Source organism: Rothia dentocariosa ATCC 17931 (assembly GCF_000164695.2).
Classification (GTDB): Bacteria; Actinomycetota; Actinomycetes; order Actinomycetales; family Micrococcaceae; genus Rothia; species Rothia dentocariosa.
Window position 1 is genome coordinate 2,421,777 of sequence record NC_014643.1, and the last position, 57,671, is coordinate 2,479,447.

39 protein-coding genes and 5 tRNA genes (2 of these 44 cut by a window edge) are annotated in these 57,671 nt (G+C 52.2%); 15 read left to right on the forward strand and 29 right to left on the reverse strand.

Annotation, left to right across the window (positions count from 1 at the left end):
- From HMPREF0733_RS10320 to epsC, 5 genes are all read left to right on the forward strand, one after another.
- A protein-coding gene (locus HMPREF0733_RS10320) for a DUF6318 family protein (protein ID WP_013399260.1) crosses the window boundary here: on the forward strand, positions 1-157 show its 3' portion. Its footprint begins 464 nt before the window's first position; 157 of the gene's 621 nt are visible here — the last part of the coding sequence; the start codon falls outside the window, past its left edge; its stop codon occupies positions 155-157.
- Between the two features lie 250 nt (positions 158-407).
- Positions 408-1,157, forward strand: a complete 750-nt coding sequence (locus HMPREF0733_RS10325; RefSeq protein WP_041321814.1) for a DUF6318 family protein — start codon at positions 408-410, stop codon at positions 1,155-1,157.
- A 463-nt stretch (positions 1,158-1,620) separates the two neighbouring features.
- Positions 1,621-2,232, forward strand: a complete 612-nt coding sequence (locus HMPREF0733_RS10330; RefSeq protein ID WP_238789008.1) for a DUF6318 family protein — start codon at positions 1,621-1,623, stop codon at positions 2,230-2,232.
- 261 nt (positions 2,233-2,493) lie between these two features.
- Positions 2,494-3,429 carry a cysteine synthase A gene (gene cysK / locus HMPREF0733_RS10335; RefSeq protein WP_004004913.1) on the forward strand — a complete coding sequence of 312 codons (936 nt, stop codon included), beginning with the start codon at positions 2,494-2,496 and terminating at the stop codon, positions 3,427-3,429.
- Between the two features lie 216 nt (positions 3,430-3,645).
- Entirely contained in the window at positions 3,646-4,230 is a 585-nt protein-coding gene (gene epsC, locus HMPREF0733_RS10340; RefSeq protein ID WP_041321815.1) for a serine O-acetyltransferase EpsC, read from the forward strand.
- 344 nt (positions 4,231-4,574) lie between these two features.
- Here the strand turns inward: epsC and gndA are convergent, their stop codons facing one another.
- Both gndA and HMPREF0733_RS10350 read right to left on the reverse strand, forming a co-directional pair.
- On the reverse strand, positions 4,575-6,047 hold the full coding sequence (gene gndA / locus HMPREF0733_RS10345; RefSeq protein WP_013399264.1) for an NADP-dependent phosphogluconate dehydrogenase: 1,473 nt from the start codon (positions 6,045-6,047) through the stop codon (positions 4,575-4,577).
- A gap of 192 nt (positions 6,048-6,239) precedes the next feature.
- Positions 6,240-6,312 (reverse strand) — tRNA-Val (locus HMPREF0733_RS10350).
- Positions 6,313-6,789: 477 nt separating this feature from the next.
- On the opposite strand from HMPREF0733_RS10350, the gene aceE reads away from it, so the two are divergent.
- The 3 genes from aceE (at position 6,790) to HMPREF0733_RS10365 (ending at position 13,075) form a co-directional block, all read left to right on the forward strand.
- Positions 6,790-9,525, forward strand: a complete 2,736-nt coding sequence (aceE, locus tag HMPREF0733_RS10355; RefSeq protein ID WP_041321816.1) for a pyruvate dehydrogenase (acetyl-transferring), homodimeric type — start codon at positions 6,790-6,792, stop codon at positions 9,523-9,525.
- Positions 9,526-9,762: 237 nt separating this feature from the next.
- Positions 9,763-11,466 carry an McrB family protein gene (locus tag HMPREF0733_RS10360; protein ID WP_013399266.1) on the forward strand — a complete coding sequence of 568 codons (1,704 nt, stop codon included), beginning with the start codon at positions 9,763-9,765 and terminating at the stop codon, positions 11,464-11,466.
- Complete coding sequence (locus HMPREF0733_RS10365; protein ID WP_244864736.1) at positions 11,459-13,075, forward strand: McrC family protein; 1,617 nt, start codon at positions 11,459-11,461, stop codon at positions 13,073-13,075. Before HMPREF0733_RS10360 ends, HMPREF0733_RS10365 begins: the two co-directional genes overlap by 8 nt.
- Positions 13,076-13,167: 92 nt before the next feature.
- On the opposite strand, the gene HMPREF0733_RS10370 is transcribed toward HMPREF0733_RS10365, so the two are convergent.
- From HMPREF0733_RS10370 to HMPREF0733_RS10500, 26 genes are all read right to left on the reverse strand, one after another.
- Positions 13,168-17,400, reverse strand: coding sequence for a non-ribosomal peptide synthetase (locus tag HMPREF0733_RS10370; protein ID WP_013399268.1), 4,233 nt, complete (start codon positions 17,398-17,400; stop codon positions 13,168-13,170).
- Positions 17,401-17,480: 80 nt separating this feature from the next.
- A complete protein-coding gene (locus HMPREF0733_RS10375) occupies positions 17,481-17,708 on the reverse strand; it encodes a phosphopantetheine-binding protein (RefSeq protein WP_239662009.1) in 228 nt (75 codons plus the stop codon).
- Between the two features lie 276 nt (positions 17,709-17,984).
- Positions 17,985-19,700 (reverse strand): (2,3-dihydroxybenzoyl)adenylate synthase, encoded by a 1,716-nt coding sequence (locus tag HMPREF0733_RS10380; RefSeq protein WP_013399270.1) that lies wholly within the window; start codon positions 19,698-19,700, stop codon positions 17,985-17,987.
- Between the two features lie 27 nt (positions 19,701-19,727).
- Entirely contained in the window at positions 19,728-21,032 is a 1,305-nt protein-coding gene (locus tag HMPREF0733_RS10385; RefSeq protein WP_013399271.1) for an enterochelin esterase domain-containing protein, read from the reverse strand.
- 10 nt (positions 21,033-21,042) lie between these two features.
- Complete coding sequence (locus HMPREF0733_RS10390; RefSeq protein WP_013399272.1) at positions 21,043-21,894, reverse strand: ABC transporter ATP-binding protein; 852 nt, start codon at positions 21,892-21,894, stop codon at positions 21,043-21,045.
- Positions 21,894-23,009, reverse strand: a complete 1,116-nt coding sequence (locus tag HMPREF0733_RS10395) for a FecCD family ABC transporter permease (RefSeq protein ID WP_013399273.1) — start codon at positions 23,007-23,009, stop codon at positions 21,894-21,896. Before HMPREF0733_RS10395 ends, HMPREF0733_RS10390 begins: the two co-directional genes overlap by 1 nt.
- Positions 23,009-24,070 (reverse strand): FecCD family ABC transporter permease, encoded by a 1,062-nt coding sequence (locus HMPREF0733_RS10400; RefSeq protein WP_013399274.1) that lies wholly within the window; start codon positions 24,068-24,070, stop codon positions 23,009-23,011. The genes HMPREF0733_RS10395 and HMPREF0733_RS10400 overlap by 1 nt, the downstream gene beginning before the upstream one ends.
- Before the next feature lie 203 nt (positions 24,071-24,273).
- Complete coding sequence (locus HMPREF0733_RS10410; protein WP_041321818.1) at positions 24,274-25,209, reverse strand: hypothetical protein; 936 nt, start codon at positions 25,207-25,209, stop codon at positions 24,274-24,276.
- A 119-nt stretch (positions 25,210-25,328) separates the two neighbouring features.
- The gene (locus HMPREF0733_RS10415) at positions 25,329-27,746 is read right to left on the reverse strand and encodes a hypothetical protein (protein ID WP_013399277.1); all 2,418 of its coding nucleotides are present in this window, start codon (positions 27,744-27,746) and stop codon (positions 25,329-25,331) included.
- 171 nt (positions 27,747-27,917) lie between these two features.
- The gene (locus HMPREF0733_RS10420; RefSeq protein ID WP_013399279.1) at positions 27,918-28,991 is read right to left on the reverse strand and encodes an ABC transporter substrate-binding protein; all 1,074 of its coding nucleotides are present in this window, start codon (positions 28,989-28,991) and stop codon (positions 27,918-27,920) included.
- Between the two features lie 241 nt (positions 28,992-29,232).
- Complete coding sequence (gene rpe / locus HMPREF0733_RS10425) at positions 29,233-29,952, reverse strand: ribulose-phosphate 3-epimerase (protein ID WP_013399280.1); 720 nt, start codon at positions 29,950-29,952, stop codon at positions 29,233-29,235.
- 81 nt (positions 29,953-30,033) lie between these two features.
- On the reverse strand, positions 30,034-31,776 hold the full coding sequence (locus HMPREF0733_RS10430) for an RsmB/NOP family class I SAM-dependent RNA methyltransferase (protein WP_041321819.1): 1,743 nt from the start codon (positions 31,774-31,776) through the stop codon (positions 30,034-30,036).
- The gene (fmt, locus tag HMPREF0733_RS10435) at positions 31,773-32,714 is read right to left on the reverse strand and encodes a methionyl-tRNA formyltransferase (RefSeq protein WP_013399282.1); all 942 of its coding nucleotides are present in this window, start codon (positions 32,712-32,714) and stop codon (positions 31,773-31,775) included. Before fmt ends, HMPREF0733_RS10430 begins: the two co-directional genes overlap by 4 nt.
- Positions 32,715-32,753: 39 nt before the next feature.
- A complete protein-coding gene (def, locus tag HMPREF0733_RS10440) occupies positions 32,754-33,326 on the reverse strand; it encodes a peptide deformylase (protein WP_013399283.1) in 573 nt (190 codons plus the stop codon).
- A gap of 147 nt (positions 33,327-33,473) precedes the next feature.
- Complete coding sequence (locus HMPREF0733_RS10445) at positions 33,474-34,358, reverse strand: hypothetical protein (protein WP_013399284.1); 885 nt, start codon at positions 34,356-34,358, stop codon at positions 33,474-33,476.
- A gap of 80 nt (positions 34,359-34,438) precedes the next feature.
- Positions 34,439-34,510, reverse strand: a tRNA-Val gene (locus tag HMPREF0733_RS10450).
- Between the two features lie 147 nt (positions 34,511-34,657).
- Positions 34,658-34,730: transfer RNA gene (locus tag HMPREF0733_RS10455), tRNA-Glu, on the reverse strand.
- A gap of 20 nt (positions 34,731-34,750) precedes the next feature.
- Positions 34,751-34,822 (reverse strand) — tRNA-Gln (locus HMPREF0733_RS10460).
- Positions 34,823-35,094: 272 nt separating this feature from the next.
- Positions 35,095-37,008: an S-layer homology domain-containing protein gene (locus tag HMPREF0733_RS10465; protein WP_013399286.1), complete on the reverse strand. Its 1,914-nt coding sequence runs from the start codon at positions 37,006-37,008 to the stop codon at positions 35,095-35,097.
- Positions 37,009-37,287: 279 nt separating this feature from the next.
- A tRNA-Gly gene (locus HMPREF0733_RS10470) sits at positions 37,288-37,360 on the reverse strand.
- Between the two features lie 253 nt (positions 37,361-37,613).
- Entirely contained in the window at positions 37,614-37,979 is a 366-nt protein-coding gene (locus HMPREF0733_RS10475; RefSeq protein WP_013399288.1) for a hypothetical protein, read from the reverse strand.
- Positions 37,976-38,287 carry a hypothetical protein gene (locus tag HMPREF0733_RS10480; protein ID WP_244864738.1) on the reverse strand — a complete coding sequence of 104 codons (312 nt, stop codon included), beginning with the start codon at positions 38,285-38,287 and terminating at the stop codon, positions 37,976-37,978. The genes HMPREF0733_RS10475 and HMPREF0733_RS10480 overlap by 4 nt, the downstream gene beginning before the upstream one ends.
- 182 nt (positions 38,288-38,469) lie before the next feature.
- Complete coding sequence (gene gltX, locus HMPREF0733_RS10485; protein WP_013399290.1) at positions 38,470-39,984, reverse strand: glutamate--tRNA ligase; 1,515 nt, start codon at positions 39,982-39,984, stop codon at positions 38,470-38,472.
- A gap of 100 nt (positions 39,985-40,084) precedes the next feature.
- Positions 40,085-40,840 carry a fumarylacetoacetate hydrolase family protein gene (locus tag HMPREF0733_RS10490; RefSeq protein WP_041322158.1) on the reverse strand — a complete coding sequence of 252 codons (756 nt, stop codon included), beginning with the start codon at positions 40,838-40,840 and terminating at the stop codon, positions 40,085-40,087.
- A 136-nt stretch (positions 40,841-40,976) separates the two neighbouring features.
- Entirely contained in the window at positions 40,977-42,074 is a 1,098-nt protein-coding gene (locus HMPREF0733_RS10495; protein WP_013399292.1) for a branched-chain amino acid aminotransferase, read from the reverse strand.
- 249 nt (positions 42,075-42,323) lie between these two features.
- The gene (locus HMPREF0733_RS10500) at positions 42,324-43,379 is read right to left on the reverse strand and encodes a 3-isopropylmalate dehydrogenase (protein ID WP_013399294.1); all 1,056 of its coding nucleotides are present in this window, start codon (positions 43,377-43,379) and stop codon (positions 42,324-42,326) included.
- A 278-nt stretch (positions 43,380-43,657) separates the two neighbouring features.
- Here HMPREF0733_RS10500 and HMPREF0733_RS10505 point away from each other — a divergent pair, with 278 nt between their 5' ends.
- From HMPREF0733_RS10505 to HMPREF0733_RS10535, 7 genes are all read left to right on the forward strand, one after another.
- A complete protein-coding gene (locus tag HMPREF0733_RS10505; protein WP_244864739.1) occupies positions 43,658-44,854 on the forward strand; it encodes a sensor histidine kinase in 1,197 nt (398 codons plus the stop codon).
- A gap of 48 nt (positions 44,855-44,902) precedes the next feature.
- Positions 44,903-45,628, forward strand: a complete 726-nt coding sequence (locus tag HMPREF0733_RS10510; RefSeq protein ID WP_013399296.1) for a response regulator — start codon at positions 44,903-44,905, stop codon at positions 45,626-45,628.
- A 149-nt stretch (positions 45,629-45,777) separates the two neighbouring features.
- Entirely contained in the window at positions 45,778-48,594 is a 2,817-nt protein-coding gene (locus tag HMPREF0733_RS10515) for an ABC transporter permease (protein ID WP_013399297.1), read from the forward strand.
- A gap of 251 nt (positions 48,595-48,845) precedes the next feature.
- Entirely contained in the window at positions 48,846-49,607 is a 762-nt protein-coding gene (locus HMPREF0733_RS10520) for an ABC transporter ATP-binding protein (protein WP_013399298.1), read from the forward strand.
- A gap of 2 nt (positions 49,608-49,609) precedes the next feature.
- Positions 49,610-52,366, forward strand: coding sequence for an ABC transporter permease (locus HMPREF0733_RS10525; protein WP_041321820.1), 2,757 nt, complete (start codon positions 49,610-49,612; stop codon positions 52,364-52,366).
- A 396-nt stretch (positions 52,367-52,762) separates the two neighbouring features.
- Positions 52,763-53,524, forward strand: a complete 762-nt coding sequence (locus HMPREF0733_RS10530) for an ABC transporter ATP-binding protein (protein WP_004004947.1) — start codon at positions 52,763-52,765, stop codon at positions 53,522-53,524.
- A gap of 2 nt (positions 53,525-53,526) precedes the next feature.
- Positions 53,527-56,253 (forward strand): FtsX-like permease family protein, encoded by a 2,727-nt coding sequence (locus tag HMPREF0733_RS10535; RefSeq protein ID WP_013399300.1) that lies wholly within the window; start codon positions 53,527-53,529, stop codon positions 56,251-56,253.
- Between the two features lie 130 nt (positions 56,254-56,383).
- Here the strand turns inward: HMPREF0733_RS10535 and metG are convergent, their stop codons facing one another.
- Positions 56,384-57,671, reverse strand: partial view of a methionine--tRNA ligase gene (gene metG, locus HMPREF0733_RS10540; protein WP_013399301.1) — the 3' portion only. It continues 260 nt past the right edge of the window; only the last 1,288 of its 1,548 coding nucleotides appear in the window; its start codon lies beyond the right edge, outside the window — the gene reads right to left on this strand; the stop codon is at positions 56,384-56,386.

Below are 57,671 nucleotides of genomic sequence, written 5' to 3' on the forward strand. Positions count from 1 at the left end.
TTGGCCTGCAAAGCTCACACTCACCAAGGGCGACTGGGCGGTCGCTCAACACAGAGCAATCAACGTTCCAGAAAATGAGCAAAAAGTTACAAGTGAAGGAAAAATCAAGGCAAAATACACCGATGGCGCATGGGCTATTCGGGACATTGCTGACTAGTCTTCACCGGATTCCCCAGAGAAAAATACGGGACTTCTAAGTCTGCGCTGGGCATGGCAATAAGCCTTTGCCCGGGCATTTTAAGTGCGTATGAGACCCATGCCCTCTCCATGCCAGGTATTACCTTATACGGTAACGTTACTCACCTTCGGTTAGGGTTAGGTCACATTCCTCGGTACAATCAAGTATCTCGTTTTGTTTTACGTTTAGACTTATACGGGATTAATGCATTCACACGAAAGGTATAACGATGTCTTCGGCTCTGAATCGTCGTGCAGCATTGGGGATTCTCAGTATGGGAAGTGTCGCGTTCTTAGCGGCGTGCGGCAGCGATAAGAAAGAAGAATCTAATTCTTCAGCCTCCGCAAGCGCTTCTCAGACGAAGAGCTCCAGCGCTTCCTCTTCAGCTTCTGCTACTCCCTCAGCTTCCGAATCACCTACCCCCACCCCGACTCCTACGGAACTCGTCAACGACGGTAAAGACTACTCCGGGGTCGCTAAGCTAGAGCAGTACGAAACCCCCGGAGAGTACCAGCCCGCTACGGCAGAATCTCCCGCGCAGAACGTACCCACCCCCGTTATTCCCGAAGCAATGCACCAAAACACAGTTGCAGGATTCGCCTCTGCGCTTGCATATTTTGGTGCTGCTGTCGATTACCTCCTGCAGACCGGCGATATGAAGTATGTTCGGGAGGTCAGCACCGATGCTGATACCCTGAATGCACTCCAGAAATACGCCGATCGTACGATGAAGGGTATCGAAGAAAAGACATGGTACGAAAAGCCTTCGGCCACAATGGTTATTAGCAGCAAGCAGCCTACTATCGCGCAGGGTGCCTATAACTGGACCGTCGATTTCACTATTGATTTGGGCGAAAAACTCTTCAATAAGGGTAAAGAGCAAGACACCCCTTCTGATAAACGCTACGTACGTATGCAGGGCGAGGCTGTAGGCCGCTACATCAATAACGTGTGGGATCTACACATGGATATCGACTAATAGGTATCGTTCCGCAGCACAACACCGTATGCTCACAAACGTTGAGTATACGGTGTTTTTATATCTTCTCGATTATTTTTCAAATCTCTTTTCTGTACCGCATACCAAAATACGTGCAGCAGAAAAATTCTTCATATGCCCCCCCCCCGCCAAAGCAGCAGTCTTCGTACCGAGAAAGACACCAATTAACAAGAGTCCAGCAGACGACACAACGCGGGTATCAGGATGTGTGCGACGACTCTCTCGACTCTTGTGCTTAGCTCTAGCTCCACGGGCAGATGCAGCCGGTCACCTGCTCGTCAAAATGCTGTCTTTTCACGCTTGTATAAATGCGACTCGAACAAAAGCGTTTAGAGTGCGTGTTAACTTTGTGCGAAATACATTAAAAGCTTGTACCAAATAATAAAGTTTAGGTAAGCTAAAACCATCACCAACCCATCCCATGAGAGAGGACTACTTCATCATGCCTACTTCCGGGGTATTTTCCCGCCGTAACACGCTCAGATTTACCACTTTAGGAATACTGAGTCTCGCGGTTATTCCAATGCTCACCGCATGCGGCAAAGATTACCAAGGCGAAGTCAAACTTGATTCCTATGACGAATCTGCAGGTTCTTATGAGCCCGCAACAAAGGAGCATCCAGCGCAGAATGTTCCAAAACCCAAGAAGCCTCAAGACATCAACGATGATTCAACCGGCGGGCTATACTCAACCCTCGCTTTTGCCGCCGCTGCCATGCAATATGCACTGCGTACTGGAGATACGAGCTATCTTCAAGAGGTCAATATTCCTGAGAGAACCAAAGTATTCTTTATGTCTAACTCCCCTTTCCTCGGGGGTACTACGTGGACCGATAACCCCGTTGTAACCATCGCCCTCAAAGCTGGTTCTCCCACCAAAGATGGTGATACATATACCTGGCCGGGTCATTTCAAAGTCGATTTTGGCGCATGGACTGTTAAAGACGGTACGGCAACCGACACTCAAAACAACAGATTAAATCTAGATCAAGATATCGATATCAAAGCAAAGTACCAGAATAACGCTTGGACTATTCTTTCACTCGACCATTAGTACCGCTTAGAACCTCGAGAAGGAACGCCGTGCCGTATAATTTTCCAATGGGAAATATATACGGCACGCGGACTATTAAGGGTGAAAAATTATTGCCTGCTACACCGCCGCCAGCGTTTTTATTCCCAACTCAGTAGCATATTACGAACTGTGACGGGTAAACTTACACCGCTACCCGCAGCGTAGTAAAGTTTCTCACGTACCCAAGGTTCCCCGGAAAATCAATCGGATTTTTCACCACACACTAAAGGATTAAATACTGTGGCAGAGATCGTAAACAGCATTGTTGATGCTATTGGTCAGACTCCCCTTGTTCGACTCAACCGCCTCGATGCTGGTTTGCCCGGCAACGTAGCCGTCAAGCTCGAATTCTACAACCCCGCAGGCTCTGTGAAAGACCGCATCGGCCGCGCCATCATTGATGCCGCTGAAGAAGCCGGAGCTCTCAAGCCCGGCGGTACCATTGTCGAAGGGACTTCTGGAAACACCGGTATTGCCCTTGCAATGGTTGGTGCAGCACGTGGATACAACGTTATTTTGACAATGCCCGAGACCATGTCGGCTGAACGTCGAGTACTGCTTCGCGCTTACGGTGCGAAAATTGTTCTCACTCCCGGCACCGACGGCATGCGCGGCGCTGTTGAGAAGGCACAGGAAATCGTTGCCACCACGGACAACGCAATTCTCGCATCGCAGTTCTCCAATGAGGCAAACCCTGCTATTCACTACAAGACCACCGGCCCTGAAATTTGGGATGCGACTGACGGCAAGATTGATATTTTCGTATCGGGTATCGGTACCGGGGGTACTATCTCTGGTGCAGGCAAGTACCTGAAGGAGAAGAACCCTAACCTGCAGATTGTTGCCGTTGAACCTCAGGATTCACCGCTCCTGTCTGAAGGACGCGTTGGTCCGCATAAGATTCAAGGCTTGGGCGCTAACTTCGTGCCGGATACTCTCGACCGCGAAATCTACGATTCGGTCATCGCAGTATCTGGTGAGGAAGCAATCCGCACTTCCCGCGCATTAGCAACCCAGGAGGGTATCCTGGGTGGTATTTCTTCCGGCGCAGCCGTCTATGCAGCATTGGAAGAAGCTAAGAAGTCCGAAAATAAGGATAAGCTGATCGTTGCAGTTGTTCCCGACTTCGGTGAACGCTATATCTCTACGGTACTCTACGAAGATATCCGTGGCTAACCTTCCTCAAGAAACAAACGCCCCACGCTTCCGTTCGTTACGGTGCTGTGGGGCGTTTCCTCTGCTCAGAGAAGAATAGGGAATTTCAGCATTCTTTTCTAGTTGTACGCAATAGAGGGTCAACATCAATATTGTGCGGCGCAGGCGCGCCTAATATGAAAACTGGCTTCGATGTTGGTACCTTGGGGAAGTATTTACGGTAACAGAAAGAAGATTATGGGATTTTTTGCCCGTCTGCGCGAAGACATTGAAAATGTTCGAGAGCATGATCCAGCGGCGCGTGGGGCTGGCGAAATCATGCTTAACTATTCGGGCATGCATGCGATATGGGCTCACCGGCTTACACACAAACTTTGGCAAAAGGACGGCACGAAATCTCTAGCTCGTACCCTCTCGCAGCTCACCCGTTTTTTGACCGGTGTCGAGATCCATCCGGGGGCCGTCATTGGGCGGCGTTTTTTTATCGATCATGGCATGGGTATCGTTATTGGTGAGACCACCGAAATAGGTGATGATGTGATGCTCTATCATGGCGTTACTCTCGGCGGTCGCTCGCTTGAAAAGATTAAGCGCCACCCCACAATCGAAGACAGAGTAACAATCGGTGCTGGTGCTAAGGTGCTGGGTCCAGTAGTCATTGGGGCAGATAGCGCTATCGGAGCAAATGCCGTGGTGGTGAACGATCATCCGCGCGATTCCATAATTACGGGTATCCCTGCGAAACATCGTCTGCGTACACCCGAGAAGAAGAAGCCTCTGGTCGATGCTGTGGAATATATCGACCCGGCAATGTGGATCTAATCTTGAGTGGTGCTCTCTATGAGGTTTGTGGTGTTGTTTTATCTATAACGGCATCTCGCCGCAAACCTCAATAGTGCAACTACTACGATATAAGGTTTCTGTACCCTGAATAAGGTCTTAAATCCATCTTTTAGGGAAGACAATCCAGCGTCACCTTCCATGTGTTGCTTTAAATTTTCTTAGACAGACGGAGGAGCATCGCTGATTGCCAACATGTTTGTGAGGCTATCACTCTGACCAGTCGCTGAACCACCTGCATTGATAAAAAACAAAAAAGGGGTGTGGCTGCTTTCTCACGAAGCGACCACACCCCTTTTATTGACGCTGTTCTTAAGATCCAGGTTCTAGTGAACGTGAATATCTGCAGCGTTTACTTCTGAACGGTCACCGCTCCACATAGTGTGAAATGCGCCTTCTGCGTCCACACGTCCATAGGTGTGCGCTCCAAAGAAGTCACGCTGTCCCTGAATAAGGGCTGCGGGCAGACGGTCGCGGCGCAGTCCGTCATAGTAAGAGAGCGCCGAGGAGAAGACCGGAACCGGCACACCCAACGCGGTAGCCTTTGCAACCACACGGCGCCAAGAAGGAACAAGCTCTTCCATCAGATTCTTGAAGGCGGGTGCGAGAAGCATATTGGCCGGTACCTCGCCCGCATAAGCCGCCATAATATCGCCCAGAAGCTCCGCGCGAATAATGCATCCGGCACGCCAAAGCGATGCGATAGTGTCAAGGTGCAGTTCCCAGCCGTATTCCTGCCCGGCACGAGCGATCATATCCATACCCTGTGCATACGCCACCAGTTTGGAGGCAAAGAGCGCACGGCGCACGTCTTCGACAAATTCGGGATCGCCTGCACCGACTCCGGTGGTCGCAATGAGACCAGCAGGAAGTTCCTGCTGAGCCTGTGCACGCGCCTTAACATCTGAAGAAGACAGGGCACGAGCGAAGACAGATTCAGCGATAGCGGATACTGGAGCTCCCAAGTCAAGAGCGGCCTGAACGGTCCAACGACCGGTACCCTTCTGACCGGCCTGGTCAAGAATAACGTCTACCAACGGTTTACCGGTTTTCGCATCAACCTGTGCCAAGACTTCCGAGGTAATCTCAATCAGATACGAGTTAAGGTCAGTCTCGTTCCATTTCTTGAAGATTTCAGCCTGTTCGGCGGGTTCAATGCCTGCAACAGAACGCAGAATGTCGTAGGCTTCACCGATAACCTGCATATCGGCGTATTCAATTCCGTTATGCACCATTTTGACGAAATGACCGGAACCATCGGTAGAGATCCAGGCGCAGCACGGAGAACCATCTTGCGGCGCTTTTGCGGAGATTTTCTCTAACATAGGACCTACATGTTTGTAGGATTCAGCCGAGCCTCCCGGCATAATCGAAGGTCCCCAGAGTGCACCTTCTTCACCGCCAGAAACGCCGACACCAACAAAGTGCAGACCTTTTTCTGCAAGAGCTCGTTCACGGCGGATAGTATCGGGGAAATGAGAGTTACCACCGTCAATAATAATGTCCCCTTCGTCAAGAAGAGGAGTTAACTGCTCAATAACAGCGTCTACGGGAGCACCCGCCTTCACCATAATCAGGATACGGCGGGGAGATTCGAGCGAGTCCACCAAGTCTTGGAGCGACTCGGTGCGGATGAAGTCACCGTCTGCGCCGTGCTCAGAGAGCAAGGCATCGGTCTTCTCAACAGAACGGTTATGCAGTGCTACGGTGTACCCGTTACGTGCCAGGTTGCGTGCTAGGTTAGCGCCCATGACGGCAAGCCCGGTAACACCAATCTGTGCCTTTTTGTTTTCAGTCATGTATACAAGAATACGCTGTTTTACGTTTTATCCGCGTGTATCCAAGGAATTAAGCGTTTGGATTAGATAGGAATAACATTCGGCAGTCTTTGAATGATTATTGTGAGCATTCCACGATATACCCATAATGCGCGGAAAGAGTGGATATAAAGGAAAATCCCGTACCGCCTGTTACGGTACGGGATTTATGTGTGGGTCCTACCGGGATCGAACCGATGACATCCACGGTGTAAACGTGGCGCTCTACCAGCTGAGCTAAAGACCCAATTTTCGCTGTAAAAACCTTTGTTTTCCTGCGAACAAGGTAATACTATACGGGGTTTCTCATGTACTCGCAACTGAGATGTGCATGTTATATGTCACATCAGAATTAGATAGTGGTTACTACGCCCTCAAAGTCTTCACCCCATGACTATACCCCTCATAAAACCACATAAACACAAATAACAACATGCCTCAAGGTGTCAAATTTTAAGGGGGAAAGCCCCTATATCGGGAAATTTGCACATTTTAGGCAAAAATTCTTACCGCGGAATATCGCACCAACCTGCCCACTTTCATTCATAACCCAAAGCCTCCAACGAAAAAACCTCAAAAACAGTCATCGGAGATCAAAATAAGGTCTAAGATAGTAGAGAAAGAAGTATGCTCCTAGAACACTGTGCGCATGCTTACCGAAGGGTGCCTCGCACCAGCGCCACAAGCGCCTTCACAATTGGATAAGAAGAGAGGTTGGATTAGTTTGGCTAACGTACCGAACGAACACTCCCTGAGTACTCTACTTGACGGCCTCAAGGACGTCGACGTTGAGGAGACCCAGGAGTGGACCGAGTCCCTTGAGGACCTCATCAAAACTCACGGCACCGAACGTGCCGAGTACATCCTGCGATCCCTAATTCAGGAAGCAGGCAAGAAAGGCGTTGAGGTACCGGTTCTAACCAAGACCGACTACATTAACACCATTGCAGTCGACCAGCAGCCTGAATACCCCGGCGATGCTGATCTTGAAGAACAATACCGTAACTGGATTCGCTGGAACGCTGCCATTATGGTGCAGCGCGCACAGAAACAGGGCATCGGTGTTGGTGGACACATCTCCACCTATGCAGGTATCGCTGATCTTTATGAAGTTGGGTTCAACAACTTCTTCCGCGGGCGCAATCACCCCGGCGGCGGTGACCAGGTATTCTTCCAGGGCCACGCCTCTCCCGGTAACTATGCGCGTGCTTTCGTTGAGGGCCGCCTCAATGAAGAAGATATGGATGGCTTCCGTCAGGAGAAGACCAAGGGCGAGCACGGCATTCCCTCTTACCCGCACCCCCGGTGCATGCCTGAGTTCTGGCAGTTCCCCACAGTATCGATGGGTCTAGGTCCCCTCAATGCTATTCACCAGGCTTCCTTTAACCGCTACTTGCAGAACCGCGGTATCAAGGACACCTCACAGCAACACGTCTGGGCATTCCTCGGCGATGGCGAGATGGATGAGCCCGAGTCACGCGGTGCACTGCAGCTCGCGGCTAACGAAAAACTCGACAACCTGACCTTTGTAGTGAACTGCAACCTGCAGCGTCTCGACGGTCCCGTGCGTGGTAATGGCAAGATCATCCAGGAGCTCGAAGGATTCTTCCGCGGCGCTGGTTGGCATGTCATCAAGGTTGTCTGGGGCTCCGAGATGGACGAGCTTCTCGCTAAGGACAAGAGCGGTAAGCTCATCCAACTGCTGAACGAAACCTTGGACGGCGACTACCAGAACTTCCGCGGTGAAGACGGCGGTTACATCCGTGAGCACTTCTACGGCAAGTACCCCGAGACCAAGGAACTTGTTGCAGACCTGACCGATGACGAAATCTGGGCTATTCGCCGCGGCGGTCACGACTACAAGAAGATCTACGCTGCATACAAAGAAGCGCTGGAGACTAAGGGGCGTCCGACCGTTATTCTGGCACAGTCCATTAAGGGTTACGCTCTTGGCCCCTACTTCGAGTCCCGTAACTCGACCCACCAGATCAAGAAGTTCACCATGGAAGCGCTCAAGGGCTTCCGTGACCATCTGAACATCCCGATCTCTGATGAAGAGCTGGAGAAGGATCTCTACAATCCACCGTACTACCGTCCCGGTCAGGACAACCCGGCAATTCAGTACATGCTCAAGCGTCGCGAAGAGCTCGGTGGTTTCCTCCCCGGTCGCCCCAATACTCAGCCTGAGATTCAGCTGCCGGACGACAAAGTCTACGCGGGTACCAAGAAGGGTTCAGGCAAGCAGCTTGCCGCATCCACGATGGCATTCGTGCGCCTTATGAAAGACCTGATGCGTGTCAAGGGCTTTGGCCACCGTATTGTGCCTATTACTCCCGATGAGGCACGTACCTTCGGTATGGACGCATTCTTCCCCTCAGCTAAGCTGTACAACCCGAACGGACAGAACTACGTTCCTGTTGACCACGAGCTTATGCTCTCCTACACGGAGTCGCCGCTGGGTCAGATTCTGCATGTAGGTATTAACGAGGCTGGTGCAACCGCTGCATTTATTGCGACCGGTACCTCCTTCGATACACACGGTGAGCCGATGATCCCGATTTACATCTTCTACTCGATGTTCGGCTTCCAGCGCACCGGCGACGCTTTCTGGGCTGCTGCCGATCAGTTGGCACGAGGCTTTATTATCGGCGCTACTGCGGGTCGTACCACGCTTTCCGGCGAGGGTCTGCAGCATATGGATGGTCACTCCCCCATCCTGGCAAGCACCAACCCTGCAGTGAAGCACTACGACCCTGCATACGGCTACGAGATCGGGCACATCGTCAAGCGTGGTCTTGAGCAGATGTACGGCAATCTCGATGAAGATCACGATGTCATGTACTACCTGACCGTGTACAACGAGCCGATCCACCAGCCTGCAGAACCCGAGAACCTGGATGTTGATGGTCTACTCAAGGGTATCTACAAGCTCAAGGATTCTGAGCTTACCTCCGGACCCAAGACTCAGCTGCTCGCCTCCGGTGTTGCTGTACCGTGGGCTTTGGAAGCTCAGAAGCTCTTGGCTGAGGACTGGGGCGTTTCGGCTGATGTATGGTCGGTAACCTCGTGGAACGAGCTGCGCCGCGAAGGTCTTGCTGCTGAGGAAGAAACCTTGCTCAACCCCGATAAGCCTGCACGTGTACCCTACGTGACTCAGAAGCTTGCCGGTGCTGAAGGTCCTATTGTGGCGACCTCCGATTACACATCGGATATGCCTGACCAGATTCGCCAGTTCCTCCCGAACGATTTTGCAACTTTGGGTGCCGATGGCTTCGGTTTCGCGGATACCCGCCCCGGTGCACGTCGCTTTTTCCACATTGATGCTCAGTCAATGGTAGTTCGTGCCCTGCAGCTGTTGGCAAAGGACGGTAAGGTGCCCGCCGATGCGGCTGCCAAGGCGTTTGCCAAGTACGATCTGAATAACGTTAACGCAATTCAGGCAACACATATCGATGACTAGTTCCATTGTGTTCTAGCCAGGCTTTCAGCGGAAAGCCAAATTAACTGGTTCCCTCGCTCTTGTACGGTGCAAGAGCGAGGGAACTTTTTACCCTTGAAAACCGTCCAGTACAACTTCCGAGGGGCTTCTATCACAGGTGGAGCTTTATCAAATAAATATGTTTTGATGATATTTTTTACTCCATGTCTCGGTATATAATTGGAAGGTCAGAATCACCACAATCACCAAGGGACTTCAGTGTCTAACAACCTCCAGGCAAACTTTAAAAGTATAGACGCGGAGATTACATCGTCGTGGGCTTTTGGAGAAAGTATCCACGATTCCGAATTTGTATCTTTTTATACTTTTGTCGAGAAAATTAAATCCGCACAACAAAAGAATACTCAAATACTACCGAGTAAATCTTTTAATGGTAGCGTGCAGGTATATTATTCCTTTAAATACAACGACACTATCGTTCAAACAGAACATGCTTTCTACGAGAATATTTGGCAAGGTTTTCGGGAAACTCTGCGTATGATCCTTGACGGCCATGACAACCTGCTTCCGGGTGGCATGAACCGTATTATCGATCGTCAAATTAAAGCTGCTGAGAATCAAAATCCTAATATTTCTGCACTCCAGCTTGTGGAGTGCATTCCTCTTTTTAATACCGCAGTACAGGAAGCCCATAAACGTTCACAAGATACCGTAAAAAAGTTTTCCATATACCGCGATATTCGTATTTGCATCTATTTTGGAAATTCTGCCGGAATGCCATATTCCCGAGTTCCTGTACAACTTCAGGATCTCATTTCGCAGCATATTAAACCTTTAATCGAAAAACCGCCTACTCAACGGAAAAAACCCACGCCTAAAGATTTTGAGAATACCCTCAATGCTGTTGAAGAAGAAAGCAGCAGGTTTTATCCCACCGGGCCTGTTGCAAAATCTCTTTTTAAAAATAAATGTGTTGTTCTTGAGGGGGTCGCGGGCTGTGGAAAGTCTTACCAGATCAATACTCTCTCACGTGAGGATACTGGGTACGGCAAGGCCAACATTACAACGGTAGTCTTCCACCCGTCCACGAGTTACGAAGAGTTCGTGAGCGGTCTGCGTCCAAACTTTTCACGCCAAGAAGATGAGCCTGAATTTGTGTCTCACGAAGGTGTATTTCTTCAAGCCTGCCGAAAAGCTGTTGAGAACTCCACGACACCACATCTGCTTTTCATTGACGAGATTAACCGTGCCAATACCTCTCGTGTTTTCGGCGACCTTATGCTCGTTCTTGAAACGTCAAAGCGTGTTTCCGTAAAAAAACTTCAGGATCATCGTGAAAAACTTTACGGTTCAGTATTTGCGGCTGATGCGGATATTCCCCAGGGTTTCACCTATGCGACTTTGCAAACTCCGCTTTATTATCAGGGTAAAATATATAACCGTTTAGTAGTTCCAGATAACCTGCATATTCTGGGAACTATGAATTCTACCGACCGCTCTGTGGGTACCATTGATTTGGCTTTGCGCCGTCGCTTTATCTGGATGGAAATGAATCCTCACAATGAAACAGATTTGCGTACAGAGCTTGAAGCTGAACGAGGTGCTATTTCTGAAGAATTAGACATCGTTATAGAACGGTATGCGGATATTAACGCCATTCTTGAATCCGAGGTTGGCCCGGATGCACGTCTAGGACATTCCTATTTCTTCTCTCGAAATTCCACCCCCGAAGACATTGCACGGGCTTTGTTAACCCAGCTTGCGGAAATTGCAGCGACTTTCAATATCAGTTCCGGCATTCTCGAAAAGATCGGTTCTATCAATGGGCTATCCGTCAAGATGGTGGGCCAGCGACTCGGCAGCCGCCCACGCGTGGTTGGTTCATGGAGCGGTCCCGGTCTGCCTTCTGCTCCTAAGCCCGCAGGTCAAATTCCCTGGTTGGAAGTAACGGGTGGTGAGTGAAGTTCGCTACTTTCAAGCGAGCGCGCGCGGTAACGGTGTCGGCGTTACGATCCTAAAACACACGCATCCTCAGCCGGGTGCCGTGCATACTCTGGTTATCCATGTGTTGCCCAAGCTCTGGTGCAAACAATGGGTATCGGCTGAGCAGCCGGAAGTTATTGCGCCTTTTAATGTGAAAATCGCCCCTGAGGCAGGCGGACAGTTCTCCTCTGTGCAGGATCCTGAGTCTTCGCTTTACGAGCATAGCGATGACGGTACGTTATCTCTCTATGTCTATGAGACTGAGATTCTGGTGCTTCCGAAGCCTTGGGCTGGGTATTTAGAGACGGTTTCGGGCTCTGCCCTGCCGCCGCATGATGATGATAATGAGGGCGGTGCCTCAGATCCACTGTGGACAGCGCTGGAGTACCCTGAAAAGCCTGTCTATGCAGTGGCTGCTACGGTTTGTGGACGGGTTTTAGGACCGGCTACGGCCCGTGAGAATATGGACTTTTCGGCAGGTGGTCAAGGTACTGGCTGGCAGAAGGTTTCTTTGTTATGGCGTATGCTGGCAGAGCATCATGAGGAACAGGCAATTATTCAGGGACATCGTGACATTACCCCGCAGGGTTCCGAACTTTTTCCGCATATTCCTTCGCTCAAAGAGGCTATGTACCGCGTTTTTGTTGATTCAAGCGGGCAGGCTTTGGCGCATCGTCGTCCGGTTTTTGAGCCTGAGGTGGATGAATTACTTTTTGTGCGTGGTCGTATGCTTCCACGCGAGCTTGTAAACCGGCGGATTAACCGACGTATTGGGGTTGTTTGCGAGTTCGATTCTCTGACGACGGATACGCATTTATGGCAAATGATCCGCGCCGGATTACAGCAGGTGGCAACTCATGCCGCCGATAATGAGGTCGTCGACGATGCTTTAGGGTACGAGTCTGTGTTGCGTGATGTGAGCACGCAGAATATTCGTAGTCTGCTGACCGAAACGCTCTCCCCTGCTTTTGCTATGCGATTGTCGGCACAAACTTTGCGCGCTTACCACTATGCGCAATCTATTTTGTCGCAACAATATGGCTTTGGTTTAAGCGATAGTCCGTATGAAGCGGGTGTGCTGGCAAATATTAAATTTGATACTTCGTCATTATGGCGAAAAATGTTGGTGCGGGCCCTCACGGATACCGGTTTAGAAGTGCGTGTGGAAAGCCCCGTTGGTATGCTTTATCACCGCAATGCTGAGGGTCGCCAGCAGGGTGTGGCCTTTGCGAAACCAGATATGATGCTGTATTCCCGAGGCATTCTGGTCGCAACCCTTGATGGCAGGTACACCACGTATTGTGAAGATTTAATGCAGCGATCCGAGCATGAACGGTACCGAATGCTGGCGGTCGCGTACCGCACGGGTGCGGACGGTTATACAGCATATCCGGTAGCCGGTAACGGAACTCTAGGCAGGATCCTGACGGTAGGCGAACCCGGGACGTATCCTCAGGCACCTATGTCTGCGGAACATCATGTGACGACCTGCGGGGTGCGTTTCCCTCAACCCGAGGATGGACGCACTACCGCTGATGCCTCGCATTTGGCGAAGGTGCTTAGGAAGGTTCCTGCTGAGCCTTCATAGAGTGCAAAAGGCCCGCAGGCGTGACCTATGCCGAACTCCTAGCGTGGTGCTGTTGATGTCTCTGTTCTTCCCCCAATACCCATAGGGCGCTTTTAGAAGGCTTCTGCAATAATTTCAGGAATGCGCTCCGGGTTCACCAGATCGGGATGGGTACCGTTCTTCAACGTGACGGTACGGAACGAGCCCACATGAAGCTCCCAGCCGTGCGCATCCAGATAGGGTTGATCGTCATGGCTCACTCCAATCAATACGACTTTTCCGCCAAAGTTAAGGTGGTTCGAGCCGCGCATAAGGGCGGCAGAGGCACGCATAGATTCCAAACATACTTCTAGCTTGTCTTCGGGTAGATATCCCATAGCCGACCCGGCATCTCGCAGTCGTTCGAGCGTCTGTGGCAAGTCAAGAACGGTCTGCGCCGATACTTCGGGAAGACCGCCCATACGTAAGAGGGCACGAAAGCTCTCTTGCTCGTCCGGTTCAGGAATCCCCTGCCACTGTTCGACGGGGTATGCATCCAGAAGCGTAACCTGTTGTACATCGTAACCGGCAGTCTCGGCAAGCGCGGCTACCTCGACGGCGGCAGTACCGCCAACGGACCAGCCCATCAGGGAAAATTGTGATGGAAGCTGACGTTCCTCAAGGGTCTCACGAATACGCGCAAGATACCCCTCGGCGAGTTCACGAAGGCTCTGGGCGTAGCCAGCATTTGGGTTCGTGAATGCCTCATGTTGCAGTGCGTAAACCGACGGATGCCCGGGTATGTGGGGCAGGTAGGCGGCATAGCACCATCCCAGACCGCCGGCGGGCGGCAGGATAAAGAGCGGTACGGTATTTTTCGATGTTGCGGAGTCCGTCGAGTCCGCCTCACGCAGAGGCAGAACCGGGGCGAACTCGATATCAGGAGAATCCTCGTTCAAGGCCGCAGCGATCCCCTTGACCGTGGGATTAGCGAAGAGGGCACCAATACTGAGCATCTTTCCAAGGTTTTCTTCAATCTTGGCAATGACGGAAAGTGCCGCGAGGGAGTTACCACCTGCTGCTAAGAAGTCTTCGGTTACGCCGAATTGTGAGCGTCCCAGCACACCCGCGATAATCTCGCTAATTTGCTGTTCTAAAAGTCCATGGGGGCCGTCTGCGGTGTTGGTATCAAAGGTAAACTCGATCTGTGCCAGGTTTTTGCGATCTGTCTTGCCTGAGGGGCTAACCGGGAACTGAGCCGTGGTGTGCCATAGGCGCGGTACCATATAGTCCGGCAAGGTGTTCTCACAATGTTGGCGAGCCTGAGCAACGATACGGTTGCGTTCTGTTTCAGAAACGTCACCTATCTCTAGGAACGCCGTGAGAGCAGGTTCGGGCGTCTTCGTGTAGAGCAAAACGACGGCGCTATGGACTCCCTCAACGTGGGAGAGCGTAGTTTCGATATCGCCAAGCTCTAGACGTTGCCCATGTAATTTTACTTGGTGATCGGTACGACCACGGTAGAGGATGACTCCGCGAGGGTTTTTGGCCAAGGTGCCGGGTTCCTGGTTTGTGGCGGTGAGGTTCCACTCGGCAAGATCGCCAGTGCGGTAAAGTCGCTCCCCTGTGGCGTTGTCCAGGATAAAGGCTTGTGCAGTTGCCTCGGGATTGTTCTGATACCCCGCAGCAAGCTGTGCACCCGAAAGGTAGAGTTCCCCTACGAATCCGGGCGGTATCGGCTGTAAAGCCTGGTCGAGAATACGGGTTTGGGTGTTCCAAACGGGCTGCCCGATAGGAACAGTACTGCACTCTGGGTTTTGGGAGCTATCCCAGAAGGTAACATCGACGGCGGCTTCCGTAGGCCCATAAAGATTTAAAGGGTAAACACCCATAATATTATGCGCGCTGAGAATCTGATCCTTCTGAAGTGCCTCGCCCGAGCAGATAAGATAGCGCACATGGCGTTGCTGCTCCCCCGATCCAAAACCTGCTTCGGCTAAGGTACGTTTTGCGGAAGGGGCCTCCAAGAAGGCGGTAAGCATCGTGGGTACGAAATGCAGACAGGTAACGTTCTGTTCGGCGATAACACGCGCCAGGTAGGCCGGATCCCGGTGCCCATCAGGAGCGGCAATAACGACGGCTGCCCCTTCCTGAAGCGGCCAATAAAGCTCCCACACATGAACATCAAACGAGATAGGTGTTTTATGTAAGATGCGGTCCCCCGCGCGGTCTTGTGTGGATGCGCCGACCGGAATCTGTGACTGCTGCCAACGTAACCGGTTATCAATGGAACGATGACTAATCGCAACACCTTTGGGTCGCCCTGTCGAACCCGAGGTAAACAAGATATACGCGGTATCATCCAGTGCTGTGCCGATACCCGGGAATGTTTTTGCCTCGGGAACATCTACAAGGTTTAGAGGTTCTCCGACAGGATCAGTCAAGGAAGTAAATTCAAGTTGCTGCAGCCCGCACAAACTCTGCGTATTCGCCGGTTTTAACTCGGCCTCTGCAATAGGACTCAGCCCGGAACCATACACAAGCGCCGAACACTGCGCATCTTCCATCATGGAGCTCACACGTTCGGCCGGCAGATCCGGCAAAATCGGCACATAGACAAACCCTGCATAGAGCGCCGCATATAAGGCGATATATTGTTCAAGTCCTCGATGAAAACGTAGGCCTACAGCAGTTCCAGGGCACACGCCAGCTTCCAGCATCGCCTTTGCTAGGGCGCGGGCTCGCGCATCCAGCTCGTGATACGTGAGTACCTGCGAAAACTCATAGGCCTGCGGAGATTGCGGGGACAACGTACCGTCCTCGTCCGGCGCGCAGGCGTAGAGTGCGGGTTCGTTCGGGTAGCGTGTGAGCGCATCCTGAAAACGCTGAAGCAAAGTTTTATACTCTATCGGATGTGCGGTAGCGTTAAACGATTCCAGCAGCTCTACTTCATGCGGTAACGCAGTCGTCAGGGTATCCATCGACCGCTCCTCAAGGGCAGCCTGAGCCCAAGATTCCAACCAATTTTGCAGGTGCCGGGCGTGAAATTCTACGTGTTCGCGGGTATACAGGTTCGGGTTGGCATCAAGCTCCACAGAAATTGTGTGACCGCGCCCGGGTATGCCTCGCAGGGTAATGGTCATATCCGCAACTGGCCCCGCAGATATGTTATGAATATATCCCACAGAAGCAGGCGCGTTTTCGGTAGGTGCGCCTAGCGGTAAAGCGGCATCAAACGGTATAACATTGATCTGGGCGCCAAAGAGGCGGCTGTCATTGGACTGCGCTAAACGTTCTAGGTCTTCTTGTCGAGCAAGCGGATGTGAGGCGTTTCGTGCATACTGGTTCTTTACGCTATCGAGTGCCTGTGCAATACTTCCCATACCTGAAACCTGTACAGGAAGCACGTTCACGGCGGTGGTTCCAGTCTGAGCGCTGGTCTTGCCGAGAGCACGGGTTTCTGCGGGAACCTGAGCCCCAAATATACGGTTCATCTGGGGTACACCAAAAGCAGCGCTTCTATGCACACCAATACGGGCCAGATAAGACCCTACGGCACCGGTTACAGTAACGGGCCAGGAGGTTCCGTACATTTTGCCAATTTCCAGCATATCTCGCTGTAATTTATCAGGCAGGGTCAGTACCTCACGCAAGGCCTGTGGTGCCGGTGATGCACTTCGTGCTGCCAGCGATGTATCGGGTTGGCTAAGTACTTCCACTTGCTCAGAAGTCCACAAGGCCAGGTCCTCTTCTCGGGCATGTTCGGCAGCGTGATCAGCCCGAAGAAGCTCCATTAGAGAGGCGCGTTTAACAGTAGGCAGAGGTTTTCCAGCGCTCAATGCACGATAGATAGCTGCTACGCGAGATAGACCGTTAAACGCCGCAAAACCGTCTGCCACCACATGGCTAAAGCTGTGGTAAACCCAGAGTTTACCCCCGTAGTATGTGACAGCGGAGCGTACCGTAACACCCGCATCGGTCCTCAATGGTTCGCTGATCAGCTCGGATGCCCAGCCACGCACCGCTGCCGGAACAGGATTCTGTTCTTCCGTTTCTTCCTGAATCTGGAGGGAAATTACCGGAAGTACCTCAAGATTAGTCAAAAACTCATCAAGTGGTATGACTCGTTGCTCAGGGCGTCCAGTCTGCACGCGCGTCTGCACCCGGAAACCTTCATTTTCACGATAGAGCTGAATAAATGCCTCACGCAGGTAATCAAGATTCGTCTCGGGCGGGCACTCCATGATCTCTGCCGTGTTATAGCAGGGATTTTTGGGATCGATAATAGCGGCAAGATAAATACCTTGAGCGCTTTTGGTCAGGGGAATCCAGTCATGTTTGGACCCACTATGCTCGGTGATGCTCATAGTCCGGTCTATTCTTTCAGGCGGTGTCGTGTGTTGGTTGGGTGAGTATCGGCCTTATACAGGTACCGATTTCGTCAAAGTTAGCTGATGCGAGTGAGCAAAAATTCGACGGTCGGGTTTTCTACCAGTTCAGTGAATTCGATAGTAATCCCCTTGCCCGCGAGGTCATCGAGCAGGGCAAAAGCGCCCATTGAGTCCATCCCCAGAGAAAAAAGGTCGGTCGTAGACTCGGAAAATGCGGTATCCAGCGAATCTGCCTCGTGGATGTACTGAGCAAGCAGGGGGCGAAGAGTAGTCTCTGCGGACATTATGTTCCTCTCTGGCATCATGTCTTATGTATGCCAAAATTTATATACACATAAATTGTAGATGAGGTTCCCCTACATGAAAACTATGTAAACCTTTACATCACCGTCATATAGCGGGTGTTGACCACCTATACGTGACTATTATTCTCTGCGCATGCCTCACAGAGCACCTGCTTTTGAGTTAAACTTCCGGGGTAAGAACCTCAAGATTCTTACCCCGGTATTATGGTATCCGCACGCTTATTTAGCCCGCGCTAATGCTTAGCTTAGTTGCTCTTACTCCTGAGCCAGCATCTCAACTAGTTTAATGCGAAGTTCACGGCGTGAGATCTTACCCACGTTTGTGGTTGGCAGAGAGCTCAATACCTGTACACGTTCGGGGATCTTAAAATCAGCCAGCTTCTTTTCAGTGAAATACTCGTACATGGTACGGCGCGGATTCTCACCGAGCGATTTCCCAGCCTGAAGTACGACTATCAAGCAGACGCGCTCACCCACAGTTTCATCGGGCAGACCAAGGGCTACTGCATCCAAAATATCCGGATGCTCTAACGCCAACTCCTCAATTTCATCCACCGAGATCTTCTCACCGTTACGGTTAATCTGATCTTTAGCGCGTCCAGTAACTTCAAGATACTTTCCCGCGACTATACGCACGATATCGCCCGTGCGGTAGAAACCGTCTTCAGTAAAGCTGAGCTGATTAGCGTTTTCTTCGCGATAATACCCGCGAATCGTGTAGGGTCCGCGCGTGAGGAGGTGACCGCTCTGCCCTGGCTCGACCGGGTTATCCTGTTCATCCACCACGCGGATTTCATCAGCCGAGCTGATAGGGTATCCCTGAGTATTCATGCGTATATAGGGTTCATCACGCAGACGAGTGTAATTCACCAACCCTTCCGCCATACCGAAGACCTGTTGTATGCTCACACCCAGGGTTGTTTCGAGCTCCCCCGCCACCGTCGGAGCAAGTTTCGATCCGCCCACCTGAAGCACGCGGAGCGAAGGCAGCTGCACGTCACGTTTCTTTACAGACGCCAGCCAGGCCTGCGCCAAGGGCGGTACGAGTGAGGTGAAGGTAACGCCTTCCATCTGAATCAGGTTAAGCGCCGTCTGAGGGCTAGGATCAGCAGCAAATACGAGCTTACCTTGCACACACATTACGCCCAGGATTCCGGGCGAACTCATCGTGAAATTATGTGCCGCAGGAAGCACCACCAACATGGTTGTGTTGTTATTCAGGTTGCAGATATCGGCGGAACCACGCACCGAGTACAAGTAGGCTGCGTGGGTGCGCGGAATTAGCTTTGACATACCGGTTGTACCGCCGGAAAGCTGCAAAAATGCGATCTGCTCGCTTGCCAGAGTATTTTGGGTATTCTGCACAACACCGGGATGGAACGGTTCAGCCAGCTCAGCCTCGCTCAACGGGGTTACCGGGAGCGCAGCATCAAGGGCAATAGGCGGTTCTAGACCATCAGCACGCATCGTCTGTGCCACATCGTCGGCGAGCGCTGCAAAATCTGCCCCCGGAGTTTTCGAGGAAAATATATGCGCAGCGGCATCAGTGCGGGTTGCAAAATGGACAAGCTCACTCGTGCGGTGCTGTGGCAGACAAAAGACCGGTAAGGCTCCTGCCCAAAAAATACCCATAAGATATATCAGGTATTCGGCGATATTTCCTAACTGTAAAAGCACACGATCGCCGGGTTGCACCCCGGCATTCTCTAGGCGACGTGCTGCGGCACGAGCAGCCGCCTCCAGCTCTCCATAGCTCAGTCGAATCTGCTGCGGTTTGCCCTCTGCGTCGCTCTGTGCATGCGAAAATGCCACTAACGCCGGAAAATGTGGTTTAGCACGGCAGGCATCAAGCAGAAACTCGGGTATGGTCTGATCGATCCAGTACCCTTCTTCACGGTAACGCCGTGCGAAATCCTCAGGAATCAGTGGGGTTTCGAGCAGTTCGGAGCGTTCCACAATCTGTTCGGTCATATTTATGTCTTTCTCGGCTATAAGATTTTAGGGGTTGGGCATAAGAATGCGATTCAGCGCGGGTATGATAGCTCCACGCCAGCAGGCGTAGTCGTGGCCGCCGTTGAATACAGTGTAGTTCAGGTGTGTGTCCACGGATTCGAGTTCCTGAATAAAACGCTGATGTGGCGGCAGCAGAATCCATTCCTGCTCACCTACCTCGATCTCAAGGTGAAGGTGGGACAGACGGTGCAGTTCATTGGCTTTACGCAGCTGTGAGAGTTTATCGAAAACCTGAGGCTGCCACAGCGAAGACGATTGAGCGATTGCCGCTCCGAAAGACTCTGGGCGCGAGAAAACCGCCAGCAGAGAAGACAGCCCGCCTAAGGATTGTCCGTTGATGATGATATCCTGTGGCTCTGGCCGCAGCCCGTGATGACGCTTCAAATGAGGGAGCGCTTCTTCCACAATATAGTCGGCTATAGGGCTGTCTCCGTTAAGCTCTTGCCAGCGGCGTTCTCGGCCGCCCGAGTGCAGAAAGAAGACATTCATATCTGGAATACGCCCGGCGGCACAGGCTCGGTTGAGCATATGCTCCATACCGTGCCCGTACCAGACTTCACCGTCGAAGAGGATAAAGAGCGGAGAATCAGGATGTGGGTTTCCTACTCGTCCCAACAAATATTCATGCCCGTCCGCAGTAGTCATCCAGTGCGGTTCAGGAAGGCTGTCGAGTTCCTGCTGGGTGAGCAGAAACTCATGAACCGGCGCATCGGCAAGCTCAACCACGCCCATACAACGGCCAATACGGTTGCAGACGGTCTTCGGGTTAAGCGGGTCGCCTTCACCAGAATCGAGAGCGGTGCGCAGTGTCACCTGATCGTCCTCCCCCAGCCAGATCGGGCGTTCCCCTGGCGGTGTGGGAATAAAGTTATAGGAAGCCCGCCAGTCGGTGCGCATCTGGAAGCTCAGCTCCCACCAATCGGTGCCTGGAATACGTTCCATCAGAGACAACGGCAGGTTTTTCTCATCTGTCAGTCTATTGACAAAAATGAGAACCTGCTCTGCCGTGGCATGCCGATACAGGAATGTGACAATGCGTTCGTTCTCATTCGCTGTTCCGTCGTCATAGTAAGCCTGCTCTATAAGTGGAGTCCCATCCGCTACGATCTCTGTGATGCGGGCGTTAAGTTCTTGCGCGTCCACGGCTTCGTTTACTATGCGCGTCATCAGCGGGCTGGGTACGCGCGGGGCAGGTGTTGGGCGCGGGGTTTTAGGCGGCATAGGACGCGCCATGATCTTTGACTTGAGATTCTGTGTGGTTTTATGTGGAAGGGTCTCAAAATCACCCATAAAAGGCTCCTTAGTGACCTTCGCGGGCGGCGGCAATTGCGTCCGCGGCAGTAGTAATCTCTTGGTGAGCTGCCGGAACTACCAGTGGTGTTCCGGTACAGGGGTCATCGCATATAACAGATTCTAGGTCGAAAACTTCCTGAATTAGCTCGGCAGTGACAATTTCCTGAGGATCACCCTGAGCGATAATCCTACCTTCCTTCATGAGCACCGCATGAGTGGCGTATCGGAAAGCTAGGTTCAGATCGTGTAGCACAACCGCAACGGTATGCCCCTCAGAGTGGAGCTTCTTGGTAAGGTTTAGCACCTCAATCTGGTGGGTAATATCCAGGTAGGTGGTTGGCTCGTCCAACAGAATCAAAGGCGTCTGCTGGGCAAGGGTCATGGCAATCCACACGCGCTGACGCTGACCGCCGGAAAGCGCCTCAATAGGACGTTCGGCCAGTTCCAACACGTTCGCGGCTTCCATAGCCTCAACGCAGGCCGCCTCATCTTTCTCAGACCAGGAACGCAGAAGGGATTGATGCGGGTACCGGCCGCGTGCCACAACATCCGCCACGGTCAACCCGGTGGGTGCCTCCGGCGTTTGAGGAAGCATGGCGAGAATCTGCGCGATGGAGCGGGATTTCATCTTTGAAAGCGGCAGACCATCAAGAAAGACCTTTCCGCCTTTGAGAGGATTCACACGCGCCAGAGCTTTGAGTAAGGTAGATTTACCGCAGGCGTTAGGACCCAAAATAACGGTAAGCTCACCCTCAAGCACCTTGAAGTCTATACCGCTGAGCACTGTGTGGTCGCCATAGGCTACGACCATGTCTTCGCCTGCGAGTCGGCTTTCGCTAATCTCTGCACAAGCCTTCACTAGCTCTTCTTCCTTTCAAGGTAAATCAGGTAAATCAGATATAAACCGCCCAGGGCGCCGGTAACCACACCGACCTGTAGGGTACGGCCGGGAATTGCAAACCTTCCAATAAGGTCTGAAGCCAGCACCATCAACGCACCCATGAGGGCAGATCCGAAAAGGGTAACGCCGCCGCTTCGCCCCAGAGTTTTCACGATATGCGGGGCAGCAAGTGCCACGAATGCTATGGGACCGGTAGTCGCGGTGGCTAGGGATACGAGAAGCACGCCGAGGAAGAGCGCACACACCCGATAAGCGTTGACATTCACGCCTAGTCCTGACGCCACGCTATCGCCAAACCGAATGGCCCCGAGAGGGCGTACCAGGGCGAGAAGCGCGGGAACTGTGACGATCAGAAAAATCATCAGTGTAATCGTACGCGGCCACGACATATCATCGAGAGAACCAGCGAGCCAGGATGCCGCCGTCTGCGCCTGAGTCAGTGATGCCCGAACTACTAACAGTGAGTTGAACGCCGCAAGAGTCGATCCTACACCAATACCCACAAGCACTAGGCGGAATCCGCGTAAACCTGTATGTCGAGTCAGTAACCACACCGTAATGGATGTTGCGATACCGCCAATGAGGGCACCGATAGCAACTTCTACTGGACCAGAGTCGAAGACGATAATCTGCAGGAGTGCACCAGTTGCAGCACCGTGTGTAAAGCCGATAATATCCGGTGAGCCCAGCGGGTTACCCGAGATTACCTGGAACAGCGCCCCTGAAAGCCCTAAAGCTGCGCCCACAAGCAGAGCTGCCACGATGCGCGCTTCACGCTTCTGTACTAAGACCACTGTGATGCGTTTACCCCGCCCAACGAGGGCATTAATGACGTCCATCGTCGTCACTTTGTATTCGCCCTGTTGCAGCCCCCACAGGCTAAGTGCCACGATGAGAGCGATCAGCACAATGTACAGCGTCAAAACCCGCCAGGGAACCTGCGCCTGAATGAGTCCGCGTGAGTTAAGAACAAGCCTGCCAGCCAAGTCGTGACCGCGCCGTGCACCTCGAGGGCGCGAAGATTCCTGTTTCTGAGTCTTGAGGTTCGTCGCCTTAGTCTGTGTATCTGTCATCAGAGAGCCTCCACCTTACGACGAGTCATCAGGAATAGGAAGAGGGGTGCCCCTGCAAGGGTAGCGATAATTCCTACCTGAGTTTCCTGCGGGTGCTCCGGGGTCGCCATAATAACACGGGCTAAGACATCGGACATGAGCAGCCAGACAGGACCTAGAAGCGCAGAGCCGTAGTTAACCCAGCGTACGTCATTACCCATAATGGCACGCACGACGAAGGGAACCGCTAAACCGACAAATGAGATCGGCCCGATAGCAGCGGTTGCCGCACCTGCAAGAAGCGTTACGGCAAGAAGTGTGAGGTTTTGGGTCCGATATACCCGTACGCCTAGGGATATAGCGGCTTCTTCACCCATACTTAGCGCGTTGATCGAGGGTGCTACAAAAAACGCTAAAAGGAGACCCACGAAGATCACGGGGGCAATAGCCTGTGCGACTGATATATCACGCCCTTCTAAAGACCCGGTAACCCACACACGAAATTCGTCAAAAGCATCTTGGTTCGAGAGCATAAGTCCCTGTGCTACAGCAGCAAGGGCGGCAGAGATAGCCACACCGGCGAGAGCTAATTTAACAATTGAGCCGTCTCGACCACGCCCGAGGGTATAGACGACAGTAGCGGCTATAGCGCCCCCAACAGCAGCGGCAATCATATACTGCCAGATGCCGAGAACACCAAAAAGTACAACAGTGAGGATGACTGCAACGGCGGCACCGGCGTTGACACCCATCAGACCAGGTTCGGCGAGTGGGTTACGGGTGAGTGACTGCATGAGTGATCCGGCAACTGCGAGGGCCGCCCCGCAGGCTATCCCGATGAGTGTCCGCGGAATGCGCTGCTCAAAGATAATGGCATGACTTTCGGGGGTTGATTGCCCCGCTAAGGTTTCTACGATGCTGTCGGGGGAGAGTGATTTTAGCCCAATAGTTAGCGAGGCAAGAATACTCACGCCGAGCAGAACCGCGAAAATAATAAGCCAGGTTATTCGTCGGCCGTTTTTTTCGTTGCGCCCACTTTTCATGGTTCGTGAGGCTCCTGTGCGTTCCAAGGTTACGCTCAACGAGACTCCTTTATTATGTGTGGTCTAAGATACAGTGCTATCAACAACGCTACCGTAAAGGTAGCTAAGACCGCCTTATCTCGATACCGTGTCTTGATCCCTATGGCGTTAGGGTACCTTTGGTTCTTCTCCTGAGCAAGAGTGCCAAACGCGCGTCGCAAAGGAGCGTTATCTCCCCTGCGGCGCGCGCTTATCACCATTGTCTATGGACGCTTCCGAATAATCAGTACAGCAATAGCACCGATAATAGCAACGCCAAGCACAGATACGCCCAACCATGGGAATTCCTGCCCGTACGTTACCGTTGTGTTGCTGGTTTTATGGCTATCTGCCTGTGTCTTTGCGGAGCTAGAGGCCGACGCGCTGCTCTTCGCACTGCTGGATGCAGAGGGGCTGGCGGTCTTCTTCTGTTCGCCCTTGTTAGTGTTCTGGTCGTTTTTCTGATCGGAGGAATCTTTATTCCCGCCCTCGTCAGCCTCAGCGTTCAAACGATCATACTCTTCTTTAGAGATAGGGTTGCCATCAGCATCAAGATAGACGGTCTCTTGCTCAGATGAACTACCGTCCTGTGCCGAGTTACCGCCGTTATCTTCGGAACCATTATTACCCGAACCTTCAGATCCGGCGTTATTGTTGGACGAAGAATCGGAGCCGCCCTTAGAGGACCCTCCGTTATTTGACGAGCCGCCATTATTGCCGCCCCCGTTATCGGATTCTCCAACGGTAAATACAGGGCTCTTATTGGTGGTACCTGGTTCCTGTCCCATCTTTTTTCCGTTGGCATCGTATTTAGCTGCACCGGGCGCCAAAAAACGCAAAGTATGTTCTCCAGAGCCAACGGATTCTGGTAAAACAAAGGATCCGTTCAGATTACCCTTGCTATCAGCCTGTTGCTGATGTACACGACCTTCATCGTCGATCTTGACCGTCACGGTAGAGTTGGGTGGAAAACCGGATAGCGTAAAGTTCACTACTCCGCCGGGAGTCACATGAGGACTTACAGTTGAGCTAGTTCCTGGAGAGTTGTTAGATGCACCTCCGGGTGGGATCGCATTCGCAGCTCCCATCCCCAGGCCAAGACTAAGGGATATTGCCGCGCAGGCAGTGAGCGCCTTTGATACTGTCTTTGTGGTTCGCATGAGTTTCCTCTTCTGTGCGACTAGTGGTAATTTATACCGGTTCCCTCCCCCACCGACGGTGTGGGAGGGAACCCTGATGTTTGAGATATTGTGTATATTTCCTCAGGTGTGAGAGGTGATTACGCCCTCTTGCGGAAGGTTAGTGCAAGCACCAAGATAATCAGACCCGCTATAGAGAGCAACACGTTATTTGCATTGTTCGCGAACCAGCGCGAGAAGCCGCTAAGCTCAGCGCCAATGATATTGGGGGCGCTATTGCTGTCGGACTGTGTTGCCGCGGTAGTTGCATTGCCTTGGGTACCGTTTTTACCGGGCGCGGCCTTGGCCGTGTGAGTTTTCTTGGGTGCGCTCTTGGCGTGGGCACCGCTGTTACTACCGTTCTTTGCGGCAGCTTTAGCGCGTGCCTGCACACGGTTGATGAGCGTATCGTTTTCCAGTTCAGCAGCAGCCCCAAGAGAAGCCTGCTTCGTAATGGTGCCTTGACGGGCTGTAAAGTTGATTCCGGAGCTCTGGGTGGGAATAGGTGCCACAGAGCCATATCCTGATCCGTTGTTACCCGACCCGGCATCATAGCCGCCTGCGATTGAACCATTGTTAGAGGCGTGATTACTACTTACAGGGGCTAACGTGGAGCCGTCAGCGCCAGCAATCGTAACGGACAACGTCACCGAATGCTGCTCGTCGCCCTTCTGTAAACTACCGGTCAGGAACGTGATATCGTGAACGGTGCCCACGCCCCATTTATCGCTATTTGGGAACGGCAAAGTATAGGTAAAATTGCCATCAGCATCAGCCTGAATAATGGCCACAACACCACGAGACGCATAGTCTTTACCGTTATAAACCACGGCACGGTCAAGTTTGATGTCACCGCTATCGTATTTAACGGCGATAACGCTATAGGGGCTCCATCCAGAACCGTTAACGACGATTCCCTGACCGTGGGTCACAGTCTTAGGACCGGTTACGGTAGCATTACCGTCGGACGCCGTCTGAGTCTCAACGACAGGGGCGGGATTAGGTGCAGGTGCGTTATTTTGTACACCCTGGTTCGCAGCCCCACCCTGATTATCTGCTGGGCTAGGCTGAGCGCCGGCGTTACCGTCTTTCTGATGATCCTGTGCAGAAGGTTCAGTAGGTTGAGGCTCTAGTTTCTTGGTGTCATTAGCTGAAGGGTTACCTGGCTGCTGACCATTATCCTTTGGATCCTCGGCAGTGGCAGGAGCATCACCTATGGTCACCTTGAGAGTTGCCGAATGCTTCGCAGCGTTGCCCTTTTGCAAACTGCCACTCAGGAAATTAATCTCGTGCTGTGAACCATCCGTCCACTTCTCAAACCCGGTTGAATTCTCAGCGTTCGGGAACGGCAGCTTTGCGGTGAATGTACCATCAGGATTAGCCGTAACGACGGCTACAACACCGCGTCCAGCCCAATCATTACCGTCATATGTTACGGGATTCGTAGACTTGACTTCACCGCCGTCGTACTTCACGGCGATCACAGAACCGGTACCGTCGGCATTCTTCCAGCCGGTACCGCTAACCTCGATTTCCTGACCATTTTTCGCGTATTTCACACCGGTCACGGTAACGCCGTCGGACTCAACAGTCTGCGAGTTCTCAGAAGCGGCAGGAGCAGGATTATTTTCTGCCGGTTGAGGAGCTGGTTTCTCATCTGCTTTAGGCTGCTTCTCTGCTTCGTTCTTAGCAGCGTCGTTAGCCTTGGGCTGTACCGGAGTTTCCTCAGCTTTAGGAGTTTCTTCTGCCTTCGGAGTATCAGCAGGAGTCTCATCCTTAGCTACCTCATCAGTCTGAGGCTGCTGTGCAGGCGTTTCTTCAGCCTTTGGAGCTTCTGCAGGGGCCTCATTCTTGGGGGTTTCTTTCACCTGAGGCTGTTCAGGAGTCTCCTCCTTTGGAGTTTCTTCTACCTTCGGAGTTTCGGCTGCCGGAGCTTCCTCGCTCACGGTCACCTTGTGAGTTGCTGAGTGCTGCTCATCCCCTTTCTGCAGACTGCCGCTCAGGAAATTAATCTCGTGTTCTGAGCCGACGGCCCAGTTAGCATTGGTGGGGAAAGGGATGGTTGTGGTGAAGTTACCGTTCGCGTCTGCCTTAATAACCGCTATAACACCGCGTGCTGACAGATCCTTACCGTCGTGCGTCACCGGTTCTGTGGGTTTAACATTACCGCCATCATATTTCACAGCGATAAAGGTATTAGCTCCCCACCCCGAGCCACTAATCTCAAGACCCTGACCGTTCTTAATAATCGCGGATCCGGTAACAGTAGCAGTATCGTTTGCTTTCGCGGCGGGTTGTTCTACCTTACCTTGAGGCATTCTCTCGTTGCCTTCACCCGGAACCTTCACAGCAGGATCCTGTGCCTGCACATTATTACCGGCTTGGGCGGGGGTAGCATCCGGAGTTTGGCCCGGATCCTCAAGAGCGGTTGCGGGAGTTGTTACGCCGGGTGCAAGCAAAGCACCCGCAAGCGCTACCACGGCACTGTAGCGGGCGGCATGATGTGCGTGCTGTGTCATCGTTATGTTCCGTTTCGTGTATAAGGTTTTCAAGCTCTTTCAAGACAGCCCCAGGGGCATGTTGCTGTCTTTCAAAAGCATTTTGTGTATCTTCAGCGTATTCGTCGTTGAGTATTCAAGAGCCTAGATGCGGCACCTCCTCAAGCGAGGTGCCGCGTCTAAAATCTAATCCTACTGTCCCTGATTATTGTTTTGATTTTCGAGTAGTTTGCTGCGAACATCCGCAACAATACCGTTCATCAACAGGGGACCACCGGTTGAGGTCCATTTAGAACCCTCAACCGTAATAATATGTTCGTTCTGGTAGGCTTTCAAATTCGTGAAGCCAGATGTGGCCTCTGCCTTCTTCAAAACTTCTGATGCACCATTGGCGCTAGCATCACCTTGAACATTCGGGTTCTTCTGGCTTGCGCCACCCAAAGTACCGATAAACATGTAGTCTGCGTCAATATCCGAGAGGTTCTCCAAAGAGACCGGCTCTGAGTGACCCTGCCCTTCACGATCCTGTGCCGGGGGACGCTGCAGCCCCAAATCTGAAAGCACCTGACCGGCAGGGAGTTCCTTCAAGATCAGTGCGGGGCCGTTACCTGCCCAACGCACGATCGAGAAGGTCTTATCACCGTACAGAGGTTCTAGCTCCTTCTTGAGCTGCTCAGTAAGTTTTTCGTAGTCTTCCTCAACCTTCTTACCCTGGTCTACCAGGTTAAGAGCATCCGCTACCCTCTCAAAGTTGATGGTCCAATCACCGCCAGCGTATCCGGTATACACCACGGGAGCAATATCCTGCAGAGTCTTGTATGCCTCTGAACGTTTATCCACGCCTGTGGAATCAGCCAGAATAAGGTCGGGCGTGAGGGAGGCAACCTTATCGTAGTTAACCTCAGACACAGAACCGACAAGTGTAACGTCGTCTCCTACCTTATCTTTGAGGTAGTTAGGCACAGTCTGCTGACCGCGACCAGAAATAGCGCCTACAGGCTTAACACCAAGTGCGAGTACCGCGTCCAAAGTAGGTTCTGAGAGAACTACAACGCGCTGCGGTTTAGTAGGTACCGTAATTTCTTCCTCATCTACATTCTTAACGACGCGAGTCTCACTTTCGGGAGATTCCGAAGAGTCAGAAGTCGTAGATTCCTGGCTGCATGCTGCAAGTGTAAATGCAGTGCCCGAGGCAAGCGCCATACCTAGAAAGTTACGGCGATTTACCATGAATTGAGCTAGTGACGCTGGGTGTTCAAAAGACATATTTCTCCTAAGACAAATAAACTCTACCTAACCTTACCGTCATATATGCCCTACTTCAAGGAAAAACTCTCATGGTTAACGTTAAGAATCGTCAATCTTTTTACCGATATGTGGTTTTTTCATTGGAAATACAGGTTTTTTATAGTCATTGCATAAAGCTATAAAGACATTATGTCATCAAAAATATTTCACGCTTTAACCGTTTACAGCGTCACAATACGCGCACAATGCACTCAAATTTTTAAGAACAACTGCATCCATCAGAGAGATTTATCCCGGTGTGAGGATGTGACCTCCACTTCTTTCGTACACTCTCTCCTAGAGAACGCAAAGCAGCAATCGCGGTCTGCGGATCTTCTGCCCCATACACCGAGCTGCCTGCAACGAAACAGTCCGCTCCGGCTTCCGCAGCTCGCACAATCGTTTCCTCCGTAATCCCGCCATCAACCTGAAGTCGCACCGGGATACCGGACCCTTCAAGCGCTGATGCGGCGCGACGGATTTTAGGCAAAGTGACATCAAGAAATTTCTGCCCGCCGAAGCCTGGTTCCACTGTCATAATCAGGAGCATATCTATTTCTGTAAGCAGATCGAGATATGGTTCTACGGCAGTTGCCGGGCGTAATGCCAACCCAGCTTTTGCCCCGGATTCTCGCAGAGTACGTGCCAGTTTAATAGGTGCGGTAGCCGCCTCCGCGTGGAAGGTTACCGATTCGCTGCCTACGTCGGCATACTGGGGAGCCCAACGATCAGGATCATCAATCATCAAGTGCACGTCAAAAGGCACGGGCGAAACTTCGCGCAGACGCTTAACAACCGGAGGCCCCCACGTCAGATTTGGTACAAAGTGGTTATCCATCACGTCAATATGTGCCGCATCCGCAGTCGAAATGCGTTCTAACTCGTGCTGTAAATTTGCAAAGTCGGCAGAGAGTATAGACGGATTAATAGCAACAGACATGAGAAAACCTCCTCAACATGACATACGGATATTCGGATAACAATAATCGCCGCACTAAAAATACGGTTGCATTGCGCGATTCTAATTCTTACGGAAAAGTGCGAGGAACATAGCATCAGTACCATGAATATGCGGCCACAGCTGTGCAGTCGTTGATGCTTCATCAAGAATATCTTCCTGACGAACCGAGGAGGATTTTTTAAGGCGCACCTGTGGACGATACCCGGGAGCCTTATCGCCCGCAAGAGCGCTTCGTCCTTCATCGCTCGGCAAGGCAACGCGTTGAAGTATCGACTGTGTATCCAGCAGACGCACTTTTCCAGTCTCCAGTATCTCCGCAACAATATTTTGAGTCTCAGCAGCATGCGGTGAGCAGGTTACATAAGCGATCACACCGCCAGGTCGCGTAACTTCACACGCAGCTTCCAGAAGCTGACGCTGCAGAGGCAGCAAATCGGCAATATCACGCGGGGATTTACGCCAGCGTGCCTCCGGACGCCTGCGAAGGGCGCCTAGCCCCGAGCAGGGAACATCAACCAGAACACGGTCAAATTTCTGTTCCGGCTCGATGCCCGCGGGTAACCGCTCAGCATTTTGTGCAAGCGTTTGGGATATCTCACGCCCGTCCCCGGTAAGAACAACGTACTCGTCGGGAGAAAGCGGACGTAAAGATTGTGAAACCAGTTTTGCACGATGCGCTGCCGACTCATTCGCCACCACCCGAGCACCACGCTGCGCGCCCAAAGCCGCCAACAGTGCAGCCTTACCGCCCGGACCGGCACACAAATCAAGCCACGCAGAGTCTTGCCCTTCAAGAGGAGCTGCAGCAAGCGCGCGAGTAACCAGCTGCGAACCTACATCCTGTGCGCGCACAGTACCCTCACGAACACTTTTCAACCTGCCTAAATCGCCAGCAGAATATAAAGCGGAGTCCTCCACCAGTTCGCCCTCTACCGCGCCTTTCTCGAAGGCTTCCTGCAGGTCGCCTATTCCGGGAAGTGCTATAAGGTTTACCACAGGTGCCTGGTTATCGGCCTCAAGAAGCTCCTGGATTTCGGCCGGAGACCTGCCATGAGCCGCAAGCGCTTGGCGCATGGAACGCACAATCCAGGTTGGATGCGATTTTGCGAGCGCAAATTTTTCGGTGTCGTCCTTGGCATCAGCTTCCAGACGGGCGTACCACTCCTCACGGCTACGCTCACTGACGCGTCGCAGCACCGCATTCACAAAGTTCGCGGGACCACCGCCGATCTGAGCACGGGCTAATGCGACGCTTTGGTTAAGGGCTGCATGGGCAGGCACGCGCATACTCAAGAGCTGGTGAACGCCCATACGCAGTACAATCAACGTGGTTGTACCGATTTTCTCTAACGGACGATCCGCACAATGCGCTAAAATGGCGTCGTAGGTGCCTTGGCTACGCAGGGTTCCGTAGGTGAGTTCGGTGGCAAAGCCCGCATCCCGATGGTCAAGATGATGGGCACGAATCGTGCCGGGCAACACGAGATTTGCGTAGGAGTCGTTTTGCGCTACCGCGTTGAGAACCTCAAATGCGACGAGGCGCGCGGGGTCTGCAGAGCGTGAGCGCTGTGAGGGCGCAGTCGCAGAGAACTCACGGGACGAAAGCTGCTTACGGTTGCGCTCATGCCCACTCTTATTGCGTTTGGAAGCACCACCTCCGCCGCGTTTCATGCCATCGTGGGAGCGCTGGGCACGTTCGTTTCGGCGTTGTTCACTAGTCTTACCGTCAAATCGTTTCGATGATGTACCGCGATTTCGCGGATTCCGTGAGCCATTCTTATCGTTATAACGTCGCTCCGTCATGAGAGCATTACCTTTCCTTCGGCGAGGTTGCTACCGAGACCGCGTGCCCAGGCGAGCGCGTCCATCATTTTTTTACCAGCAGGTTGTACACGTACCAGTTCTAAAGCGCCGTCCGCCGTACCCACATAGAGTTTTTTACCACGAAGTTCAAGCTGTCCAGGAGCCAAGGTACCGGCCTGATCGCTCAGACGCACACCGCCGATCTTAAGTCGGTTCCCCGAAAATTCACACCAGGCGCCAGGTTCCGGGGTTACTGCGCGAACTTGAGCAAGAATTTTGTGGGCGCTTTGGGTGAAATCTATGCGCGCATCGGCGTTGGTCACCTTTGCCGCGTAACTGACGGATTTGTCCTCGCGCTGCGCGGTTCCGGGCTCACCTGCCTCAAGCCGTACAAAGGTATTCGCCAACAGCTCTCCCCCGCTTTGCGCTAGACGTGTGAGAATGCTCCCGGCAGTATCGTCTTCCGTCACCAGCGTGGATTCTTCTTCGAAGACCGCGCCAGTATCCAACCCGGCTTCTAGAAGGAAGGTATTCGAGAAAATCTCGTTTTCTCCCGCCATGAGAGCACGCTGTACGGGTGCGGCCCCTCGCCACGCGGGCAGCTTCGAAAAGTGCAGATTAACCCAGCCGTAAGGAAGCATATCGAGCGCATGTTGCGGCAGAATTGTGCCATATGCGACCACGGCAGCAGCTTCGGCTCCCAGAGGGGCTATCTGCTGTTGGGTCTCCGGCAACCACCGGTTCGCTTTAACGATAGGCAGCCCGAGCTCTTCAGCGCGTTGTGCTACGGGCGAGGGGGTCAGGATGCGTTTTCGACCTACCGGCGCGTCCTCACGCGTGAGCACTCCAACCACCTGAACCCGCGGGGACTGGACAAGCGCATCGAGAGGGTGCACAGCGATCTCGGGGGTTCCCGCGTAGAGAATTTTGAGGGTCATGGGTGCCTCCTTAAACCTGGTGGAATACGGTAGGTATGTCTATGCTCTGAAGCTGCCTAGGGAGGCGCCGAAGCTTCCTCCAACCCGCATTGCTCGTTCGGCAGAGGTCTGCGCTGCCACCTTGTTGTAGTCTGCAGCTCGGATGGTGCGCATAACCCGTTTACGATCTTCGCCGACAAGGCGATCGATAAAGAGTTTGCCGTGAAGATGGTCGGTTTCGTGTTGGAGCATACGCGCAAATAGTCCTTCCCCTTCAAGCACTAGGGGCTTTCCCGTCTTGTCTACGCCTCTCACCCGTGCCCAGTTCATGCGCGGAGTATCTGATTTTATACCGGGTACCGACAGGCATCCTTCCCCTCCCTCTTGAGGCTCCGTTCCGGTCTCAAGTACGGGATTGATAATATATCCTTCGCGGCCGTCAATGCCGCCAAAGGTAAAAATTTGTTTGGAGATACCAATCTGAGGCCCAGCCAGCCCGACTCCCTCAACGTCGTACATGGTGTCAAGCATATCGTCGATCAGTTTGGCAAGCTCCCGATCAAAAACGGTGATAGGCTCACATTCGCTGCGAAGAACGGGGTCGCCTACGGTACGGATACTCAGAATTGTCATATGTCTCCCTGATGCGCTTGTTATGGTACGCAGATATGCTCCAAATAGGGTGAAGGGCTGTCAAATACCAGCATTCTATTGTACCGGCTGAGGTATTCGTCCAAATAGAACACTCGTGATTATTTTGTTGTTCTTCTACCGGGTTTACTAGGCTACCTGTGTGTGATCTCCCGAAGACGGTTGACCTGCCACAGGAGGCGGAACTACCGGCATGAGCGCGTCGTCCGGGAATTCGTGAACTGTACGGTTATACTCCCAGACCCTCCGCAATGCACAGAATTTATACCAGTTCTGTTCAAGAATCTTTGGATTTGCCTGATGCGGCACCACCTGTGTTTCGCCCAGCGCCACACCCATCAGGATGGGGGCATCACCGTATTTCCAGGGTTCCCAGGTTCCCGCGACGGGATCTACCAGCGATTCTTCGGCTTTGAGCCCGGCAACCAGTTGCATAACCACCTTGTCGTCAAGGGGTTTAACACGCCCTCGCCGGTCGGTGCCTTTAGTTTTATAGTCAATAATGCAGATTCGTCCGGCGATCTGGGCGACAAGGTCCAGCGTTCCGGCGTAACCTACGGACTTATTCCAGATAGTAATTTCTGCGGCGAGTGGTTGAGGGCGAAAAGCGTCCCACCATTCATCGAACCTATCCGCATAGGCTTGTTCGCCGTTGCGGATAAGCTGTTCTCGACATCCTTCGACGTTGTGTTCCGCTCCCATGGCGCGTAACGCAATATTCTCGGCGTAATTATGTACCCTGTCACCACGCTCAGCCGCAGCATCTCGGTACCGTTCGGATGCGGCCGCCGCGTCACGAATAATAGCGTACTTGAGCCCCGAGGATCCGGCAGCACGATAAGCTCTCTGGTCTTCGAGAGCAGCTTTTGCAGCCATATAGCCGTGCCACCCGCTCATATCGGTAGCGTGCTGACCGATAACGGTTGTGATGGAAGGAACTAGCAGCTCTCCGCCGCGTTTACGGGAGTACATGCGGCCGTAATCGGTTGGATTTGCTAGTTCTGGTGCTGTCACCGAGTACCTTCTTGATCTGCGGATAGTGATTGGGGCTGTATACAAAAACCCCCGTTGCGGATGTACAAACGGGGGACTCGTGCGTGATACTGGGTTCGAACCAGTGACCTCTTCGGTGTGAACGAAGCGCGCTACCACTGCGCCAATCACGCCTACAGATAAACACTATACCGAGTGGGGAGATAGCGCGTCAAATATGGGTTGTTGCCCTTGTTTGAGGCGTCAGAAGGGCATTTGGCGTCCCGTTAAAAGGCAACAAAAATCCCCAGATCTCCGTGATCTGAGGATTATTCCTAGTGTGACCCCAACCGGATTTGAACCGGTGTTGCCGCCGTGAGAGGGCGGAGTACTAGGCCGCTATACGATGGGGCCATAGCATCGAGTGATGCTCGCTGGGGTACCAGGACTCGAACCTAGAATGACGGTACCAGAAACCGTTGTGTTGCCAATTACACCATACCCCACTATTTCATTATGTTGTTCCGGTAAAACCTCAACGATTTTCGCCGCAACGAGTAATAACTATACCGGTGCTTTGTTGCATCATGCAACTTCGTACCTTGAGATGGTCGTCACAAAAGTCTGCCCAAAATTTATACCCAGCCTCTAGAACCTCCGAATGCACGCCATTCGGTGAAGGCATCCAAGAGATGCCTTCACCCGACGCATACATGTTATTCAAGCGGCAATATAAACTTACCGGCTAAGCAACGATAGTCATCTCACCTGCTATGCGCTATTTTGCGGGTTCGGGCGCTGAAACCTTCACGGAATCAAAATTACCCATGTAACGCATCATATAGGCTGCCATAGCATCGCGCTTGACCGAGTCATGCGGACGGAACGTACTGTCAGGCCAACCGGTGGAGAGCTTCGAGAACTGGAACCACGAAATTTCCTTGACAAAGGGGCTTCCCGAAACATCCGTAAAGGTTGCTTTCTGCTGAACTTCCGGGGATCCTGCGGCACGATAGAAGAAGGCCGCCATAGCCTCGCGGTTTATTGAGTCTTCAGGACGGAAGGTACCGTCTTCCCAACCTGTCGTAATACCGGTTGCCTTCAGCCACGCAATTTCCTTATAGAAGGGGTGGGTTGTAGGAACATCACTGAAAGGAGATTCCGCGGGTGCCTCAAATTCAGGAGAACCCGCCAGGCGATATAGGTACGCTGCCATTGCTCCACGTTCGATGCTCTCCAAGGGATGGAATCCGCCATCGGGGTAACCGGTTGTGATGCTCTTCTCCCCCAGCTTGATGATGTCGTTCTCAAAGAGGTTGCCAGCAATATCGTTATACGACACGTTGGTCAGGGTCCTGTTATCGCCGCCCGTCAGAGGGGCAGGGTAACCCGCAAAGGTTTCCTGCTGCGGGGTGATCTGCTTGACCTCTACCTCTGGATTTTCCACTGTCATATTCTCCGGGGTAACCTTCACCTTGGTAATAGAATCAGCAGTTTCTTCTTTGGAAGTTAGCGTTCCCTGGGCGTAATCCATACCGAAGGGAATGGTCGTATCGGGGGCAAAACCATCCTTATTAGCGATATAAACCTCACCATCAGCACCCAAGGTAATATCGTTGGCACCCTTAGATGCTGACTGCACTTCTCCAATAAGACGATCAGCGCGACCATCAATCACGCCAACCTTACCGGTAGCAAAATCCGTAACGTATACGAGGTCACGATCTTCATCATTGACAAGCGAAAGTGCCTGCTTACCGAAAGGAATAGACTTCTTATATTCTCCAGTCTTGAGGTCATACACAGTCACCCCGGAATTACCCTTAGACTCGCCGCTCTGACGGTCATAACTGCCTTGTGCAGAGACGTAGATCTCCTGTTCAGAAATATCAATGGCAATATCGGAAGGAAGAACATCAACGCCTTCGACATCGGCGTGGGTCTGAATTTCCTGCAAAACCTTAAAAGTGCTCGTGTCAATCACATAGATTTTGCCGGTGGTGCGCTCGGGAACGTAAAGTTTACCATCATGAATAGTGGTATTCATACTGATATAGCGCTTACCTTCTTCGTCTCCACCCACTTTGATCTTCTCGACCTTATGGGTCTTCAGATCAATGGCAGATACGAAGTAACGACCCGTCACAAATGCTTTGCCGGAGGCAGCATCCACCTTTACCTCGCGCGGATGCTCGATCCAACTTTCATCTCCCTCTTGAGCTCCGTAGTTGGTCCACAAGAGATTGAGATTATTCTGATCGTACACAGACACAGCGTTATCACGAGTATTCGTAACCCAAATGGTGCCATTCTCATCGTCAACATCAATACCAAAGGCACCCAAATTCTTATACCCAGCGTTGTATCCGGTACCGGCTCGGGTGATAGGTAAGGTGGCTATTGCTTCTATCTGGAGAGTCTTCTCATCCAGACGCGCAATAGTCGATACGGACATATCGCGGTTAGAGCCAGCAATGAAGATTTTGCCGTTCTTTGAATGGCGAATCTGATACTGCCCTGGAATCCCCTGCACCTGTTGAGCCTGAGCAGCAGTAATCTGCTGCGGGGCAGGAGACTCTACCGCAAAGGACGCGGGCACTGCAAAAGGTGCCCCCATGAGCGACATCGAAAGTGCCCCAACGGTAGCTGCTTTGAAAGGCTTACGCTGAGCTTTAGTGAGCAAAAGAACCATATAAACTCCCTAAGAGAATGACGGACACTAAAAATTAGTTACCCTATAGTTAAAACTTAGGGTAGGAGTACCTAAGAAGGTGTACCCCCTATATTCACGTCTTTCCTCCCAAAAAGCAATAGAAATATCATCTATGACGTTTATTTTCTTAGAGACTTATCGTCATCAAAATCTTGGAGCACGGCAGAATCTCCGAATTTTCACGGAAGATAAACCAACATTTACGATTCCTTACGACATACACAAAAAGCCCTGAAGATTACTTCAGGGCTTTCGCAGAGCGGTTGACGAGACTTGAACTCGCGACATCCACCTTGGCAAGGTGGTGCTCTACCAACTGAGCTACAACCGCAATATTCTGTTTTCACAAAATAACGAGCCGGAATCTTTCATTCCGACGCGCTCACAAGTAAATACTATACTGTACCGTTTGATGGCCCGCAACTCTTACACGCATAAATCTTTTCTTGACATTCTCCAGCTCACTATTTTCCCCATGTCTACAGCACGCTGACTAGGGCTTATAGGCATGATAGCAAGCACGTATATTTTCTACATGATGCCCTTTACAGAAGCTTAGAGCACGCCAATACGCTACAGGATGTTCACGAGTTTGAGGATTCCTGCCGACGATGATGCTGATGTCCCAGGTGATGCGCGTGCTCAGCAGAAGACTCAACGGCTGCATCCGCGATGGATTCCGCATGCGAATTACGTTCGGATCCCGTACCAATCCCAGTGCGGCGTTCCCCTTCGCTGGGCGTTACGCCATCCTCAGTCATCTCATCTACCATGCGGATCAAGAACGACTTCGCATAAATAATGCCAAACCCAAAGAGAAGCGCGGCCAGAACCCAAATGACGAAGGTTACCCAGTCCCAGTGACCGCCCAACCAAACCTTTACGCCCATGTAAACTGCCAATGCTACGGCAGACATGATGGCGGCGAATGTTACATCGCGTCGAGTCATGCTTTATCCTCCTCACCAATTTCCAGCCGCTCTTGGGCGTTTTCTATGGGTTTGTCCCCCACCAGGGCTTCGCCTCCCGGCTGGTGGCCGCCTACTTCGCGTTCACGTGCAATCTGTTCATCATCAAACTTAGCTTCATGATACGCCGCGAAATACGCTAAGGCGCTGGCTAACACAATTATCACAATGGTCCAGATAGATCTCACTGCATCCGCAATAGTGGCAATAAGCAATACAATTGATGCATTCGCAAATGCCATCACGGTTCCTTTGCGCAAAGCACGCACGATGTATTTGTTATGGTTCACCTTCACCTCCCACGATGCACAACCATATAACCAGCATAAGCCGAGAGCCATACATTCCTCTAGCGCACAATGTGTAAGGCTTATATCTGCATCCGACTCTTGCGCGCAGAAAAACCCGGTGGCTCGCGCAAACTCGTGAACCACCGGGTTACCCTCAGAAAAGATGCAGCTATGCGTTCGGGCTACCCCCCGAGCTCAGCAGCCAAAGCCCGCACACGGTTGAGAGAAGATTCCTTCCCCAGAATCTCCATGGATTCAAAGAGCGGGGGCGAAATACGCTCACCTGAAACGGCGATACGTACCGGTCCGAATGCCAAACGCGGTTTGATCTCAAGCCCCTCCACGATAGCGGAGCGCAGGGCAGATTCGATACTTGCCGCATCCCAGACTTCGAGGGCTTCAAGTGCCTCTAAAGCGGCAGCAAGAACCTGAGGTGCAGATTCTTTAAGCTGTTTACGGGCGTCATCGGCAATCGTGATCTCTTCATCAGCTTTGAAGAGGAATGCAAGAAGCTTCGGGGCTTCACCCAAGAGCTGCATACGTTCCTGCACCAAGGGAGCAGCCTCTGTCAGAATCTGCTCTTCATGTGCTGAAAGTTCCTCACCAACAACGCCAGCGGCCTGCAGATAGGGCACCAGGCGGTTTCGGAAATCGTCCGCCTCCAAACGACGAATATGATCGCCGTTAATAGCCTCTGCCTTCTTGACGTCAAAACGTGCCGGATTGCCTACCACATCGTGAATGTCGAAGTGCGCCACTAGGTCATCGACTGAGAAAACGTCCTGATCTGCGGATAGTGACCAGCCTAGCAGAGACAGGTAATTCAGCAGACCTTCTTTAATAAATCCGGCATCGCGCAGCAGGAAGAGATTCGATTCGGGATCGCGCTTCGACAGTTTCTTATTACCCTGCCCCATCACATAGGGAAGATGCCCAAACTCGGGGATAAATGTGGTAACGCCCGTATCAATCAGTGCCCGGTACAGTGCAATTTGGCGCGGAGTTGAAGACAATAGATCTTCGCCGCGAAGCACGTGGGTTACGCCCATCAAAGCATCGTCCACAGGGTTCACGAAAGTATACAGGGGGTCACCGCTAGAACGCACCACAACGTAGTCCGGGACAGACCCGGCTTTGAAGGTAATCTCACCACGTACAAGGTCGTTGAACGTAATATCCTCATCGGGCATACGCAAACGCCATACGGGTTTACGGCCTTCGGCGCGGAAAGCCTCTTTCTGCTCGTCACTCAGGTGACGATCATAGTTATCGTAGCCGAGCTGAGGATCCTGCCCCGCTGCTTTACGGCGTTCCCGCACCTCATCGGGGGTCGAGAAATCCTCATAGACATACCCGCCCTCAATGAGCTTCTCGAAAACCTTCTGGTAAATGTCCTCACGTTTGCGTTCAGACTGACGATACGGTTCATGGGGGCCGCCTACGCCCACACCTTCGTCCCAGTTAATGCCCAGCCAGTGCAGACTGTCGAGCACTTGGTTGAACGATTCTTCCGAATCGCGTGCCGCATCGGTATCCTCAATACGGAAAATGAGCTTACCGCCGGTATGGCGCGCATAAGCCCAGTTAAACAGGGCTGTACGTACCATGCCCACATGCGGAGTTCCGGTCGGTGAAGGGCAAAAACGTACGCGAGTTTCGCGTGAATCGTGCAGATCGGGACCGGGATATTCGGTCATAGTAGGTTTTCTCCTGAACTTATGTATCTCAAAATCATGCTGCTGTGCGGCCTATAGCGCTGAGGAATCTATGTTTAGCACTCTCAGCCTAAACTAGGCTCTAACTGCGGATGCGGGTTACCAGGGCCCCAATGCCTTCGACCTCAACCTCGACCTCATGACCATCACGAAGGACGCTGATACCCGCCGGGGTTCCGGTCAAGATAATATCTCCGGGAAGAAGGGTAAAGATCTCGGATGCTGCGGACACGAGCTCCGCCACCGAGTAGTGCATATCAGAGGTGTTGCCTTCCTGCACCACGTCACCATCAACCCAGCTCGTGATATTCAGCGAGTCGGTATCAAGCTCCGTTTCGATCCAGGGCCCCAGTGGGGTTGAGCCGTCAAAGCTTTTCGCACGAGTCCACTGTGTGTCCGTCTCCATCACGTCACGTGCCGTCAGATCGTTGGCTACAGTGTATCCAAAAACAACCTCATGCACACGTTCCAGCGGAACCGACTTTGCAATACGACCGATGATAACCGCCAGTTCGCCTTCAACGCTGACCGCTTCGGAATACTCGGGGAGAGTCACTGGATCACCAGGGCCGACCACCGTCGTATTTGGCTTGATGAAGAACTGCGGGGCGGCAGGAGCCGGAGTACCCGCCCAATTAGCAAGAGCACCAATCACCTTGGAGCGTGGAATGATGGGGGCAAGCAAGCGAACATCCTCAAGCTGATAAGTCTTCGAGGTGGTTTCAACACCGGAGTAAAACGGATCGCCCGCGAGAACATGCAAAACTTCGCTGCCGTCCCCTCCTTCAACCACACCATAATGAAGATCGTTATCTACGGTAAATCGTGCAATACGCATACCTTCTAGAGTACCAGTCATTCACACCCCTCTCGATACGCAAAAAGTGACTTTCCGATTGAAAAGTAGAGCTTATCGTCGGAAAGTCACTCTCTGCACGTTTCACGGATGCGCCCGGCGCAGTAACCGGGGGTTATTAGACGAGGCGGGTCATCCAGCCATGACGGTCCTCTACTGTACCGGTCTGAATACCCACGAGCTCTTCACGCAGGCTCTTGGAAATCTCGCCAAATCCTTCGGAAGCCGCAGGAATCTCAAAATCAGTAGCCTTGAGCTTTCCAATAGGGGCAATAACCGCTGCGGTACCGCAGGCACACACCTCTGTAATATCGCCAGAAGCCACACCGTCACGCCACTCGCTGAGGGTGATGGGGCGTTCCTCAACGGTCATTCCGCGATCCTTCGCCAGCTGCAAAATCGAGGAACGGGTAACGCCCTCTAGAATAGTTCCGGTAAGTTCGGGGGTTACCAACTTATTCTCTTTACCGTAGATGAAGAATACGTTCATGCCGCCCAGCTCTTCAAGAGCATCGTTACGGTGCGGGTCTTTGAAGATCACCTGTTTACAGCCGTTTTCTTCACCTTCAAGTTGGGCGATCATGGCGGCAGCATAGTTACCGCCGCATTTTGCGGTGCCAGTACCGCCTTCACCAGCGCGAGCATACTTCGTGGACAGCCAGATGTCCACCGGCTCGGGGGTACCGAAGTAGTTGCCAGCAGGCGACCCAATCACGTGATACTCCACGTGACGAGCAGGGCGAACCCCCAGATATGCCTCGGTCGCAATCATAAACGGACGGAAGTAAAACGCCTCTCCCTCACCGCTGGGAACCCATTTTTCGTCTGCCTGTACCAGCTGCTTCAGGGACTCGATAAAGGTCTCTTCGGGCAGCTGAGGCAGTGCCATACGATGCGCCGAGCGGTTCAGGCGCGCCGCGTTCTTCTCAGGTCGGAATGTCCACACTGACCCATCCGAATGACGGTAGCCTTTAATACCCTCGAAGATTTCCTGGCCATAGTGAAAAACCGCAGCGGCGGGATCTAAACTGAGCGGACCGTAGGCGTGCACCCGCGCATTCGACCATTCACCGCCGGTTTTATAATCACCGTTCCAGTCGATGCTGACCATATGATCCGTAAAATAGTCGCCAAATCCGGGGTCGGCAAGAATCTCGGCTCGGCGTTCGTCACTCGCGGGGGCGGGGTTCTTTTCACGGCTAAATTCAAGTGCCATGGTGTAATCCTATTCTGTCAATTCTCTCTGCCAATAGCATCGGCGGCGCGAACCTCAAGGTGGGAGGCAGAAGCGGCATCGCTTACGAAGCTCATCAGTGCGGCTTGTGACCACGCCAGCGGACGACGGGGCGGATGTGCCCGTTGCACATGTTTTAGAGTACCTGATGAATAGGCACAACGCACACGCAACCCACCGCCGCCCATATCGTGAAAATCGAAGGCGGGGCGTAAGCTGCCTCAGCCTTAACTAGCTTAGGAACCCTAAGACATCGTTACCAACTTCGTCGGTGCCTCGGGTGCGGGCGCCGTTGGCACGCATATCAGCCTCGACCGCATCCTCAATACGGACCGCCGTCAACTCATAGCCTAGGTGCCGCAGAAGCATTGCTCCCGCGAGGATTGCGGCGGTCGGGTTTGCTTTGTTCTGCCCCGCGATGTCGGGGGCTGAACCATGCACGGGCTCAAACATTGAGGGGAACTCCCCTACCGCGTTAATATTGCCTGAGGCTGCGTAGCCAATACCTCCGGTCACTGCACCCGCCTGATCGGTCAGGATGTCGCCAAACAGGTTATCGGTTACGATCACGTCGAAACGCGAGGGATCGGTGGTCATGAAAATTGTTGCCGCATCAACATGCAGGTAATCGGTTTGCACTTCGGGGAATTCGCGCCCGATCTCTTCAAAAAGACGGGTGTACAAACGACCAGCGTGTACGAGTACATTTGTTTTGTGGATGAGGGTCAGCTTCTTACGGCGGGACTGTGCCAGTTCGAAGGCGTACCGGATCAGCCGACGAACACCGTGGGCTGTATTGATGGATACTTCGGTTGCGATTTCGGCATCGGTACCGCCGCGAATAGTTCCTCCATTACCCACGTAGGGCCCTTCGGTACCTTCGCGCACCACCACGAAGTCGATCTCTCCAGGGTTGCTCAGCGGCGACACTGCCCCCGGGTACAGCCGTGCGGGACGCAGGTTAATGTAATGGTCGAAAGAGAAGCGCAGCTTCAAAAGCATTTCACGTTCGATCAGCCCTGAGGGAATCTTACCGCTGCGCGGATCGGCGCCAATAGCGCCGAAAAGAATCGCATCGTGCTGTTTGAGAGACTCCATCGTACTCTCGGGCAGGGTTTCGCCGGTTTTAAGCCAGTGCTCGGCGCCAAGTTTATAGTCGGTGGAATCTACGCGAATAGAATCAAGCTCGCAGGCGCGTTGAAGCACACGCTGCGCCTCGGTAATAATTTCAGGTCCGATGCCGTCGCCAGCGATCACGGCAAGGTTGATGGAACGTTCAGTAGTCATACCTCTACCCTACTGCTGGCACGAACAATTGCGCAGATTTTAGGCCATGATTCTCAGAGTATGGGCATATATATTCCCGCATAATCTCGCAGTTTTGAGAGGTCTTATTCCAGATTTTGCAGCCTCATGACCTACACGAGTACATACAAAATTCATCCTTCCGAGTGATTACCTGTTTTGAGGGCGAACGTTACACTTAACCCATGGATCTAACGAGCCGAATTAACAACTACATAGATAGGAACTACCGCTGGTTTAATATCACGGTAGTTGCTTTCATGCAGATGTTTGTTCTGCTCATAGCTCTTGCAATGTCCTATAGGGATAGCGGCATTACTTTTTTCATTGCATGCATCAATACGACCGCCCTTTATTTTCGGTACCGGCATCCTTATGGGTCAATCTGGTTTGTTCTCGTCTCCACCGCTCTCACTCTATTTATTCCGGATGTTTTGCCCGTTCATCTGTATTTTCCGGTAGGCGTAGCGGCTTATCATATCGGCAGGCACTGGAAGAAGAAGCTGCGGGTTCGCATGTTTATTGCGGGCTGGGTTGGTGCCTTTGCGGTAGGGGCTCAGCTTTTTATCATGCTGCTTCCGCGGGGCGAACAATTTGCCGCTGTTATAAGCTCGATTATCATTACAACCTTATGCGGTGCGATTTATTCCGTGCTCTGGTTTATCGGTGATTCAAGGCGTACTCGCATTATTCGCCAGGATGAGCTTCGAGAGCGAGCGATGCGCCTCGAATTTGAGCAGGAACAGGAACGGCGTCTTGCGGCGCAGGACGAGCGCACCCGCATCGCCCGCGAAATGCACGATATTGTGGCGCATTCACTTTCCAGCATCATTACGCAGGCTGACGGCGCCAGGTATGCCGCAGCCGCGATACGGACCACGACGACTCAGCCCGCCGAAACGACTAACCTTCAAGAGCATGACGCCTCTATCGCGGAACAGACGCTTGAAACTATTGCAGTCACCGCACGCGATTCTCTCACGCAGATGCGTTCCCTTCTGGGGGTTCTTCGTACCGGTGAAGACACCATGTACGCTCCAGCGCCTACAATTCACGAAATTCCCGCTCTGGTTGCGCAGGCTCGCAGGTCAGGAGTTAATATCGACTTCGCTGGTATTACCGGTACCATAAGTGGCGCCCTCCCTCAGGGAGCTGATCTAGCGGCATATCGTGTAATCCAGGAAGCGCTCACCAATATCGTTAAACACGCCCGCGATGCTGAGATCGTTACCCTCTCGGCTGTGTGGAAACGAGATGGCCTGTATTTGGACGTGTACAACAGCGCTCCAGCGCATCACAATAGCTCGGATGCTCCATATTCCTTCGTGCCGGGCAGCGGTAACGGTCTCTTGGGTATGCGCGAGCGCATCACAATGTATGACGGAACCCTGCATTACGGCCCGGATCTGCAGGGTGGTTTTAGCGTGAAGGCCTGGCTGCCGTACCGCGAAACGTAATGGGAACCCAGTATTGTAAAAGTGACAGAACATATTAAAGGAAATCCTATGAACGAACAGATTACCGTGATGCTGGTTGATGACCAGCAGCTTGTACGCGGCGGTTTGAAGATGCTTATCAATTCGCAACCTGATCTGCAGGTTGTTCTCGAAGCTGATGACGGCGCAGCGGCGGTTGATAGCTATGCCCGTATGGCTGAAGAAGGTACCGCCCCTCAGGTGGTTCTTATGGATGTTCGTATGCCTATTATGGATGGGCTGGAGGCTGCAAAAAGTATTCTAGAGCTCAACGTTCCTGATTCCAGGGTTATTATGCTGACTACCTTCGACGTCGACGAATATGTCTATGCGGCGGTACGTGCCGGGGCAAGCGGTTTTTTGCTGAAAGATGCGCCTCCCGAAGAACTTCTGGGGGCGATTCGGACAATACACCGCGGTGATGCGGTGATCGCCCCTTCCGCTACACGCCGCCTGCTGGAACATATGATTCCGGTGTTGGAGGTTCATTCGGAACAGGATTCTGCCAGTGTTGCCCCCACTCCTCAGGAGGAGCCGCAGCTTCTGCATCAGGAACTCATGCAGACTCTTTCGCCGCGTGAGCATGAGGTACTTCGTCTGATTGCGCAGGGTCTTTCCAATGTGGAGATCAGCCGCGCGCTCGTGCTGTCAGAGGCCACGATTAAGACCCACGTCTCGCATGTTCTGTCAAAACTTGATGCCCGCGATAGGGTTCAGGCCGTGATTATGGCCTATGAGGCTGGGATCGTTTCGTAGGCTCCTTGTGTCTACATCTACCGTTGAAGACAGAACCTGTGAAAAGGCTGAAAAATCATTCTTGGGAATGATGAATATCCGTCGAGCCAACATTTACGGTTATATAGTAGACCGATATTTATGATGTAATACGCCACAGGATTTTTTACATGATCTCCTCTCTGCTCTCGCTGATATATGCAAATCTGCGCGCATCTTGGCGTAAATATATTTTGACGGGACTGGGCATTGCGGTTGCAGCTTTTTTCCTGAGTGCCGTGCTTCTTCTCAATACAATCATTTCCGCCACATATGTGGCGCACTACGGCAATCAGGTACGTAACAGCGATGCGGTTGTTGCTACCAACATCTCGGGGCAAGCCAAGGAGAACTCGTCAGGCGCTCTTTCGGTTGAGGAAGTTGAAGATATCCGTAATAGCCCCCAGGTGGCTGGTATCCGGGAAGACTCGGTAGTTTCAGCCATGTATCATGACGCGCCGGGCGACCCTGTGCCCTATGCGATTTCTCAAGCTCCCACTGACCCGGATTTGTTTCCTTATCAGATACAGGGGCGAATGCCACAGAATGATCATGAAATTCTGCTCCCAGAGTCGCTTCGTGAGTCTTTGCATCTCAACATAGGCGATAAATTTCACGGCATTGACCCGGTCGCAACAATAAAGCTGCCCACTCCCACGTCCATTACAAATTTTGAGGGCGGCACACTATCTTTAGAAGATTCTTTGCCCACCAAGGAATATACGATCACTGGTACTTTCCGCTCTCCGGACCTGGGGTCTGAAGATTCAATAACAATTTTTGCCGGTGGCACTATGCTGACAACGGTATCGAAAATTGCTCATCGCGAGCATAAAACAAATATTGTTCATGATGCGCATATAGTTGCGGTCAAGCTCCGTGAGGGTGTTTCGGTTGAAGATTTTAAGCGGGAATTTACCGCGCACCACGACGATCATGGGTATGTAGTGCCAGCGCATGAATATGCCCACAAATTAGAACCGGACATAGGTTTTGCCAATGATCTGCTCACCGCAGCCCTTTTAGGTCTGGCAGCATTAGCCCTCATGGTCTCTGCTTTTGTTATCACCAATACATTTAGCGTGTTGCTTTCTCAGCGCACCCGCGAGCTCGCTCTGCTGCGTACTTTAGGAGCCAGCCGCCCCAATCTTCTCACTATAGTGCTGGCAGAATCTACGGTTTTGGGAGTTCTCGCAGCTTCTTTAGGTATTACACTTGCCTACGCTCTTTGGGCGGTTATCACGTCGTGGGCCGCTCATACATTGGTTTTCACTTTTTCCCTGGTCCCTTTGGGAGTTACTCTGCCAGTGTGTGTTGCCGTCACCTGGATCGCCGCTCTTAAACCCGCCTATGCAGCATCAAAAGTATCGCCTGTGCAAGGGCTTCGTGATGGCGTAGTACAGCAGGTTTCTACCTACGGTAAGCGTCAGGGGGTTATCGCTCTGTTATTGCTTGTGGCGGGTATTGTGGCGTATGCAGTCTTCATAAGTAAATCCTCTGAGCACGTGCCTGATGGCATGGAGGGCACCCATAGCGTTCAAGTGCTTATTGTGGGTATTATTGCTGATGCTCTCTTATGCTTTGCTATTTTGACGGCAGCCCATAAAATACTTTCACCGCTCGTGAAGTTCTGGTCCTCTCTGATAGCGCGTACCCTAACGGGGTCTATCGCGTGTAAAAATGCGCTGCGTTCTCCGGCACGTATGGTGTCGACCGGGCGAGCCCTCCTCGTAGGAATGATGCTTATAGCTATGGTGCTTACAGGTTATGTGACCCTTAAGGCATCTGTCACAAGCTTTATACAGCAGACAGACCATCCGGCAGCGGTTCTAACGTTTAATGGCTCCAAGGATACGGAGGGTAACTCCTCTACTGCACGCAATTCTCAGAATTCTGAATCCACTGCAGAACGGTATATGCACCAGGCACAGGATGCGCAGCGCAGGGTCCAAGAACTGCCGTCCGTACAGTCTGAAGCGTTTGTACAATATGCGGGAAACCTCACCTGCGATGATGATTCTCATACTCTCACAACTTCAGATGGGCCGGTGAATGAAGCAGGCAGTAATCCCAGCGCTGCAGCTGGCACTCCTGACCATACTGATCTTCCCGCTGCCTATGCGGTTTCACCCCAGGATATTGACATAGTATTGCCTGGTACCTCCGAAACGATATTGCAGGGTGATGTGGTGGTTCTGCCTCGCTCAGAACAACATGCCTTGCAAGGGCATAAGCCACCTAGTTTTACACTTCATGGACCGCGTGGAGACCTACGACTTACTGCGGTGTACTCACAAACTGATGACCATACCCCCTATATCTCACGTGAGACCGCCGCCAATGTACAGGATCTTGATCATCCCCAGCTTCTTGAAGGTTCTTCTTCCACTGGAGAGTCCTATGTGGTAGTGCGCGCCAAACAGGGATTGAGTTCTGATGAAAGTACAGAATTACGGAATGATCTAACGGATATTTCCCGTACAACACACGGGTTATATCTCGCGGGCATTCTAGAGATGCGCGCTGCTGTCGAAATTTCCCTTATCGTTATCATGTATACCATTCTGGCTATTATCGCTCTTATGGTACTGATTTCGGTGTTAGGGGTAAGTAATACTTTGGTGCTCTCAGCCCATGAACGAAGCCGCGAAAACGCACTCCTCCGCACTCTGGGGCTTTCGCGTCAGCAGTTACGTTCAGTCATTATGATTGAAGCTATTCTTATCACGCTCTCAGCGCTGCTGGTTGCTCTCATCGGCGGCACGCTTGCCGGGTTTATCCTGACACGCGCTATCACGCCACATAGCATTGAGATCATCTACCGAATTCCCCTGACGGAATACTGTATAGCCTTCTTCGGCGCTTTAGGGATTGCTGTCTTAGCTTCGTGGGTTCCCTCCGTACGCGCTTCAAAAATCTCACCGGTTCAGGCGCTTCGAGACGATTAAGTCTGTGCAGATGCTATGCAGCATATAAAAATTACTACCTGTACCAAGTATTTAATAGAACACATTCCTACTTATATATTATTCTCGCATACATTCCTGAGAAAGTACTCTACTTATAATATTGCCTGTATTTTCACTAACTTTACCTTGAAAATAGTTACGGTTATTTTAGAGACAGAACTCCAGAAATCACCCAAAAGTATGATAAAACCTCCCACAGGTTTTCATTCTAGTTTGGGATAATTGGTGTTATGACTACTACATTAGATACTTCTGTTAAACCAGCTGTTACCGCCCAAAACCTGAGCAAGACTTACGGCACAGGTGAGGCGACGGTACATGCCCTCAATAACGTAACAGTTTCTTTCGAACAGGGTAAATTTACCGCTATTATGGGGCCTTCCGGCTCCGGTAAATCTACCCTTATGCAGACTTTGGCAACCCTAGATACTCCGGATGTTAACCCCAAAACCAGCATCAAAATTGCCGATACCGAGCTATACGGTCGGCGGGATAAAGAGTTAACCGAGTTTCGTCGCGAACATATCGGCTTTATTTTCCAGGCCTTCAACCTGGTACCCACCCTCACCGCCGGGCAGAATATCGACTTACCGCTTGGCCTGGCAGGCAAAAAGCCTGATCCTATTTGGCGCGATTATCTTGTGGAGACTTTGGGTCTAACAAAACGGCTCAGCCACCGTCCCGAACAGCTCTCCGGTGGTCAGCAACAACGCGTCGCCATCGTACGCGCACTACTCTCCCGCCCGGACGTCGTCTTCGCCGACGAGCCCACCGGTAACCTCGATTCAAACTCTGGTACCGAAGTACTCAAGCTCCTGCGAACCGCGGCAAACGAACATCAGCAAACCATCCTCATGGTGACCCACGATGCACACGCAGCATCCTACGCAGACCGCGTGGTCTTCCTCAAAGACGGTGCCATAGCTGGCGAAATGCTCAAACCCACCCACGATGCTGTTCTAAACGCCATGGGACAGTTGGAAGGTGAATAACATTGGCTACAACGCTTAATACGGTGGGGCGCGCTAATTTACGCGCGTCTAAAGGAAAATATATTCTTACTGGAATCGGTATCGCAATTTCTTCATTTTTTATTGCTGCCGTTATTGTATTAGTCAGCTCTTTGCAGGGAACTCTAAATGCATCGGTAAATGGCATTCTTTCCAAAGCAGATAACGTTGTTGTCTCTTCCTATGCGCGCGATAACTCTAACACTGAAGCAAATATCTATCTGGATGAAGAGAGCATCAAAAATATTCAGAATGATGATTCAGTCGATCAGTCGTGGATTGTCTACCAGGGCCGGGGTAAGTTTGGTCCCGATAAAACTCAAGTTTCTTATACCCAAGCGCCTAACAGTGCAGATCTTTTTCCCTTCGACTTTGAAGGTAAATTGCCGACCTCAGACACCGAGCTGATGATCTCGAAAGATTTTGCACAAAAGCATAATCTTCAACTTAATTCTAAGGTCAGTTCCCCCGATATAGTCGCGTCGATCTCTGACCCAAATACAGGAACTACGCGCGAGTACACCATCACCGGTATTTTTGATGTCGGATTCTCAGGCTCCGATACGAATAACGCTATGTTTATTGGCGGAACTTCCTATGGGGAGGCAGCTAACAAGGTACTCAAAAATGCTGGGGGTGCTTCTTCTGCAAACTACGCCGTTCCCGGTGCCAGCATGGCATACGTCAAGTTCAAAGGAACGGACGACGCTGCTGCTCGCGCAGAGCTGCAGAAGAAACTCAACACGGGTGACAAAAAAACTGAGCCTTCTGTTATGTCCGGTCCTGAGTACATGGAGGTTGTGAAGAAACAGCTCTCCACGATGTTCACATTCCTCGGTGTCATCTTAGGCGCCTTTGCCGCACTAGCGCTGCTGGTTTCTTCGTTCGTCATTTCGAACACCTTCGCGGTGCTGGTGGGACAGCGCATCCGCGAGCTGGCGTTGTTACGTACTCTAGGGGCACAGGGCTCGTCCTTGGTACGTATGCTTGTGGTTGAATCGCTTGTTGTGGGCGTCATCTTCTCCACTATCGGCGCGGTTCTCGTGTATCCGATCGCGGCATTGCTGAGTGCGCTATCCAATAATAGTTTCATGGTTTCTTACGATCCGATGGCTTTTGTTGTCGGTGTTGTACTGTGCACCTTGGTCACGGTTATTGCCTCGCTCGCTCCAGCACGTACCGCTTTGAAGATTTCTCCCATCAGCGCGATGGGCGAAACTACGGCTCAGGCGGTCAAGAAGCCGAACATCGCAGGCCTTATTGCGGGTCTTATTATCGGTGCTGGCGGCGGTGCACTCATGATCCTTGCGTTCAATACCATCACGCAGAATAACGATAGCTCAAATGCAGGGACCTCTGTTCTTCTCGTTATGATTGCCGCGCTTCTGCTGGGCATTGCGGTCTTTATGCTGACCCCGTGGCTTCTTCTGCCCCTTGTCCGTGTCCTGGGCTCAGTCTTCCGCAACCAGACCGGAAAATTGGCGGTAGCAAATGCATTGCGTTCCCCGAAACGTACCGTTTCGACCGGGCGCGCGGTCTTGGTAGGCGCGCTTGTCGTCACCGCAGTACTGACCGGATATTCCATCATGACGTCCACCGTGGCGAACGCGATGGATAAGCTATACCCGATCTCTGCGGCAGCCACCTACGGTACCGGACCTACAGCAGGATCTGAGAGCGTCAATAAGGCGCGCTCTGTCGCTGATAAAGTTCGCGGTTTGGAAAACGTCGATAGTGTTGCTGTGGCTTCTGCAGCGGGTACCGTTGATTTCACGGTCCCTCCGAAAGACGGTGGTGAAGCACAGAATCGCACCGAGAATCTGGTAGCACTCAGCCACGACGATCTCACAAAGGTCATTCCGACTGAAGGGTCACATCAGCTTGAAGATGATACCGTGCTTGTCTCGGCTGCCCTTTATGATAATGCCCACTTCAATGACTCCACTCGCCTTAAAGCACGTGGTCCCTTGGGGACGGTAGAGTTAAAACCTATCAAGTCCACCAGCAGCAATATGTCGCTATATATTGTGAATCCCACGACCGGTACCAAGCTGCAGAACGCCTCAGATCCAACGCCTCTGCTAGATTCATCACAGGCTCCTGAAAACGCTCAGGTTCCTGCAGAAGCTACCCCAGATGCTGGGGAGCAGAGCTCTGCTGCATCATCGACAAGTGGTGCTACCGGTGCCCAGACTATGGTGCTCGTTCACGCCAAGTCACCGCTTTCCTCAAGTGCAAACTCGACTCTTCAGGAACAGCTCACCAAGGCTAATGACGGTAACGAATTCACCGGTGGTTTGCAGGGACGCCAGCAATTTGATCAGATTATGATGATCATGCTGATCTTCACCTTAGTTCTTCTTGCCCTGGCCGTAGTCATCTCGATTATCGGTGTAGCCAATACGATGACTTTGTCGGTGAACGAGCGTCGCCGCGAGAATGCGATGCTTCGCTCACTGGGTCTCTCCCGCAAACAGCTGCGTCGCATGATTTCAGCCGAGGCAATTCTGATTACCTTAGGAGCCGTGATCCTAGGCATCCTCGCGGGTGTTGGAATTGGTATTGCCGCCGCTAAAGTTGTGATTGCAGGTACCAGTTCTTCTACTGAAGTCGTCATTGATCTTCCTTACCTTGGATTGTTCTTTGTTCTGCTGGTAGGTCTGGTATCGGCGTTCGTTGCCTCGATATTACCAGCGGCCCGATCGGCCCGTCTCTCCCCTGTGGAGGGCATGCGAGGCTAGTCGATTGGCAAAATGACCTGCATCGAAAAGGGCGAACTCCCCACATTAGGGAGTTTGCCCTTTTTATGTGGTTCGTGCTCCCGAATTATTTTTACGTGTAGAAGTCCCAGATATAAAACTTAGAAAACCCACTTTTATAGATCTAAATAGTCTATATATTCTTACTTTCTAGGGATCAAAATACCGTCCATAATTATTGCATAGACTCTAAATTTTTTATTTTAATTATTTTTCTTCTTCGTGGGTATTTTCATCCTTACGGAGGCTTGCTTTTTTCGATCCCTAGTATTTCTCATCCAAAAGTATGAGTGCCATTTATTTTGCCTTCAAGAATTTCAGCTCAAAGGATGACAAATGTCAGGGGATATATTTTTGCAATCTTGAAACAATTAACTCATGAGCACATCAACAATTCCCGCATACGAACCTGCGGTAGCAACACGTAATCTGTCCAAGACCTACGGCACGGGCGAAGCCATCGTTCATGCCCTTAACAATGTGAACATCGACTTCGAGTACGGCAAGTTCACCGCCATCATGGGGCCTTCCGGCTCTGGTAAATCAACCCTGATGCAAACTCTCGCCACGCTCGATACTCCTGATCGTAATCCAGAGACGATTATTCGCATCGGCGATACCGACCTCTACGGCCAAAAAGATAATCAGCTTACCGAATTCCGCCGTGAGCATGTCGGGTTCATTTTCCAGGCCTTCAACCTAGTTCCAACCCTTACCGCCGGGCAGAATATCGATTTGCCGCTCGGCTTGGCCGGTAAAAAGCCCGATTCGGTGTGGCGCGACTACCTTGTTCAAACCCTAGGGCTGCAAAAACGTCTGGATCACCGTCCCGAACAGCTCTCCGGTGGTCAACAGCAACGCGTCGCTATTGTGCGTGCGTTGCTCTCCCGCCCGGACGTCGTCTTCGCCGACGAGCCCACCGGCAACCTCGATTCAAACTCCGGAGCTGAGGTTCTACGGCTTCTCCGGGATGCAGCAACCGAGCACCAGCAGACCATCCTCATGGTAACGCACGATGCACACGCAGCATCCTACGCAGACCGCGTGGTCTTCCTCAAAGACGGCATGATTGCTGGCGAAATGCTTAATCCCACCCACGACGCGGTGCTTCAGGCTATGGGCCAGTTGGAAGGTGAATAACATTGGCTGCAACGCTTAATACGGTGGCGCGGGCAAATATCCGCTCCTCCAAGAAGAAATACATTCTCACGGGTATTGGTATCGCCATTTCATCGTTCTTCATCTCGGCGGTGCTGATGCTTACCGCATCGCTTCAGGCCACGATGGATGCGACTATCGGTGATGTCTACGCTAACTCCGAGAACATGGTGGTCTCTGCGGGTGTCATGGACCAGGATAATCAGAACTCAACCGCTAAGTTCCCGATGTCCAATGACACGGTTAAGAAGATTCAGGAATCTCCTGAGGTTAGCTCATCCTGGATTCTATACACTTTTTCCGGCACCTACGGAGCCGATAAGGAGAAGGTAGCATACGGTTCTGCGCCACCGTCAAAGGACCTTTCACCCTTTGATATTGAGGGGAATCTCCCGTCCACAGACACCGAACTCCTGGTCGCTAAGAGTTTCGCCGAGAAACACAACCTGAAAATTGGCGATAAGGTAACCATGCCCAATATCGTCACCTCAGCCACCGATAAGGATAGCGCGAAAGACACCGAGTACACCCTCACAGCTACCTTTAACACCGGTATCTCAGATTCACAGATGAGCGACAACGTTTTTATTGGTGGCACCGGTCTTGCGGATACCGCGCGTCAGCTTGCAGAGGAAGAGGGCGGGATCGTCTCAGACCCCGCTAAACCCATGGCGCCTCAGGCGTTCATTAAGCTCAAGAACAATACTCAGGACTCGCGTGACGCGCTGCAGAAAGAACTGAACACCGGTGATAAAAACACCACCCCCAAGGTGCTCTCTAACACGCAGATGATAGATCACCTTAAGAAACAGTTCTCAACGCTCTTCAACTCGCTGAATACCATTCTTATCGCCTTCGCAATTCTGGCTCTGTTGGTTTCTTCGTTCGTCATTTCGAACACCTTCGCGGTGCTGGTGGGGCAGCGTGTACGCGAACTCGCCCTGCTGCGTACTCTCGGTGCCCGCGGTGGTTCGCTGGTGCGGATGCTCCTCATAGAATCACTAATAATTGGGGTCTTCTTCTCAGTCATCGGTTCAGGACTGGTATACGCGGTCGGTGGCATTCTAAACGCGATGTTCAGCTCGTTCATCGTCAATTTCTCCCCCACGGCGTTTATTGCAGGCGTACTCATGTGCACCGCTGTGACCGTACTCGCTTCACTTATACCGGCGCGCACCGCACTGAGTATTTCCCCTATTAGTGCCATGAGCGCAAGCACAAGCCAGGCGGTCAAGAAACCTAGCGTTTTAGGAGGAATCTTCGGTGTTCTCTCCGCTCTTGCAGGCGTTATTATCGCTATCGCGGCTATAGGGAATAAAGACGGCGGATCCGCTATCTCTTCCGTACTGCTGGCATGCCTCTTCCTCGGCATAGCAGTCTTTCTTCTCACCCCGTGGGTTCTCATCCCTCTGGTTCGTTTTTTCGGCGTAGCTCTGCGCGGGCAAACGGGTAAACTGGCGTTAGCAAATTCCTTGCGCTCACCCAAACGCACGGTTTCCACTGGGCGAGCCGTGCTGGTAGGAACCTTGGTTATTTCCGCTGTTCTCACCAGCCACTCAGTGATGAGCGCCTCCATTGCCCAAGAGATTGATAGGATATCGCCGATTTCGGCATACGCTCCTTTCGGTGAATCTACCACAACTAACGGCAGCGCAAGCGTGACAAAGGCTCACGAAGTTGCTGATAAGATCAGGGGCACGAAGAATGTTGAGGCTGTCAGCGTCGGTTCGGCTGCGGGCGTTATCGAATACACAGCAAAACCCGATAACGCAGACTCCGCCAATCTCAAAGACAATGTAATCGCGCTTAGCAACGATGATCTGCACAAGGTAGCAACCGGAGAATCAGGTACCAATTTAAAGAATGATGAGGTACTCGTCCCCCAGGATATTTGGGATCTGGGTAAGTTCGATAACAACACTCGTCTTAAGGTCAGCGGCCCTCTTGGCGAGATTGAGCTCAAACCCGTCAAGGCAAACACTAAGGAACCATTCTTCGTGGTATCACCGGAAACCGGTGCCCAGGTACAGAATGCATCTGATCCGCAGGCCGCTAGTAATCAGGCATTGCCAGACGATCCCGCCGCCCAAGAAGCGCTCATGAAAGCGGCTCAGGAAAACCCCGCCTTGGCGCGTAGTTTCGCAGCACGCGGTACAGCAACCATGGTTCTGGTGCGGGCAAGCACTCCACTGTCATCAAGCGATAATACCGAGCTTCAAGGGGAGCTTGCCAAGGCAAACAACGGAACCGATTTTCAAGGTGGTCTTCAGATTCGCAAGAATAATGACCAAATGCTGACTATTATGCTCAGTGGTGCCTTGATCCTGCTGGCACTGGCTATTGTGATCGCCATTATCGGTGTGGCGAATACTATGACCCTATCGGTGAACGAACGTCGCAGGGAGAATGCGATGCTCCGCTCGCTGGGCCTGTCCCGCAAGCAGCTGCGGCGTATGGTTTCGACCGAGGCTGTCATGATTACTCTCGGCGCGTTGGCGATGGGTATCGTTTCGGGTGTGGGTATAGGCCTTGTACTTTCTCAAGTACTGGTACACGCTACTCGCGAGTCCATGGCGATGGCAGTAGTTCTACCTGTCAGCGGTCTGGTTCTCGTGCTCATCGTGGGTATCATCGCTGCGTTCGCGGCATCAGCTATCCCAGCCTTCCGGTCGGCGCGACAATCCCCGGTAGAGGGGCTGAGTTCCCACTAATCAGGTAGGCTAGATCCTGCAACGGGTGAGGGCTCCCGGTGTTTTAGACAATACCGGGAGCCCTCACTATCAAAAATATCCCGGAACCTCTTTGGAGGTTCCGGGATATTCTGTACTTTATAGTGTGATTCTATGCCTCTTTTGGCGCTTCGTATCGCGGGAAAACCGGTGTCGGTGCAGGAAGCTCCTTCCCAGCTGTCAGGTTCTTAGGGAGCGCAGCGAAAAGGCGTTCCTCCCCTTCTGCTACCCCCAGCAAGTCAAGAAGTTTCTCCATCGAACCGGGCATCACCGGCTGCATCAGAATGGCAACCTGACGGACCACCTCAAGAGTCACATAGAGTACGGTATTCATGCGCTCAAACTCGCCGTTTTTGCGCAGAGTCCACGGTTCCTGTTCCGCAAAGTAAGCATTCGTATCGGCAAGCACAGTCCAGATGCGCTCTAGGGCACGGTGGAACGCCTGCTCATCATAGTCTGCCCGCACCGGTTCATAAAGTGCGGAAGCACCGGCCAGAATCTTGCGGTCAGCCTCAGTAAATTCTCCAGGGGTCGGTACCCTACCGTCGCAGTTCTTGGCAACCATTGAGAGCGAACGCTGCGCCAGATTACCCAGGTTATTCGCAAGATCAGAATTGATGCGGTTGATAATGGATTCTTCGGAATACGAGCCGTCTTGTCCGAAAGAGACCTCGCGCATCAGGAAGAATCGGACCTGATCCAGCCCGAACGCTGCCACAAGATCCGCGGGATCCACCACGTTACCCACCGACTTCGACATTTTCTCGCCATTGACCAGAAGGAACCCATGCCCAAAAACACGTTTGGGCAGCTCAAGACCGGCAGACCAGAGGAAGGCAGGCCAATAGATAGAGTGGAATCGAGTAATATCCTTACCGATCAGGTGCAGATCAGCGGGCCAATATTTCGTGAACAGTTCCCCGTCCGTATTGGGGTAGCCAAGCCCGGTTAGGTAGTTAGTCAGCGCATCCACCCACACGTACATGACATGTTTATCGTTGCCGGGCACGGGGACACCCCAGTCGAAGGTGGTGCGTGAAATCGAAAGGTCATTCAAACCGCCCTTGACGAATGAGATCAGCTCATTGCGACGCGATTCAGGGAAAACATACCCTTCATTTTTATAGAGTTCTAGAAGTTTATCGGCGTACTTTGAGAGGCGGAAGAAATAAGATTCTTCCTCAGTCCATTCGACTTCCGTTCCGGTAGAAATGGCGTAGCGCTGCCCGTCGCGTTCTTCGGTCTCGTCCTCGGCGTAATAGGCTTCATCCCGCACAGAGTACCATCCGGCATATTTATCGAGGTAGATATCCCCGTTCTCTTCCATACGCTTCCAGATTGCTTGGGATGCCTCATAATGGTCCGGATCCGTAGTGCGAATAAAGCGATCGTAGCTAATA

Excerpts from the sequence above, each read along its gene's own strand:
- HMPREF0733_RS10325 (WP_041321814.1), top strand. The coding sequence starts at position 408 with ATGTCTTCGGCTCTGAATCGTCGTGCAGCATTGGGGATTCTCAGTATG.
- HMPREF0733_RS10330 (WP_238789008.1), top strand. The coding sequence starts at position 1,621 with ATGCCTACTTCCGGGGTATTTTCCCGCCGTAACACGCTCAGATTTACC.
- epsC (WP_041321815.1), top strand. The coding sequence starts at position 3,646 with ATGGGATTTTTTGCCCGTCTGCGCGAAGACATTGAAAATGTTCGAGAG.
- gndA (WP_013399264.1), bottom strand. The coding sequence starts at position 6,047 with ATGACTGAAAACAAAAAGGCACAGATTGGTGTTACCGGGCTTGCCGTC.
- HMPREF0733_RS10370 (WP_013399268.1), bottom strand. The coding sequence starts at position 17,400 with ATGAGCATCACCGAGCATAGTGGGTCCAAACATGACTGGATTCCCCTG.
- HMPREF0733_RS10375 (WP_239662009.1), bottom strand. The coding sequence starts at position 17,708 with ATGTCCGCAGAGACTACTCTTCGCCCCCTGCTTGCTCAGTACATCCAC.
- HMPREF0733_RS10380 (WP_013399270.1), bottom strand. The coding sequence starts at position 19,700 with ATGACCGAACAGATTGTGGAACGCTCCGAACTGCTCGAAACCCCACTG.
- HMPREF0733_RS10385 (WP_013399271.1), bottom strand. The coding sequence starts at position 21,032 with ATGGGTGATTTTGAGACCCTTCCACATAAAACCACACAGAATCTCAAG.
- HMPREF0733_RS10395 (WP_013399273.1), bottom strand. The coding sequence starts at position 23,009 with ATGACAGATACACAGACTAAGGCGACGAACCTCAAGACTCAGAAACAG.
- HMPREF0733_RS10410 (WP_041321818.1), bottom strand. The coding sequence starts at position 25,209 with ATGCGAACCACAAAGACAGTATCAAAGGCGCTCACTGCCTGCGCGGCA.
- HMPREF0733_RS10415 (WP_013399277.1), bottom strand. The coding sequence starts at position 27,746 with ATGACACAGCACGCACATCATGCCGCCCGCTACAGTGCCGTGGTAGCG.
- HMPREF0733_RS10420 (WP_013399279.1), bottom strand. The coding sequence starts at position 28,991 with ATGTCTTTTGAACACCCAGCGTCACTAGCTCAATTCATGGTAAATCGC.
- rpe (WP_013399280.1), bottom strand. The coding sequence starts at position 29,952 with ATGTCTGTTGCTATTAATCCGTCTATACTCTCTGCCGACTTTGCAAAT.
- HMPREF0733_RS10430 (WP_041321819.1), bottom strand. The coding sequence starts at position 31,776 with ATGACGGAGCGACGTTATAACGATAAGAATGGCTCACGGAATCCGCGA.
- fmt (WP_013399282.1), bottom strand. The coding sequence starts at position 32,714 with ATGACCCTCAAAATTCTCTACGCGGGAACCCCCGAGATCGCTGTGCAC.
- def (WP_013399283.1), bottom strand. The coding sequence starts at position 33,326 with ATGACAATTCTGAGTATCCGTACCGTAGGCGACCCCGTTCTTCGCAGC.
- HMPREF0733_RS10465 (WP_013399286.1), bottom strand. The coding sequence starts at position 37,008 with ATGGTTCTTTTGCTCACTAAAGCTCAGCGTAAGCCTTTCAAAGCAGCT.
- HMPREF0733_RS10475 (WP_013399288.1), bottom strand. The coding sequence starts at position 37,979 with ATGACTCGACGCGATGTAACATTCGCCGCCATCATGTCTGCCGTAGCA.
- gltX (WP_013399290.1), bottom strand. The coding sequence starts at position 39,984 with ATGACCGAATATCCCGGTCCCGATCTGCACGATTCACGCGAAACTCGC.
- HMPREF0733_RS10490 (WP_041322158.1), bottom strand. The coding sequence starts at position 40,840 with ATGCGTATTGCACGATTTACCGTAGATAACGATCTTCATTATGGTGTG.
- HMPREF0733_RS10495 (WP_013399292.1), bottom strand. The coding sequence starts at position 42,074 with ATGGCACTTGAATTTAGCCGTGAAAAGAACCCCGCCCCCGCGAGTGAC.
- HMPREF0733_RS10500 (WP_013399294.1), bottom strand. The coding sequence starts at position 43,379 with ATGACTACTGAACGTTCCATCAACCTTGCCGTGATCGCTGGCGACGGC.
- HMPREF0733_RS10505 (WP_244864739.1), top strand. The coding sequence starts at position 43,658 with ATGCAGATGTTTGTTCTGCTCATAGCTCTTGCAATGTCCTATAGGGAT.
- HMPREF0733_RS10510 (WP_013399296.1), top strand. The coding sequence starts at position 44,903 with ATGAACGAACAGATTACCGTGATGCTGGTTGATGACCAGCAGCTTGTA.
- HMPREF0733_RS10515 (WP_013399297.1), top strand. The coding sequence starts at position 45,778 with ATGATCTCCTCTCTGCTCTCGCTGATATATGCAAATCTGCGCGCATCT.
- HMPREF0733_RS10520 (WP_013399298.1), top strand. The coding sequence starts at position 48,846 with ATGACTACTACATTAGATACTTCTGTTAAACCAGCTGTTACCGCCCAA.
- HMPREF0733_RS10530 (WP_004004947.1), top strand. The coding sequence starts at position 52,763 with ATGAGCACATCAACAATTCCCGCATACGAACCTGCGGTAGCAACACGT.